The organism is Lunatimonas lonarensis (assembly GCF_000390185.1).
In the GTDB taxonomy this organism is placed as follows: Bacteria; Bacteroidota; Bacteroidia; order Cytophagales; family Cyclobacteriaceae; genus Lunatimonas; species Lunatimonas lonarensis.
On sequence record NZ_AQHR01000114.1, the window covers coordinates 1 to 57,671 of the forward strand.

Here is a 57,671-nt window from a genome sequence, read left to right on the forward strand (position 1 = left end):
GCAATATAGGCAGATTTTGATCATTTACAAAATGCCTAATTCAAAAATCAATTTCTATCCAATACAAAATCTAGCCCGTCCCAAAGGTGGAAACCCGCACTCTTACCTATTGGAATGAAATGCCGCTGACAAAATTATGGAACTAACACAAGTAGCGATTACCGCCGCATTTCCTAAACTTGCTTACCCTATATCTAATGGATTCAGGCAGCAGTTATGCTGTTAATCTCCTACTACACACTTGAAAAAACCCTTTACAGTATGTGATTACCTCAACTACAAAAATATTCCACGGAATATCTTTGAAATACTGGTGTACTGATAGGTAACATAGATTCAATACCCCATGGAAATCTCTATATTTTTTGCTAAATTCGATGCTATAAAAAACTCATTATAAATTCTACCATTATCCTTTTTAAAACTGATTTTGATCACCTTTTACCAAACAACACGATTACTTTATAATTTAATTGAGCCAACATCATGGGTAAATCACATAAATTCAAGAAAAAATTATTCAAATATAATTTTATTCCTCCCAAAAAATGGAGGCCAGCTGCCACTGCTTTGGTTGCTGCTATTTTCGGACTTGGACTATACTTGTTCAAGCTTAGTAATGCTGTCTCTTACTTATCAGACGACCCTCAAGCTTGTGTCAACTGTCATATTATGACACCTCAATACATTACATGGACGCATAGCTCCCATAGAGAAGTTGCACATTGTAATGATTGCCATGTTCCGCATGATAACATTGCTAGCAAGTATTATTTCAAGGCTAAAGATGGACTTTATCATGCATCCATTTTCACTTTGAGAGCAGAGCCACAGGTTATTCGTGCTTTAGAACCATCCATCAATGTCATTCAAAACAACTGTATCCGCTGCCATGAAGCTCAGGTCACAGATGCAAAATTGACCGGATTTGTAGAAGACCATTTTGTGCACCGCACCGACCGTATTTGTTGGGAGTGTCATCGAGAAGTCCCCCATGGAAAGGTCAAAAGTCTGTCTTCGGTAGGCCATCAAATTGAACCTATTCGGGCACATGCGCCGGCAGATATGCAAATCATACCCAAGTGGCTCCAAGAGTCAATCAATGAAGCTAAAAAATAAAGTCCCATAAAAATACCCACACTATGAAGAATTGGATTCTTTTCACTTTAACAGCAGTCATAGTCTTTTTACTGGCTATGTTGGCTTATTCCATAATGGACCGAAAAACAGAGGCCAAATTTGCTTACCAACCAAAGGTTCAACTGGAAGGCATCGAACCTAGAGACTCCATTTGGGGTCTCAATTATCCAAGGCAATATCAATCCTACATGAAAACGAGGGATACTACCTTCCGAAGCATGTATAATACCAGTGGATTTATTGATGCATTAGATGACCAGCCAGAACTGGTAATTTTATGGGCAGGTTATGGATTTAGCAAAGACTACAATCAACCCCGAGGGCATGCATGGGCTATCACTGACGTACACAATACCTTAAGAATTGGCTCTCCTATGGAGCCTGGTGATGGACCGCAGCCATCCACCTGTTGGACTTGCAAAAGTACGGACGTTCCACGACTCATGAGCGAAATGGGAGTTATGGAATACTACAGTCAAAAACTTTCCGACATGGGCTCGGAAGTCATCAATCCAATCGGTTGTGCTGACTGTCACAATCCACAGACCATGAATCTGACGATTACCAGACCTGCTTTGATAGAAGCATTTGAAGCAATGGGGAAAGACATTAATCAGGCTTCTCATCAAGAAATGCGTTCTTTAGTATGTGCACAATGCCATGTAGAGTACTACTTTGACAAAACAAAACCTGGAAACGAAAAAGCCTCCTACTTGACTTTCCCTTGGAAAGATGGTCTGACTGTTGAAAATATGGAGTCTTATTTTGATAAGATTGATTTTACCGATTGGGTTCATCCTATCAGTAAGGCTCGCATGCTGAAAGCACAGCACCCTGATTACGAATTGTATGAAATGAGCGTACACGCAAAAAGGGGCGTTTCCTGTGCCGACTGTCACATGCCTTATAAAAACGAAGGAGGTCAAAAATTTACAGATCACCACATCGGTTCGCCTTTAGCAAATATTGAAAACTCCTGTTTTGTTTGCCACCGAGAGAAACAAGCAGATTTGATGACGGATGTGTACGATCGTCAACGAAAAATCAAGGAAGGTGCTTCCAAAGTTCAGAAAATGATTGCGATGGCTCATATTGAAGCAGGCAAAGCTTGGGAATTGGGGGCAACTGGTGAGCAAATGAAGGAAATCCTTCGAGGTATCCGACATGCGCAGTGGAGATGGGACTTTGTGGTGGCTTCTCACGGCGGAGCGTTTCATGCACCGATTGAATCCAGCCGTATTATTACTTCAGCCACTGGAATCATCCAAGAGACGCGCATTCAACTGACGCGATTACTTGCATCTTTGGGACATAACAAACCTGTTGACATGCCTGACTTCACCAGTAAATCTGCTTTACAGGCCTACATAGGTTTAGACATTCCAGCAGAAAAAGCTGCAAAATCTAAGTTTTTGGAGGAGGTTGTACCTAATTGGATTCGTGAAGGAAAAGCAAGGGAAGCAAAAAAAGATGTAAAAACCGTTTCTTCACGCTAATCAGCTACAATCATGAACAAGTACATTTCGTTACTTACAGGTTTGCTGATACTAGCAGGTCTATCAGATAGCTACGCCCAATTTAAAGTTGATGGACAAATCCTTCAACGTTCCGAATACAGAAATGGCTTTGGAGGACTTATCCGAGAAAATCAAGACCCAGCCCTATTTACTGCACATAGAGCCCGGTTACAGGCACTTTATGAAATGGATAATTTCACTTTTTACATGAGCGTGCAGGACATCCGAACATGGGGTTCTACACCACAAGTAAAAGCAAGCGATAATTTTCTTTCTGTACATGAAGCTTGGGCACAGGTAAAAGTAGGCGAATACTGGCATATCAAGCTCGGTCGACAAGAATTGAATTACGATAATTTCCGTTTCTTAGGTAACCTTGATTGGGCACTCCAAGCTCGTGCACACGATTTTGCACTAGCAAAGTATGAAAAGGGAAGCATGAAATTCCACTTCGGAGGGGCTTACAATCAGGCAGCTCAATCACTTACAGATCAACCATTTTTGATTCCCAATCAATACAAAGCTGCACAAATGGCCCGCTATGAAAATAAATGGGGAAAAGTTTCCTTTTCAGCCTTGTTTTGGAATGATGGAAGAGAATGGCAGACTTTTGATAATACAGGAACTTTAACTGATAAAGGTATCCGATATCGCTCTACCTTGGGAGTTCCTACATTCAAATACAACTCAGGAAACTCACAAATTTCTGCTTTCTATTACCATCAATTTGGACAGGACATTGTTGGCACTTCTCTGAATGCCTACAATTTCAGTATCGCTTACAACCATGTAATCCCGGTAGATAGAGAAGCAGGTAAGTTATGGACCCTTTCTGTGGGCACAGAGCATATCAGTGGCACAAGCAATGCCGGCGACACCAAAAACCGCTCATACAACCCACTCTACGGGACCAATCACTTATTCAACGGTTACATGGATTTATTCTTCGTTGGGGGAACTCATGAAAACTCTGTGGGGGTGGAAGATTACTTTGTCCGATCCCGCTATGCATTTGGACCAAAGTTTTTCCTTCAGGGTGACTACCACTTGTTCTATGCCCAAAGTGATGTATTCGACTTAAGAACTTCAAGTCAAAACTTGATGAACAGCTACTTCGGATCTGAAGTGGATCTTACCCTTGGCTGGATTGTCAACGATGCCTTTTCCATTCAGGCAGGCTATAGCCAATTCTTCCACACGGATACATTTGCTTACCTCAAGAGTGTCGACAATGCAAAAAACACACAAAACTGGGCTTATTTAATGCTCATCTTCAGACCTACGATGAAGAATAAATTTATAGGAGTACTGCTTTAATTATGAAGATTACCAAGATTCTACTTTCCACCAAAGTTTCCCTCGTCCTGCTCCTTTCTTATGCAGTGGCAATGGGGGCGGCTACCTTTATAGAAAACGATCATGGCACTGCCGTAGCACGGGGCTTGGTGTACGATGCTTGGTGGTTTGAAATTATTCAATTATGGCTGGCAGTGAATTTTATTGCCCATATTCAACAGTACAAGTTATTTCATGCCAATCGATGGCCAATCGGACTCTTCCATATAGCCTTTGTGATTATTATATTGGGAGCTGGTGTCACTCGCTATTTCAGTCAGGAAGGCATGATGCATATTCGGGAAGGTGATGATCAGGATACCTTTTATACCACTGAAAAATACCTGCAAATCCAAGAAGTACAATCCGGAAAGTCTCTGGAAAAACAATTGCTTTTGCTTCCCAAAAACTTTAAACCTCGGTCAGTAAATGCTAGCTTAGGCCACCAAGACATAGAAGTGGTCTTTGAACAATACATTCAAGGAGCAACTGAAACATTTGTGGACGGCTCCAACACCTATGTTGATGTAGCTGTAGCCATGGGTGCAGGGAGAGAAGATTACCTGATTGATAATGGACGGTTTATCCAAATAGGCTCATTGACACTCAGCACAAGCAATGACAAGCATCACCCGATCAGAATTTACAAAGATGGGGACTCTTGGGTCATCAGTTCGGATGTTCATCTGCAATTAATGGAAATGAGTACTCAACAGATGGGTACTATGCATGCTGGAGAAACACAAAAACTCCAATTGCGAACACTGTATCAATGGGATGAAGGGGCTTTCTTGGTCAAAACTGTTCAAGAAAAAGCACAAGTAGTCTATGTGCCGGAAGAAGATGAGCAAATTGCCAAAAACCTAATCGATGTTATTCATTACCGGGTTTTAGATAAAAATAAAAATGAGGTGGCCAATGCCTATGCAAAAATGGTCAGCCTAAATCCAAATTGGTCTCAATTTTCTATTGGTGATCAAAGTTATCGCATCACTTATGGTCCTAAAGCGATTACGTTGCCATTTTCCTTGTACTTAAGTAAATTTGATTTGGAACGCTATCCCGGTAGCCAAAGCCCATCAAGTTATGCCAGCGAGGTCATGGTGATGAATGGAGATGTGGAAGAATTTCCTTATCGGATTTTTATGAACAATGTCCTGGACTATAAAGGCTATCGTTTTTATCAAGCCTCTTATGATACGGATGAGAAAGGCACGGTTTTATCCATCAACCAAGACCGTCCAGGCACTTACCTCACCTATTTAGGTTATACCCTATTGACTATAGGGATGTTCCTGACCTTGTTTGCCAGAGGAAGCAGATTTACAATTCTCAATAAAAAAGTCAATAAAAGTAACAGCACGCAACAACTTCAACAGAAACCAAGCTCCATTATACAACCAATTGCCTTTGCATCTTTGGCTGCTATCGTGCTTGTATTCTCTTGGGGGATGATTCGTCCTGATAAGAAAGGGCAAGATTTCTGGATTCCTCAATCACATGCAGCTGCCTATGGTCAGTTGATTGTACAGGATCTGGATGGGCGAATGAAGCCATTGAATACCTTAGCCCATGAAATTGTCAGGAAAATAACCGGTAAATCGTATGCCGAGTTAGCACTTGGAGACGAAACTATCCGCATGAGTCCAGAGCAATTTATTTTGGCACTCCAAATGGACCCAAGAGGATTCAGCGAATTGCCTTTTATCAAAATCGACAAAGAAAAGTCTTTGGAAGTTTTCAAAGCTTTGGATAAAACTCCAGCCAACAAATTAAGCTTCATGGATTTTGTCGATGAACAGGGTGAGTATAAAATCCAGCATTTGGTAGAAGAAGCCAATCAGCTTAAACCATCGCAAAGAAATGAAGCGCATAATGAGCTATTGAAAACGGATGAACGCTTTAACATTTTCTATGGATTACTGACAGGCGATTTCCTCCGCTTATTTCCTAATCGCTGGGATGCCAACAACACCTGGTTTACTGGACAGCAATTCATGCAGGGCTTCGATGATGAGGATGCTGTATTTGTGAAAAATATTACTCCGCTATACTTACAAGCTTTGCAAAAAGGAATCGATACAGGAGATTGGGAAGATGCTGATGAAACATTGTCTTACATTTCCCTATATCAGCAAAAAGCAGGCGATGAGGTCTACCCTAGTGGTACTACTGTCCAAGCTGAATTATTATATACACAACTGAATCTAGGAACCCGTCTATTCGGGCCCTTTTGGCTGCTTGGAATTTTCATGCTAGTTCTGGCTATCTGGATGCTATTCAAAAATAGCTCTTGGTTAGTGAAAAGTTGGCAAATCGGAAGTATATTGAGTTGGATAGGCTTTGCAGTTTTCACCTTTCACCTTGGCTTAAGATGGTATATTGCTAAGCACCCACCTTGGAGCGACGGCTTTGAAATGTTGGTTTTTGTAGCGTGGGGAGTACTCTTGTTCGGCTTACTTTTTGCCAAAAAATCCAAATTTACGGTTCCTTTGGGGCTGTTATTCTCAGGAACACTATTGTTCGTAGGTTTCCTCGATTGGCTCAATCCAGAAATCACCAATTTGATGCCTGTCTTGCATTCTTACTGGCTAAAAATCCATGTGGCCATCATCGTGAGTGGATATGCGCCTTTGGCGCTGTCTGCTATCATTGGATTGCTTTGTTTGATTTTCTTGATCTTCAAACCGCAAACCGCTGAAAAAAGCTGGTTTTCCAATATCAGGGAACTTCAAATTGTCAATGAAATGTCTATTACGATCGGATTGTTCTTACTGACCATAGGAACTTTCCTGGGAGGTGTTTGGGCCAATGAGAGCTGGGGTAGGTATTGGGCATGGGACCCAAAAGAAACTTGGGCTTTAATTTCGATTATTGTCTATGCTATTGTCTTACACATTCGATTGGTTCCAACCCTTAAAAGCAGCCTTTTGTATAACATTGCCAGTCTTTGGGCATTCGGAGCTATCATCATGACTTCATTTGGTGTCAATTACTACCTATCAGGATTACACTCTTATGCCAAAGGTGACCCTGTGCCTGTGCCAATGTGGGTGTATTGGGTAGTAGTGGTATTGCTTGTAATTACAGTAGCAGCAATTTTCCGCTTCCGTCAGATGAATACAGAAGATAAAAAAGCCTTGCTCGTCTAAACCAGGTGAGCAAGGACCGTTTCTCCATTTTCTACTTCCAAGGCTATTTCCTTCATTGTTTTCTTTGTCAACATTTGAATGACATGGCCTCGGATTTTTTTAATATCATTGTGAAGGGGACAGGGATTAGTTTCTGAGCACTCAGTTAGACCAAGACTACAACCACTAAACAAGCCATCTCCATCAATTGCCGACACCAAGTCCTTCAACGTAAATTTCTCGTGCTCTTGCGATACATAAAAGCCACCTGTAGGCCCTTTTTGAGAACCGATAATTTTCTTTCTCACCAAATCTTGTAAGATTTTAGCGGTGAAAGGCTCTGGGGCTTGCACAAATTCAGCAGCTTCTTTAGCTCCTACTTTAGCTCCATTTAGACTTTGCTTCCATACGTATATGACTGCCTTGATCCCGTATTGACAAGCTTTAGAAAACATAATTCATTGTGTTTGAAACCAAAAATACGGATAAATTTGTCCGATTTTCAAAAAAACAGCAGCTATTTTCCAGAGAGAATAGCTGCTTTTGGAATTCAGGATTAGCTAATCATCAAGGAAACTTCAAGCTGAGCATCACAAAGAAATTTCTCCCTGGTGCAAACAAGGGTCTCCTATCAGGTCCTATAGGACGGTTTAAGTGTTCATAATACGCCTGGTTGAGTAAGTTCTGAGCACCAATTTTTAGTGCTAATTGAGACGTAATCGCGTACGATGCATCGACATCAACTAGCGTAAATCCCGGGGTGGCCATTTCACCAAAGAGTGCTGAAACTCTGTTTTGTGAAGTCACATGGCGTAATCGGAGCGCTGTATGCAGCTTATTCTCCAAATGATTTCCTATCAAAGCATAGCGAATGTCCAAAGGTGCAATTTCAGGAAGTGCTTCTGAGATATTAAGATTTTGACCATAAGTATAGGCAAACGCAAACTGCTGCTGCACTCCCCAACCCAAATACTGACTCAGGCTAAGTTCTATCCCTGTCTTCAACGCTCTATCGATGTTGATAAATTGCCTAACTCCAGGAGCAGAGGCTATTCTCGGGGTCAATTCTGTTCGCTCTGCTGTAATATAATCGGTCAAGTAGGCAGCAAAGGCATTAAACTCTACTTGGATTTTTTCTTTCCCATAGCCTACTACAAAATCTAACTGATTATTGGTTTCAGGTTTCAGTGCCGCATTCCCCACTAGCTCATAAGGGTCCATGCCAACTGGAAAGTAATTGATAAATCGCTCTGTCAAACTACCACTTCGCTGTACCCTAGCCAACCACACACTTAGATTAAGTTCATCTGTCAAGTCCTTTTTAAGTCCCAAAGAAATACCAGGATTCAATTGAGTGACTTGACTTGCTCCATTGGCTTGTTCGAATTCTGGTTCAACATCCCTCGCCACAGCGTGATTGACATCCATGCGACCACTTACTGAGAGCATGTATGCACCTAATGGCAAATTATAATTCACAAAAGTTCCTAATTTTTGAATCTGTGAATTCTGCCAGGCATTATCCAATACAACTCTTCCAGCCATAGGGCCCATCAAAAATTCCCTTTCCCGGATTCCTTGTGCAGACTCAGAGCGGTAATCTGCCCCCGCATACATTCGTCCATTTCCTAACTTCCACAAACCTTCCGTACGTCCACCATAATTCTGAGTAAAAGCTGGTACTCGTGCATTGCTCATTCTAGGATTTAAATCTCTTAACAAATTATCCATCAGGTGGTCTACTTTAGTAAGATAAATAGAAGATGTCCATGACAATAAGTTACGTTGCTGATAGGTACGTGTATGCCTCAAGGAAGCCATCCACGTGTCATCCGAACGTAAATCCATCGCCAAACTTGGAAAATCTACGTCTCTGGCAAAATTCCTATTGACCGTCACCTGAACCAAATCTCTTCTACCCACTTTAAAATCCCCATACATTCCGACCGTTCCTCTTCTAAAATTTGCTGGCACTACATTGCCCTCACCATCTACATAATCAGTGCCTGTAGACCATGACCCCATGACTCCGATATCATGATTCTCCCCTGACACCCCTACTCTGCCTTCATGTCTCCATATATTCCCATTACTCTCATACATAGTCGAATATCGTCCATAGACTCCATTGGGAGAGGAAAAGTTAGGATCTTCTTGTACAAAGTTGATCGTTCCGCCCAACCCAATGCCGTAGCGAAGGGCATGCGGTCCCTTGAGGATTTCCACTTGCTTGATACGGTTTAAGGCAATTTGAGAAGTTGGAGGATCCATTCGATTGGGGCAGGCGGCAATGGCTGACTGAAGGCCATCAATGACAATATTTAATTGCTCATACTTAAACCCTCTCATTACAGGATCAAAAGCAAAAGCCCCACTTTTTCGTATCCCGTTGACAACAGGATTTTGATTTAATATAGCTCCTGCATCGTGGTGGAGACGCTCTTGATCGGATATCATGATCCGCTGATCTTTTTCATCCGTTTGTTTTAAAGAAATTATGGTGATCGGTTGCAAATGATAGGATTGTTCCATCCGTAAAATCTTGCCCACCCCTATAGCCGATTCGAGTTCTGATGCTTTTAAAGTCCATTTACCATATAAAACATGACTAAAATGAATGGATTCTCCTGCTTGAAAGCGAAGGGTGATTTTTCCAGAATCATCTGAAATACCGGATTGATCAGCATACTGATAAGTCAATCCAATGATGGGTTCTAATGTTTGGCGATCGAGTAACTGGATCGTCTGGGCATTAGAAAATGTGATTGTTCCCCATAACAATAGGAGATGCAGGGATATATGCGCTTGAATTAAAGGCGAGTTCATAAGAGTAATTTTGAAATTAAAGTAAGGCTTGGACAAAACCGATCCATGCTAACTCGCAGAGGAGTAGCTGGCAGGTAATTTGTCAATACACATGTGGATCTTTAAAAAAATCAGGCAGTTGGAGGATGAAAGAATTCAAGATAAGCTCCTTGAGGTTGATTGGCTGGCACGAATAAACATTCAGACCTATCAACTACTTTTCTCTGGGTTAAAAAAACCTGATTGGCAGATGTCGACAAGTACAGCATTTGTACCTCTTCAGGAATCAGCCCCTTCTTGTTGTCTTTATGATCTTTTGCTTGGTCCAAGCGCTTATCCAATTCACACAATCCATCACATGCCAATTCAGGCTGCGCTTTGTTTTCACAAAAGGCCTCTGCAATAGCTACCCTATTCAAGTAAAAATGCGTCTGAATCAGGGAATAGTTCATTCCTGAAAGCAGCAATAGCAGTGATAGGGCTATATGTGTAAGAAACTTCAGCATTTGCTATAGAGTTGCAAATTAGTTTTCATTCATTGTTATCATGTGACCAAGGTCACGGTTAATGCTTTCTTTATTTTTTGTTTGTTGAGATTTTCTCTTCCTCCTATTGACCATAATCTTGATAAGTACAATCGCAGCCATCATGACAAACATGGTAATGATCGTCCAACCATTGATGATACCAAAAAGAATTCTCCATTCAGGCAGTTTTACAAGAGCAGCACCCAATCTTCCCAACAAGCTCAACTGAAAAACCACCCATCCTATCCAAAGAACCGGATGATAGGGTTTTTCCTGAATGGAGAGAATCATGGGAAAGATAATCGGGGCATGGGCCCAGATCATGGAGAAAGCAAAACCTAAAAAGAAGGTGTGCAGGTAAAGGTCATAAAATAAGGGATGGGAATTTAAAAAGCACAATATCAACCCATGCAATACCAACCAAACATAACCCACCTTCAGGCCAACTCCGATGTATTTGAACTGCTTTTCTTTCTTGGCAGCAATTTTCGCCATATCAAAGTGTAGCAACCAAAAGGCAATGAATATGGCAGCAAATCCCATGACCCAGTTACCGGACTGATGGAAAGGCATCCACATGCCGATAAAAAATAATGCTAGTAGAATGTAAAGAATAATTTTAGCATAGCTTGGTGTTGGTAAAAACTTACTTAACTCCAATCGCTCTCCTACGATTGTAAATAAAAGAAAGCCAATCCACCATGGAACAGCCGCAGGGACAAAATCACTTGTAATCAATGCAACATTGCCAATCATCCAAGAAATCGCTCCTATAGACATGACATATTGATAGGGCTTGGGATGCCTTAGGCTTTGAAAGTACATCATCAATACCAAGCCCACACTTCCTGTCAATTGCAAGTAGAAAGCAAAAAAACTCCACCCCGGAATCACTAATACCGGGATGGAGAAACCGTTTAAAAGTACTACCAACAACCACCATTTATTCTTCATTACCATGGCCCTCTCAAGGGAAATGAGAGTTCCGAGAAACCCTCCCACCATCAATAAACCATGTTGCATACCTGCCCCGGCCAACATCCATGTCATATCTCCTAAGCGGTTAGCACCACCACTGATACCTAAGAGCAAAGCTCCAATCACAAAGGGGAAAATCAAGGCTGGTTTTAAAATCGTTTTCATAGTAAAGGACTTTTTTATCCTTTTTTAGTTTTTGAAAAAAGGGAAATTTAAAATATCCCTCTATCAATGGCTCAAAGATAGTGAAAAAATATTATCGGACAAATATATCTTTTATTTTTTAAAGTAATTTTTCACTGTCTAAAAAAATGAATAACATTAACAAACCATTAAAAAATTTTAGAGGACAAATTTATCCTTTTTTAAACAAAACAGCGAATTATTACCAGAATATTTTTCATGATTTAAGTCAAGTCCATGCATGACAAATACCCTATTCCAACCATTACCTTACAATTATCTTGTTCAAGTTTATAACATATAAAATTAACAGGTAATCAATGGATCAATTTGTCATCAAAAGAAACGGAGAATACGCCCCATTCGAAGCATACAAAATAAAGGATGCACTTATTAAAGGGTTTCAGAGCGTACATCAGGTATATGACCCTGTAGTCTTTCAAAAAATATTAAAGAAACTAGATGTTCAAACCACCTGGGCGGTAGAGGATATTCAGGATATCATTGAGAAGCAGCTTTTTGAAACTGGTAATTTTGATATCATGCGCTCTTTTATGCTTTACCGGCACACTAGGAAAATGCAACGGGAACACGTAGCCGGGCTAAATGAAGACACCACCTATGTGGACAGCACACAGACTATAGAAGAATATATTATGGAAACCGATTGGCGGATCAACGCCAATGCTAATACCTCCTATTCCAATGCAGGGTTGGTGAATAATGTTGCCGGGAAAATCATCGCCAATTATTGGTTGGACAAAATCTACAACAAGGAAGAAGGCTATGCCCACCGCAATGGGGACATACACATTCACGACCTGGATTGTCTTACCGGCTATTGTGCCGGATGGTCTCTCAGGGTGTTACTCAATGAGGGCTTCAACGGTGTACGGGGAAGGGTGGAAAGTAGGCCCCCCTCCCACTTTCGTGAGGCGCTTGGACAGATGGCCAATTTTCTCGGGATACTTCAAAGCGAATGGGCCGGTGCACAGGCCTTCAGTTCTTTTGATACTTATCTGGCGCCTTATGTTTTCAAAGACAATTTAAGTCAAAAAGACGTAGAAAAAGCCATTCGTTCTTTTGTATACAACTTAAATGTTCCCGCAAGATGGGGACAATCCCCTTTTACCAATATTACTTTGGACTGGGTGGTTCCGGAGGACCTCAAAGATCAAATTCCCACTAAAAATGACCTTCACCTTTTCAAAGGATTGGAGGACCCCGGGTTTTTGATCAGGGTGATAGGTAGAGGGGTCAATAATGTAGAAGAAATGACTTATAAGCATTTCCAAAAGGAAATGAACATGATCAATAAGGCCTACTACACAATAATGACAGAAGGAGACGCCTCCGGACAGCCCTTCACATTTCCTATTCCTACCGTCAATATCACAGAAGATTTTGACTGGTATGGAGAAAATACAGACTTGCTTTTTGAGAATACCGCCAAAATTGGTTCTTCCTACTTCCAAAACTTTATTGGAAGTCAATACATGTATGATGAAAATGGAAATAAAATAGAAAACCCCGAAGCCTATAAGCCCAATGCGGTCCGCAGTATGTGTTGTAGGCTACAGTTGGACCTAAGGGAACTATTGAAGCGGGGCAATGGTCTTTTTGGCTCAGCAGAGATGACCGGAAGTATTGGAGTAGTCACCATCAATATGGCCCGATTGGGATATATCTATAGGGGAAACAAACAAGGGCTTTACGACAGACTGGACACCTTAATGGCCATTGCTAAATCTACCTTGGAGAAAAAGAGAAATTTTATTCAGGAAATGTACGATCGAGGACTTTACCCTTACACCAAAAGGTACCTACCACATTTCAGAAACCACTTCTCCACCATTGGAGTCAATGGAATGAATGAAATGATATTGAATTTCACTTGTGAAAATGAAGATATAACAGGAGATTTTGGGCAGCAGTTTGCCACTGAAATTCTGGAATACATCAGAAATAGGATGAAAGAATTCCAAGAAGAAACTGGAAACCTTTACAACCTGGAGGCCACCCCGGCCGAAGGCACTACTTATCGCTTTGCCAAAGAAGACCGCAAACGCTTCGGGGATATCATTCAGGCTGGGACCGGCGAAAACATCTATTATACCAACAGTTCCCAAATACCGGTGGATTTTACTGATGATCCATTTGAAGCCTTGATGCTTCAGGATGAATTACAGTGTAAATATACAGGGGGAACCGTCCTGCACTTGTACATGCGGGAAAAACTTTCCACGCCGGAAGCTTGCCGCAACCTGGTCAAAAAGGTCCTCTCCAATTTTAAACTCCCTTACATTACGGTAACTCCTGTATTCAGCATCTGTCCTGTACATGGATACCTGAATGGTGAACATGAATATTGCCCAAAATGTGATGAAATTCTATTAGATCAAATTAACCATAAAACCTCTTAAGTTATGCAAACAAATGAAGCAACAATTGAAAAAATTGAAACCCAAACCTGGCTGGAAGCCAACAGGGATAAAAGAACCAAATGTTTGGTCTATACCCGGGTAATGGGATACCACAGGCCAGTAGAAAGTTTTAACATTGGAAAAAAAGGTGAACACAAGCAACGGGAACATTTCAAAGAAGAAAAGGACAGATACTGCTAGACCCATTTATAGCATTACCCCTTTTACATTACTGGATTATCCTGACCATACAGCCTGCATCCTTTGGTTTGCAGGCTGTAACATGCGTTGTGGATACTGTTACAATCCTGAGATTGTAGACGGAAAAGGTAAGATCAGCTATGGGGATGTTCTTCATTTTCTGGAGAAAAGAAAAAATCTTCTGGATGCGGTAGTATTCAGTGGTGGGGAGTGTACCCTCCATCAAAATGTCCTGTGGTTAGCCCATCAAATCAAAGAATTGGGCATGAAGGTGAAGATCGACACCAACGGCAGCAGACCGCACGTTTTGGAAAACCTCATCGCAGAGAAACTGGTAGATTACGTCGCTTTGGACTTTAAAGCCCTGCCTGGAGCTTATCAGAAAATAACAGCCTCCCAGCTTTACGGTGAATTTGTAGAAAGTCTGGACATCTTGGTCAGTAACAATATTCCTTTTGAGGTCCGCACTACCCTACACAGTAGGTTAATTAGTCAAAGTGATCTGGTAGAAATGGCTAAATTCCTTCAAGAAAAAGGCTATCAAGGAAAATACTATTTACAACATTATGTTGGGGACACAGGCAGTATTTCTTTTTTGCCTGAAAGCTGCAAGAGTGTTTTTATCAACAGTGAATTTGAACTCCCAAAAAACATTATTTGGCGGAACTAAAAAGGCGATGTATCTGCCTCACCTTTTTTTGGATTCAAATACCTTAAACACAAACTTCAGAAAACTTAATGATAGGACTGATACTTACTTTACTTAGAATAGAGTTGGTTATCAAACATGCCTTCTCTGATTTTTCCAAAATCTTCAAAGCCTTTGCTTCCTGTTCATCCACACAAATAGTAAGTTCGGGTTTTAAAATAACTTCACTCATCATCCATTTTCCAGATTCCTTCGATAATTTACCATACGCCTTACACGAAAAAAACTCATATTTTAAATGGTAATTCTCCGCAACAGCCAAGAAGGTGGTCATAAAACAACTATTTACTGCTGCTGTAAAAAGATGCTCTGGGGACCAAATACCGGGTACACCATGTGGAAACTCAGGCGGAGTAGCACATAAAATTACTTGGTCCAATTCAGGAGAACTCATTTGGCCGATTCTTCCATCTTGCCATTGGACATTTATTTGATACATATAGGAGTCTAACATATATAAAGTTGAATTAGATAGTGAAGTAATGGGACAAAATTTCCCTTGCAAATAAAAGACTTTATTGTCTTTATTTAAACAAAGGTAAAAATGGTTTTGAAATATCAACCTAATATTTGCAAGTATTTTTTAATGACTGATATTAATCATGCTTGTAGCTAGTTTGTCGATGATATGACGGCTCCTAAAAAAAAGCGTACATTTAAACCTGATGTGAAAAAAACGGAAACTACATCTCCAGACAGTCAAAAAAAGATTAGGTTAACCCCTGTATGCTCATTTGTTAACATCACCTCCAAAATTCATCTTCCCATACCGCACAGGAAGATTCCCCAGCATGGTTTTTGGCAATAGTATCAAGTTCTTGCTCGGTAGCTATATCCTGTATTTTATTGAATAGTACCCTCTCTTCAAACCTGATATGCGCTTCTAAGTCATGCTCTATTTTTCTCAGGTAATCATAGTCTGATTGCTGTCTATGAAAGAGCTCTTCCAGATGTTTATGTTCTTCCAGTACTTGTTTGACCAAAGCATCATCCCTTCCCAAAACTGGAAAAACAAATTCCTCTTCAATAGAAAAATGTAGCTTTAAATATGTCTGCCAAAACCACTTACAATACTTATTGATCCGCTCTCCATCTACACCAAGTTTGATTCCATGACGGATTTTAAAACATAGCAATAATCCTTGATGATGATCCTTGCTCAATCCATGCAACGCTTTATCTCTTTTAATTGGCGGATGTTTAGTCATGCTAAATAACAGTTACTTACTGAAATGATTTAAGAGTCGGTAAAGTCCGAATTGACCTCTTGGATTTTATTCAATTATAATCTCAAAAATTTAGAATTCGTTCAATTTGACCTTCTCAAAATGGATCATAAAATTTGAGTATAGTTTTTAAAAATCAATACCACAATTAAGAAACTTTAAAAAAACACTCTTCCAATTAAAGGACAAATTAATCCCTTATTTGTTATTCTGACCGAAACTTGAATCATGTCAGTTTATGATTTTCGTCATGTTTTTGATAGATGAATCAAGTTAGTTTTGTAAAATACATTAAAACTTCATGCACGTATGGCTACTTGGCTAAAAGAATGGAATCCGGAAGACACTAATTTTTGGGAATCTACAGGAAAAAAAATCGCTTGGCGCACCTTAACAATCACGACAATTGCATTGACTTTATCGTTTGCTACTTGGTTTATGATGAGTGCTATTGTCACTAGACTCCCAGGAATCGGTTTCAACTTCACTGATAACCAACTTTTTTGGCTAGCAGCATTACCTGGTTTGGCTGCGGGAACGTTAAGAATTGTGCATACGTTTCTTATTCCGATATACGGCACCAGACATACCATTACTGTTGCTACTTTTCTCAAACTCATCCCGGTCATTGGTATAGGATTGGCAGTAATGAATCCTGGAACACCTTTCTGGGTATTCGTTGTCCTTGCCCTTACAGCGGGTTTTGGAGGAGGTGATTTTTCTTCTTTCATGCCTTCGACAAATATGTTTTTCCCTGCTCGATTAAAGGGTACTGCTTTAGGAATTCAAGCAGGTATTGGAAATTTCGGTGTCAGTATAGCCCAGTTTATGACCCCGGTAATGATTGGAGTGGCCTTGTACGGAGCACCTCAATTGTTCAAAAGTGTTGATAAAGCTACAGGAGATATTATTTCAAAAGAAATTTACCTGCAAAGTGGTGCTTTTTGGTACGCACCACTCCTAATAATTATTGGAATTATCAGCTGGAAATACCTTAAAAGCATTCCTATGAAAGCTTCCTTTAAAGAACAGCTAGATATATTTGGAGACAAACACACCTGGTACTGTACCATCACCTATTTTATGACCTTTGGTACCTTTGCAGGTTTATCAGCTGCTTTCCCCCTATTGATGAAGGTGCTTTATGGAGGTTTTGATCCTAGTTTAGACCCTTTGAAATATGCCTTTTATGGTCCTTTGATTGGTTCTGCTTCTAGAATTTTGTTTGGCTTTATAGCCGACAAAACTGGTGGTGCAGTGTTGACGACTATTACAGGTATTGGACTTTTAGGTGGAGTGATTGTCATGATTGCATTTGGATTGGTCAATCCAACGGGAATGGAGCAATTTCCAATGTTTGTAGGAACCATGATGGCATTATTTTTTTTCACAGGAATCGGAAATGCCTCGACTTTTCGACAATTTCCTATTATATTTAAGCATAACCCGAGACAAGCTGCGGGTGTTATCGGTTGGACTGCGGCAATAGCGGCTTACGGACCTTTTATTTTCTCCTTAGCACTTGGAGCATTTATCGGAAGCACGGGACATGCAGAAGGCTTTTTCTGGATCTTAGGTATTTTCCTTGTTATTGGCACCTTGATCAATTGGTATTTCTACGATAGAAAAGGCGCAGAGAGACCTTCTTAAAAATTTAATTTACCCACACTATGCTAAAATTATTTCAAACTTTAAACCGAATCGCCTTAATCAAAGCAAGCATTGCTGCTTTGGCAGTGGTCATTTTGGTTTTTATCGGATCGCGAAATCTGCAGAATTTCGACGCAGCCCTTATTGCTTACCTTTTCGGAACCATCTTTGCTGTATTTGGCATTGCCTACCGCTACTCTGTATGGCTCCAAAGACCCCCTACAAGGCTGTATTGGAAAAGGAGTATGCAATTTTTATTTAGCAAAGACTTTATTAGCTACACAAGCCGATCCGTGTACCTGTTATTTAGAAACATCTTGTTTCAGCGTTTTATTGCCTTCAGAAGTAGAACCCGATGGTGGGGCCACTTTTTATTGGCAACTGGTTGTCTATTGTCCTTTGGTATAACGATTCCTTTGACTTTTGGGTGGATCCACTTCACCTTAGAGCCTGGCACTTATGATATTTACAATGCTAACTTCTTTGGATTCAAGGTAGGTTCATTCGAACTGGGAGGCCCAATTTCTATTTTGGCATTCAAAGCCTTATTCCTTACATCTTTCCCCGTCATCATCGGTGCTATCATCATGATGAAAAGAAGGGTTAAAGATGGTGGAGTTATTGCTACACAATCCTTAGAGGGTGATTGGCTTCCATTGATCTTATTGATCGCAATCTCCGTTACAGGCTTAGGAATCGGATATGATTACACCTTTTTGGAAGGGAGAACCCATCAGTTTATGGCCGTTACTCACGCCATTACCGTGATCCTATTTTTAATTTGGATGCCTTTCGGAAAATTCTTCCACATTTTTCAAAGACTGGCCCAACTAGGCGCCAACCTCTATAAAATAGAGGGAAAAAAACGAGGTATGGCTGTATGTCCACATACCAAGGAAGAGTTTGCTACGCAAACTCACATCAACGACTTAAAACAAGTTACCAAAGAACTGGGATTCGATTTCACATTGGCAGATGGCAGTAGTCATCTTGACCTATCGCCAGAAGGAAAAAGGTCTGCTTTAGCGAGAGCTCACTTCGAAGCAAGAAAAGCATCCGGGAAATTCTTCGGTTAATCAAAAAAATAGAACTCAAACACCATGGCAAAATTACCTGTTTCCGCTGAACAACTCATAGAACAATTCGGTCCTAAAAAGGGCTACACCCCACAAGGTGGCTTTGACGGTTCTCATGAGCCTGACCGTTTGGTCAAGACACATTGCTGCTTTTGTGGGATGCAATGCGGCATCCAGCTCAAAGTAAAAGACAATCAGATTGCAGGCTTCGAGCCATGGATGGAATTCCCTTTCAATGAAGGCAGACTCTGTCCTAAAGGAGTGCAACGCTACCTTCAGAATAATCACCCGGACAGAATCATGGGACCATTGCAGCGTGTAGAAGGCAAGGGATTTGAACCCATTGATTGGGAAACTGCCATGAGCCGTACGGTCAATGAAATCAAGCGTATCCAGTCTACCCATGGAAATGATGCCTTTGCCATGCTTTCAGGCGTATCTTTGACTAATGAAAAAAGTTACATGATCGGTAAGTTTGCCCGGGTAGCTTTGAAAACAGCCAACTTGGACTACAATGGAAGGCTTTGTATGGTAAGCGCTGGTGCTGGAAACAAAAAGGCATTTGGTCTGGATCGGATTTCCAATTCCTGGGCAGACTTGAAACATGCCAAAGTTATTATCATTGCCGGCACAAATGTATCAGAAACTTTTCCTACGCTGACCCATTACATATGGGAAGCTAGAGATAATGGTGCAAAATTAATTGTAGTAGACCCAAGGGTAACTCCCATTGCGAGAACAGCGGACCTTCACCTACCGGTAAAGCCTGGGACAGACTCAGCTCTTTTTGGTGCGATTTTGAAGCAGTTGGTAGACAATGACTGGTTAGATCATGATTTTATTCAAAACCATACTAGTGGATTTGAAGATGCAATCAATGCTGTTAAAGACTATGATTTGGATTGGGCAGAGGCCACCACAGGTATTGATAAAGAAAAAATAAGATTAGCTGCTGAATGGTGGGGAAAAACAGACACTTCATTCCTATTACACGCCAGAGGTATAGAACACCATTCTAAAGGGGTGGACAATGTGGTTAGCTGTATCAATATTGTCTTGGCGACCGGCCGAATTGGAAAACCTTATTGCGGCTATGGAACTATCACTGGTCAAGGGAATGGTCAGGGAGGAAGAGAGCATGGACATAAATGTGATCAGCTTCCTGGCAATAGAGATATTACCAATCCAGAACACAGAAAATATATTGCTGATGTTTGGGGAATCGATGAGAAAGAAATGCCTGGCAAGGGTCTGTCTGCATATGAAATAATTGAGGCAATTCACAGAGGAGAAATTAAAGGATTGATTACGATATGCTTTAATCCGTTAGTGTCCCTTCCCAATAATAATTTTGTCAGAGAAGCATTAGAAAAACTTGAATATTATGTTGCCATCGACTTTTTCCTGAATGAAACAGCCAGACACGCCGATGTTATCATGGCGGGCTCCTTGCATGAAGAAGAAGAAGGAACGGTGACAACTGCCGAAGGCAGGGTAGTAAAAATCAATGAAGCTATCACTCCACCGGCACAAGCCAGAAGAGATGGTGAAATCATTATGGAGTTAGCTAAAAGACTAGGCGCTGGGGATAAGTTCAATTTTGTTAACAGCGAAGCTATATTCAACGAATTAAGGGTTGCTTCTAAAGGAGGAACTGCTGATTATTTTGGAATCACCTATAAGCGAATTGAAGAAAATATGGGGATTTTCTGGCCATGTCCTTCCGAGGACCATCCTGGAACACCCCGATTATGGGAAGATCATAAATTCAGAACTCCGGATCAAAAGGCACATTTCAACCCAGTTCGTTACAGGGATCCTTCCGAAATGACGGATAAAGAATATCCTGTGGTTTTGACTACGGGAAGGGTGGTTTCCCAGTATCTTTCTGGTACCCAGACCAGAAGAATTGGTAAACTTGTAGACCAATATCCTGAACCACTTTTAGAAATACATCCAAGTCTTGCCCTGCAATTTGGCATTAAAGAGCGAGAACTAGTCAAAGTATCTACTAGAAGAGGAGTAGCTATTTTCCCTGCTCAGATTGTGGAAACGATTCGGCCCGACACCGTATTTATCCCTTATCATTGGGGAGGTAGTCAATCCGCCAATCAATTGACCATCGGCACACTAGATCCTGTATCCAAAATTCCTGAATTTAAAGTCTGTGCCTGCAAGTTGGAGCCACTCAGAAAATGGGCAGCTCCGTCCAAAGACTCTTTGGCCTATCAAAGTCACGAAACATTAAATCCATAAACCACTGTAACCATGCCTAATAGTACAAAATACGATCAGCAAATGGGTTTTTTCATTGACATGCAGCGATGTATTGGCTGCCATGCCTGTGAAATGGCCTGTGCTGAATGTGAAACAAACGGCCAAGAAAGTATGATACATATTCACTATGTGGAGCGGGCCGTCTCCACACAGACAACCGTACAAGTCTGCATGCATTGTGAAGAGCCCGCCTGTGCCAATGTCTGCCCAGCAGATGCTATTTCCAAAGATGAATTTGGTGTAGTTCATACCGCCGAGACCTCTAGATGTATCGGGTGTTCCAATTGTGTATTGGCATGTCCTTTTGGCGTACCACAAAAGCAGGAAAAAGCTGAATTGATGATGAAATGCAACATGTGTTATGATAGAACCTCAGCCGGTAAAAAACCGATGTGTGCCACCGTTTGCCCAAGTGGCGCATTATTCTATGGCACCCGAGAAGAAATAGAGAAAAAGAGACCTGACAGTGTTCCGGTGGATACTTTTATCTTCGGTGAACAAGAAGTCAAAACCAAAGTAAAAATTATGATGCCTAAGGGCAGCAATTACCTCAAAGTACATTAATTATCCCAGTGCTATGAAAGAAAATAAAATAGGTAAAACGCCTCAGTGGAAAAACGATTTCCCAATAGATAAAGAGGAAGCAACCCATGTTTCCAGAAGAGAATTTGCAAAATTTCTAACCTTGTTCTCAGGAGCTTTAGCACTGGGTAACGGAGCCATCGTGCTCAAAAGTCTTGCCTTTCCAGAAAAAGAACTAGAAGGACAACATTTTATCTGTGAAGAAGGACAAGTTCCCATGGGAGAAATGCTCCAATTTGACATTGAAGGAGATAAAGTCATTCCTTATATCCTGATCCACTTAGAAGATGGGGAATGGAGAGCTTTCGAACAAAAATGTACCCACTTAGCCTGCGCGGTTATTTACCGAAAGGACTTGGATTTAATAGAATGTCCTTGTCACAAAGGCTATTTTGATCCCCGTACAGGTGTAGTGACACAAGGCCCTCCTCCAAGACCTTTACCACAATTGGACGTCGTGATTGAAAATGGAAAAGTATTTGTCAAAGCAAAAAGCCTTAAAGCCTAATCATTATGAGTAATTTTAGATATTCACAAAAAGAAGCCCATCCAAACAAAACAAATACCTTAATGACCGGAATCACTATTTTACTAATTTTATTGGTCAGTATTCAAATTTGGTTCCTTTACTCTGCTTTAAACAATGCATTGACGGAAAACTTCAACATTGCCTTGGGAACATTCATTGGTTCTACCATATTATTCATTGCAGCAGCGTGGCTCCTGCGATATTTACCGGAACCAAGAAAAGCAGCTGATAAAAAATAATCCGAATGCTTCAAGATAAATTTAGCCGAGTACACGATTACCTGAGGATTGCATTGACTGATAGTTGCAATTTCCGATGTACTTATTGTATGCCAGAAGAATCTATTCAGTGTATGCCCAAAACGCATTTGATGCAACCTGATGAGATCGAAACAATTGCTAATAAATTCGTGTCGCTTGGCGTAAAAAAAATCAGACTAACGGGTGGAGAGCCAATGGTTCGCAAAGAGTTTGGCGAGATTGTAACACGTTTGTCCAAACTCCCTGTAGAACTGACGCTCACCACCAATGGAGTCTTGGCACATCAGCATTTGGAGTTATTCAAGAAAGCAGGAATCCGTTCATTGAATGTAAGCCTTGATTCCCTCAAAAGAGAAACCTTCCTTAAACTCACCAAAAGAGACCAATTTCAACAAGTCTGGGACAATATTATCTTACTTCTCAATCATGATTTTCGATTAAAAATCAATGTTGTTGCATTAAATGGCATCATTGAAGATGAGCTTTTGGATTTTATTCGCATCACAAAAGAGCTTCCTCTTCATGTACGTTTCATTGAGTTTATGCCTTTTGCTGGTAATCTTTGGGAAAGTTCCAAAGTACTGACTGCTCAAAAAATGATAGCGTTGGTAAAAGAAGAATTTGACATTGTCAAACTTCGCGATGAACCCCATGCAACTGCTAAAAAATATAAAGCAATTGGTCACAATGGCACTTTTGCCTTTATCACCACCATGAGTGAACATTTCTGCGGCAACTGCAACCGTATGCGAATCACCGCTGATGGAAAAATGAAAAACTGTCTTTTCGGAAAAGAAGAAATGGACTTGCTAGGAGCTTTAAGAGCTGGCAAAGATATCGAACCACTTATCCGATTATCTATTCGCAACAAGCATGCGGCCTTAGGTGGACAATTTTCACCAGATTATCAAAAAGCTGATGCTGACAAAATCACAAATCGAAGTATGATTAATATTGGAGGATAACACCTAATTAATTGTCATTGGGTTAAATTAGTGGTTATTAAAACAATTGTATTCACTGTAATTGAAACTTGGCTTCTGGTAAATATCGGATGATATCGCGAGCGAAAGATTGGGTTAGTTAATACACAGAAATCTCAAATATTATGTTGAAATATTTTTAACAAGAATTATGATCTCGGTCAGTCAGGCAAAGGAAATACTCCAAGCACATATTCCAATAAGAAAATCCACTCCAGTACCACTCGAACAAAGTATTGGACTTATTTGTACAGAGGATATTTGTTCTCCAATATCTCTCCCTTAGTTAACCAATTCAGCAATGGATGGATATGCTATTGCCTGGGAAGATGGAAGAACCAATTGGGAATTAGTAGGAGAAATTGCAGCTGGTGCTAGCAGCATTGCTCGTTTAGGCATTGGAAAGGCTGTTAGGATTTTTACTGGTGCCCCCATTCCACAGGCAGCAGATACAGTTATTCCACAGGAATGGATAGAAAAGGATGGAAATCATATTCGATTTGACCAAACAAGATTTTCAAAAGGCAGCAATGTCCGGCTGAAGGGAACACAAACAGAAATTGGCAACATCATTCTAAAAAAAGGTTCTTCCATAACCCCTGGAACCATAGGGCTGCTGGCATCAGTAGGGATCAGTCAAATTCCAATATATCGTGCACCAACAGTTGCGCTAATTGTCACAGGAAATGAACTTCAGGAGTTGGGAAAACTACTATCCTATGGCCAAATTTATAATTCAAACGGTCCTGTACTGAAAACTTACCTTAAAATGCTGGGTATTGAAAAGATTCAATCTTTACAGGTAATTGACGAACCAAAAGAATTACAAAGAGCCATTGATACATCATTAGCCGCTGCTGTTTTTCTGATTTTATCTGGAGGCATCTCCGTCGGAGATTATGATTATGTTAAAACAGGGTTGGCAAAAGCTGGAGTTAGAGAGTTATTTTATAAAGTAAAACAAAGACCTGGGAAACCTTTATTTGCAGGTTTGCTTAACGAGAAAGCTATTTTCGCTTTGCCTGGCAATCCTGCTTCTGTCATTACTTGCTTCAATCAGTATGTCAAACCTTCCATATTACAGTACATGGGGTATCACAACCCATGGAAAGCTGATGCAAGGCTACCCTTAGCCCAAGGGCTTCAAAGTAAAGCTGGATTTACTTTCTTCCTCAAAGCCAAAACTGAACATGGAGAAGTACATATGCTTACAGGACAAGAATCATTTAACTTGATTGCCTATGGAAGTGCAAACTGTTTAATAGAGGTCCCTGAAATATGTGAAACTATGGAGGCAGGTGAATTGATTGATGTATATCATTGGTAACTATTATGAGAATGGAGTTATTGGAAATTTTCATTTTGGCAGGAGGGAAAAGTAGTAGAATGGGGACTGACAAAGGTTTGGTCAAAATTGCAGGCAAGCCTATGATTCAGCACATCCTAGAGACCCTATCCTCTCTGAATAAAAAAATTACTATCATCGCCCATGATTCAGATTATGAACAGTTTGGACTGCCTGTCATCCATGATAGAATTCCCGACAAAGGCCCATTAGGTGGGTTGTATACAGCTTTGAAAACTTCTACTAGTGAGCGGATATTGTTAGTAAGCTGTGACATGCCTTTTATCACACTTAAAACAGTCCTGAAATTTATTTCACAACCAATAACATGCCCTATTGTAGTGGCGGAATTAGAAGGTAGAATCCTCCCTTTTCCTGGTATCTATTCTGTAGATCTGCTTTCTAAGATTCAATTAACTATTCAGGAAAATAAATTAAAGTTTCAGCAATTCATCCAAAGTTGTGCTTATGAAAAACTAAATATGGATGCTGAATTTCAGCAAAACCCTGAATTCTTTCAGAACATAAATACTCTTGAAGAAAAGGAAAAAGCCCAGTTTTGGCTCAAAAAGACAATTGACTAAATTAAATTATACAATTCATATAATCCACACATCATGAAAAAACCTGAGTTTTTAGACTTTAGCCAAGAGCGTATTAGAGTACTTCATTTCACCTGGATTGCTTTCTTTATTACCTTCTATGTGTGGTTTAATATGGCTCCTATGGCCACTACCATGCTAAATTCATTGGATTGGCTTACACCAGAGCATATCAAAATATTGGCTATTTGTAATGTTGCATTAACAATACCTGCTCGGATAATTGTAGGGGCTTTGATTGATAAATATGGACCAAGAGTTGTCTTTTCTGGCCTCTTGATTATTATGGCAGCACCTGCGATTTTCTTCGCATTTGGTAATTCTTTTATCCAAATGGTCATTGCCCGTTTATTGTTAGGTTCTATTGGAGCTGGATTTGTGATAGGTATTAAAATGGTATCAAATTGGTTCCCACCCAAGATGATAGGGCGTGCGGAAGGATTATATGCTGGTTGGGGTAATTTTGGTTCTGCTTGGGCGGCAATGACACTGCCATGGTTTGCATTGACTGTTTTCAAAGATTGGTTCAATCTTGGAGAGGATTCTTGGAGATATGCACTTGCCCTAAATGGTCTAGTTTCCTTAGTCTATGGTTTTATGTATTATTTCTTGGTCAAAGATTCACCAGATAACGAAAAGAATAATGCTCCAAAAGGAAAAGCTGAACCCATGACCGTAACTTCGTATGGAGATTTAATTCAATATCTTATTTGGTCATTCCCTCTTGTAGGGGCTATGGGTGCTTTAGCATGGCGTATTGGAAAAATAGAAATTGATGGAGAAGTATTAATACCTGAGCAAGGGCTCTATATCATCTATAGCATTCTTGGCTTATTGTATATCGGTCACGTCATTAAGACACTTCAAGTCAATCTACCTTACCTAAAAAAAGGCGTACCTGAACATGAAAAATACAGCTGGGGCAGTGTTGCGGCTTTAAATAGCACCTATTTTGCTAATTTTGGTGCAGAACTTGCGATAGTATCTATGTTGCCAATGTTTTTCGAAACCACTTTTTCTACCCTTGTAGGTGCGAATAACCAACCGATTATGACGGCTACTTTGGCCGGATTGATAGCTTCTTCCTTTGCCTTTGTTAATTTGTTTGCACGCCCGCTGGGAGGTTTTTTATCCGATACTATGAAAAACCGAAAGCTTACCATGATTATATATATGGTTGGGATTGCTGTAGGATTTTTCTTAATGGGCTTCATTGGTAAACAAGGTCCAATTGAATCCAATGGCATCAGTCAACTTATTCCAACTTTTAATGGCTTATGGTGGTTAGTGGTTGCAGTAATCATTACCGTTTTATGCTCTATGTTTGTTCAGGGAGCCGAAGGTGCTACTTTTGCCATCATACCAATGATCAATAAAAAGATGACAGGTCAAATTGCCGGTATGGCCGGAGCTTATGGAAATGTTGGAGCAGTAGTGTACCTCATCATTTATTCCTTAGTGGAAACCAACACTTTCTTTTTCATTGCTTCTGCCGGTGCGGCCTTTAGTACTTTGTATTGTCTGTTTTTCTTAAAAGAACCTGAAGGCTCCTTTGCAGATGAACATTAACTCAATCAAACCGTGGCTTAATAAACAATAAAAATGGTCAACATAACCCATAAATCCCCCACCCTTCGCAAAGCCATTGCTCAGGCAATTGTCAAGGTTAGTACACAAACTACTATAGACGCCATCGTAGAAAAAAAAGTACCCAAGGGAGATGTGTTTGAAATGGCAAAAGTAGCTGGCTTATTTGCAGCCAAGAAAACTGCCGATATGATTCCTGATTGCCATCCACTCCCGATAGAATTCACCGCTATCAGTTATGAAATCAAGGAATTAGAGGTGTATGTCTATGTAGAAATCCACACCATTTATAAAACAGGGGTAGAAGTGGAAGCCATGCATGCAGCTTCGGTGGTAGCCTTGACAATGTACGACATGCTCAAGCCTATTGATAAACAAATTAGCATTGAGCAGATCAAATTGGTTGAAAAAAAAGGCGGAAAAACAGATTTTTCAAAAGATAAGCATACTAACCTAAAAGCAGCAGTAGTTGTATGTTCAGATTCTATTGCAGCAGGAAAAAAAGAAGACCGAGCAGGTAAGGTCATTATTCAAAAATTAGAGCAATCAGCCGTTGATATCTATCAATACTTAGTCATTCCTGATGAAGTGGAACAGATACAGCGTCAATTGAAGCACTACCTTGCTGAAAAAGTGGATCTAATCATCTTCACAGGAGGTACAGGACTTTCCCCTCGGGATGTCACACCCGAAGCTATCAGACCATTATTGGAAAAAGAGGTTCCCGGTATAGAAGAGGCTATCCGCTCCTATGGTCAGCAAAGAACCCCCTACTCCATGCTTTCCCGTTCTGTGGCTGGATTGATCGGAAACACCCTAGTGCTTGCACTTCCCGGTTCCACCAAAGGCGCAGAAGAATCTATGGATGCCATTTTCCCAGCTATTCTCCATATTTTCAGAGTTATGGAAGGACCTAGATTTACGCATTGAAAGCGTTGGTGCGTAGAGGGCAGTGAGCAGCGATCAATATGGAGGCTGAGCGAAGTCGATGGCATTGGCTAGTGAACAATGTGCACACACATCAATTACAGTGGGTTTCAAAACTCATCATTTTAGACCAAATGAGCCGTGAGCTGATAATTTGGGTTCTAATAAGATTTCTTCATTCTAATCAAAAAATCTGGACGTATAGTTGGATAGTTAAAAAATTGATGTAAATTTGTTAGTAAATACTAACTAACCAAATGGAAATCTCAGAAAGACAGTTGGAAATCATCAGTGCCGCCGGAAAAATCCTCACAGAATCGGGTTTGAGTGGCCTTACTACCAAAAATCTGGCGAAGGAAATGGGATTTTCTGAAGCTGCTATCTACAGGCATTTTGGGAGTAAAGAAGATATAATCCTTGCACTGCTCCAATACCTTCGTAGCACTATGGACGAAAGACTGGCGCAGATCTGCCTTCCTGATACAGCTCCTGAACTGAAATTTCAAGCGATTTTCAATAGCCAATTTCAATTTTTCAAAGCCAATCCACATTTCGTAGTGGCGGTTTTTTCCGATGGTTTATTGGAAGAAAGCGAAAAAGTCAATCAGGCCATTATGCAACTGATGCAGGTCAAAATGAAGTATTTGATGCCCCTAATCATGCAGGGACAACAATCCGGTACATTTACGCAAGCAATTACCACAGAAGAACTTGTACATATCATCATGGGTTCATTTCGCCTGCAAATGTTCAAATGGCGCATTGCCAATTTCCAGTTCGACATCATCCGACAAGGAAAAAACATGCTCGAAGCATTGATCACTTTAATGAAACCTTAAAAAAATTTACTTCAAAATGTTAGTAAATACTCACACACTTAAATTAACCTTGGTTTTGATGATCCTCTTCAGTTTCCAAGCTCAGGCACAAGTGAAAACTTGGACCTTGCAGGAATGCCTTGATACAGCAATGGTGCAAAACAAAAATATCCAGATCACCAAAAATCAAAGCGAAATAGCACTTCTCAAAAATCAGGAAGCCATGGCTCAATTGCTTCCAAAGCTCTTTCTTCAGGGGGACTATCGCTATTTCACTGAACTCCCCTTTCAGCTGATGCCACAATCCGCATTCGGAGGTCCTGAAGGTGTGTTCAGGGAAATCCAATTTGGTGTACCGCATAACATCAGCGCCAATCTGACCTTCAAAATGCCGCTCTATGATGCTCAAGTAATGGGCGGGATTAAAGCTTCCCAAACTTATCAGGAACTCACCTATTTACAGGAAGGAAAAACCAAAGAACAAGTTTACCTAGAAGTCTCCAATCTGTATTACAATGCCCAGATTTTAAAAAATAAACTTGCATTCATCCAGCAAAACCTCGATAACAGCCGGAAACTTGAAAAAAACACCCGTCTATTGTACGAAGAGACCATTGCACAGCGAACAGATTGGGATAAGGTACTCCTCCAAATCCAACAACTCGAAAGTGCAGCGCTTCAGGTCGAAAGTCAGTATGAGACTGTCCTGAAAGCTCTCAAATTTGTGATGGGATTGCCTTTAGATACGGAAATGGATATCCCTTTCAACATCAGAATAAGTGAATCAGAGGATTGGTCCACACAGAAAACCTTGGATGAATTAATTCAGGAGAAAAAACAGCATCTAAGCCTACAGGAACTCAGGACCATAAAAAACAGCAGAATCCCAAGCCTTGCCCTCTACGGAAATTATGGCCGGACAGGTTTTGGATTTACAGGTCAGCCTGAATCCTTTCTGAATTTCTACCCGGTTAGTTTTATAGGTGTCCAATTGAACATGCCGATTTTCAACGGCTTGGTTACCCATAAGAAAATCAGCCAGAAAAAAATCGAACTCCAAAACAACCAAATTCAGCAGGAACTGATCATGCAACAAACGGACATGTTGCAACAAAATGCCTTACTACAAAGTCAGGTAGCCAAAAGCCAACTCAAAACCAGTCAGCAACAGATCCAAATGGCTGAATCCGTTTACCAAAGAATGCTCCTCCAACAACAGGAAGGATTGGCCAGTCTGACTGAAGTCTTGTTGGCCGATAATGCCTTGAGAGATGCCCAGCAACTCTATCTCAACGCAATGGTAGAATACCTGAAAGCAAATCTTGACATCAAAAAAACCAGTGGAAACCTCTTGAATTGATATTAAAATGAAAAAGATCCTATATATCCTGATCCCCTTGGCTCTTGTCGGCCTGATGGTTGCCAAACTGCTGACCAACAAGCAAATCGCAGAAGATCGTGTTTACCTTTATGACAGGGAGCAACCGGTACAAGTTACTGCCCTACAGGTTAGTCAAACCAACATCAATCCCGCATACAGTTTCACGGGTACCTTTGAACCCAATAGAGAAAGCAAACTCAGTGCAGAAGTACAGGGCAAAGTCAACCGTGTCTTGGTAGAATCAGGTTCTACTGTGAGAAAAGGCCAGGTGCTTATCCAGCTAGATGACGCACTGCTTCAGTTGCAACTCAAGGCCGCCGAAGTTCAGGTAAAAGGACTCGAAGCAGATCTTAAACGCTACCGCATCTTGGTGGAAAATGATGCCATTCAAGGTATTCAATTGGAAAAAACTGAGTTGGCATTGGAAACAGCTAACGTACAGGTCAGTACCCTGAAAGAACAAATCAGCAAAAGTCAAATCCGTGCACCCTTTGATGGGGTTTTAACAGTCAAACTAACGGAGGAAGGGGATTTTGCGGCACCAGGAAAGCCACTATTACAGCTTACTGACATTTCTCAGGTCAAATTGGGCATTCAGGTACCGGAACAGGACCTCAAATTATTTGAATTGGGTAAGAGCTATACAGTAAGCATTCCTTCACTTTCTGTAGAAACTATAGGAAAGGTCAACATGATAGGGAGCCGTGGCAATCCTGCCAATAGCTTCCCTGTAGAAATCATTGTCCCCAACCTTTCCAAACAGGAAATCAAAGCCGGTATGTTTGGTCACCTGTCCTTAATAACCGATGGGGGCATTACGGGAATAGTAATCCCTTCAGCGGCTATTGTTGGTTCGGACTTGGAGCCTCAGGTTTATGTAGTCAAAGATGGCAAGGCCCGCATCCAAAAGATTCAAATTGAAAAAAGAATGCAGGATCAGGTACTCGTTCGCTCAGGTCTTCAAGAAAAAGATGTCATCATCTTTGGAGGTCTGATCAATGTGTTTGAAGGAGCTTCTGTCATCACCTACCTTTAATCCGAAAGCCATGAACATTACCTCCATATCCATCAATAGGCCTTCGCTGATCATCGTACTGTTCAGTATATTTATTCTGCTTGGCTATATCGGATTCACCAATTTGTCTTACGAGTTGATGCCGGACTTTAACCAGCCCGTAGTCGTGATCAAGACGGTTTATCCGGGTGCTGAACCCGAAGAAGTGGAAAGTTCCGTTTCCCAAAAAATAGAAGATGCATTATCCAACCTGGAAGGTGTAGATTATTTGGTTACCAAATCCCTGCCCAATGCCTCAGTGGTCATTGCCAATATGAAATATGGCGTAGATTTGGATCAGGCCATGTTGGATGCACAGCGGTACATAGACAATATCCGGAAGGACTTACCCGATCAGGTTTTGTCTCCCGTAATGACCAAGGTCTCCCCCAATGACCTGCCCATCATGTCCATCACGGCTACGAGTAATCTGAGCAGCACAGCATTCTACCAAAACCTGATAGACGAATACCTTCCCCAAATCCAACAGATCAAAGGCGTAGCTGAAATCACTGTTTTGGGTGGAGAACAGCGGGAAGTACAAGTCAAAGTAGATCAGGAAAAACTGCGTCAATACAAAATATCGCTCAACCAAGTAGTAGAAGCCATCAACCGCTCAGGTTTGGACATCCCTGCCGGCTTGGTTCAAACTGATAAGGAACAAAGTGCCGTGAGACTGACAGGGAAATTCAGAACCCTCGAAGACATCCAACAAGTGCAGGTAGCAATGCCTGTTCCTGGAAGTCCTGTTTATGTTCGGGATCTGGCGATTGTCAAAGACGGTATCAAAGAGATTACTTCGGTCAGTAGATACAATGGTCAAGAAGGTATAGGCCTCATGCTCAAAAAGCAGGGGGATGCCAATGCGGTAGATGTTTCCCGGGCTGTACGGGAAAAATTGGCCCAAATCGAAAAACTACATGCCGCTGATGGGGTGAGTTTTATCCTTGCAGATGACAGCACCGACAATACCATTGCGGCAGTCAACTCGGTGGTATTTGACCTGATTTTGGCAGTTATTCTGGTTTCGCTGGTCATGTTGCTGTTTTTGAGAAGTTTCAGAAACTCCCTGATTGTGTTAGTGGCTATTCCTACCTCACTGGTCACTGCCTTTGCTGTGATGTGGATATTGGGATATACCCTTAATTTGATGACCTTACTGGCCATGTCATTGATCATAGGTATTCTGGTAGATGATGCGACGGTGGTTTTGGAAAACATCCAAAGACACTTGGACATGGGCAAAGAAAAGCGTGCTGCGGCCATGGATGGCAGGATGGAAATTGGTTTTTCTGCCCTTTCCATCACCTTGGTCGATGTGGTGGTCTTTTTGCCTATTTTATTCCTACAGGTCTTTGTTGCGGATATGTTGAAGCAATTCTCCGTAGTCGTCATTACCTCCACCATGACGAGTTTACTCGTAGGATTTACGCTGACTCCTTGGATGGCTTCCCGCATTGGCAAGTCTGAAGACCTACAGCCAACAAATGCCTTTAACAGGTTTTTGATCTGGTTTGAAGAACAATTGGACCGCTTCATTGCTTGGTATGGTCGACAGTTGGCCTGGGTGCTTGACCATAAACTGGCTTTTGTTGGTATAGTGCTCGGACTTTTTGCGATGACAGGTCTGATCTTAAAACAGGGAATTATCGGAAAAGAACTGATAGCCACAGGTGATCAGGGGAAATTCAGGATGTATCTGGAATATGATAAATCCACCAGCATCAAGGAAAACAATATCCGGACACTTGAAGTCGAGCAGTTCCTGCTTCAGCAGCCCGAAGTGGCCACTGTCTTCAGCAATGTGGGCGGACCAAGTACCGGAATAGGAAGCTTGGGAGTAGGGTCACCTTATAAGTCAGAATTGACAGTTCAGTTAAAGGATGCCAAAGAAAGAAACAACATTCCGACAGAAAGCTATATGAAAAATGTCCGGGAAGAGCTTAAAAAAGAATTCCCAGGAGCCAGCTATTCCATGTCTGCCTTGGGTTTGATGCCACGTTCTGCACCCATAGAACTGACATTAAGCGGTCCCGACCAAGAAAAGGTGATGGCTGAAGCCAAAAATCTAAAAACGGTTATTGAAAATATTCCAGGAGCAGACTTTGTTAAATTATCTGTAGAGGAAGGCAGTCAGGAGTTTCAGGTCATTCCCGATCAGGACAAGTTACAACGCCTAGGGCTGACCAATGCTTATGTGGGATTAAACTTTCGCCATGCCTTAAGCGGGAATGATGATGCCACTCTTAGCCAAGGAGGGACCGAATATCCTATCCGTGTGCAATTAGATGATTTTAACCGCCAAAATTATGATGATATTCAAAGGCTACTTTTGGTCAATCCAATGGGAATGGCTATTTCTTTAACACAAGTGGCTACTATAGTACAGGATAAATCCCCTTCCCTATTGGAAAGGAAGGACAGACAACCTGCGGTAAGCATTACGGCTGATGCCTTGGGAAGGCCTTCTGGAACAGTAGCTGATGAAGTAGTGGCATACTTTAAAGAAAACCCACTTCCTGAAGATATCAGCTATGTGTGGGGTTCCGATATCAAAAGGCAGAATGACAGTTTCGGCGCTTTGGGTTCTGTTCTGCTGATTTCTTTCCTGCTGATTTACCTGATCATGGTGGCCTTGTATGACAGCTTTGTTTATCCCTTTGTAGTTCTCTTTTCTATCCCTGTTGCCGTTATCGGAGCTTTCCTAGCCCTCAACCTTTCCATGAACAACCTCAGTTTGTTTGCACTATTAGGACTGATCATGCTGATGGGGCTAGTGACCAAAAATGCCATCCTGATTGTGGATTTCACCAATCAGTTGCGGGAAAAAGGGTTAAATGTCCGTGATGCCCTGATGGAAGCCGGAAAAGGCAGGATGCGACCCATCCTGATGACTACCCTTTCCATGGTCTTTGGGATGCTTCCCATCGCTTTAGCAGCAGGTACCGCTTCGGAATGGAAAAACGGGTTGGCTTGGGTGATCATTGGCGGGCTTGTTTCCTCCTTGATACTCACCGTTTATTTGGTGCCGGTAGTATATGAAGCCATGGAAAAACTACGGGGAAAATTGGGTAGAAAAACGAAAAAAGCCAAAGAAGTGACTGCTTAAAGAAATTTGATCTTTGGGGTTTTCAAGAACCCCAAAGGCCTTTTTCCATAAATCATTCAAAAACAGCTCATATCCTTGCAAAAAAACCTTTGAGCTTAAAAAAAGACCTCAAAGCTTGGTGACAACCTGACGGGGTTTTCAAAGCCGAGAAAATAGTTATATTCCAATCTCAAATAAATCCCTTTAATGATACTTATCACGCAATCATGAATCAGAATCCTTCCACATCCTATTGGGAAAATATTTATGCGACCAAAGACACACAAAAAGTAGGCTGGTATCAGCCACGACCTGCCTTGACTTTATCCTTGATAGAAGAACTTGCTATTCCCAGAGATTCTCAAATTATTGATATCGGCGGCGGGGATAGCTATTTGGTAGATAACTTGTTGGCAGATGATTTTAGGAATGTCACGGTATTGGATATTTCTTCCAAAGCAATCAATAAAGCAAAACTAAGGCTAGGTGAAAAAAGTAAGCTTGCTGAATGGATAGTATCAGATGTTAGGGAATTCAAGCCTAATCGCCAATACAATTTATGGCATGATAGAGCCGCATTCCATTTCCTCACAGCAGAGGCGGACATCAGTTACTATGTAGAAACAGCAAAAAATGGAATCGTTGAAAATGGCTTGATGATTATAGGCACTTTCTCCGATAAAGGGCCGAGTACCTGTAGTGGACTTCCTGTGAGACAATACTCATTAGTGGATTTGCAGAATACTTTTTCGCCCCATTTTGAAACTGTCAGAAGTTTCAACATTGACCATATCACCCCTTCCGGGCAAAGTCAGAACTACAGCTTTTGTGTTTTCAGAAGAAAAACAAACTAAGGGCACTTACTAATCTAATGAATCCTGATTAAACCATTTTTTGCTCTCCTTGAAACCAAGAAATTTTTCGCTAAATTATTACAGGATATTTTTGTCTTTATTCAAAAAGGGATATATTTGTCCTGTATTCAAGACAAGATGTTTTCCAAAGCCTGCAAATATGCCATCAACGCCATGATCTACATGGCAACCCTTCCAGAAGGGGCAGAGAAAGCAGGTCTGAAAGAAATCTCCAAAGCGATCAACTCTCCAGAGGCTTTTACCGCAAAAATCCTTCAGCAATTGGTAAAAGACAACTTACTGGAGTCTTCCAAAGGTCCTCATGGAGGATTTTCCATTCTTGGCAAACCTGAATCGGTAATGATAGCCGATATAGTTGCCAGTATTGATGGAGACATGCTCTTTACCGGATGTGCGTTAGGATTAAAAAAGTGTTCGGAAGACCATCCCTGCCCCGTCCATCATAAGTTTAAAGCCATAAAAGAACACCTCACAGGAATGTTGATGACGACCAATCTCAAAGACATAGCTCTAAAAGTCAACGCCGGTGACAGCTTTCTGAAATACTAAAAAAATTTAGACAAATAAAGGACAAAATACTCTTTAAATAAAAACACATGTTACAAGAACTCGCTAATAAAAAAGTAGGAAGCATTGTCGCAGACAACTTCAAAACTGCCCAAGTATTCACCAATTACGGCATTGATTTTTGCTGTAAAGGCGGTATCAAACTAACGGATGCCTGTGAAAAGAATAATATCTCCTTGGAGGCAATTATCGAAGATCTGGAAAAAGCTGTGATCGTTTCGGATGATGTGCACTACTTAGATTTTAACCTTACCAAGTTGATAGATCATATCATTGAAACGCATCACTATTATGTGGAGCGGACCATCCCTACGCTGAAAGCTTATTTGACCAAACTATCGGCTGTTCATGGAGACAGACATCCCGAACTACATGAAATTACTTATGAGTTTATGCAGTCAGCCGATGCGCTGACCACACACATGAAGAAGGAAGAATTGATTTTGTTTCCTTTTATCAAAGCCATGGAAGAGGCCAATAGAAGTCAATTCCCGCTTTCTCAGCCACATTTTGGCGACATAGCCAATCCTATTGCAATGATGGAACATGAGCATGATACAGAAGGAGAACGTTTTCGGAAGATTTCTGCATTGTCCAATACCTATACATGTCCACCTGATGGCTGTCAAACCTACCGGGTAGCATTTGCCATGCTTCAAGAGTTTGAGCAAGATTTGCACACCCACATTCATTTGGAAAATAATATCCTTTTCCCTAAAGCACAAACACTTTATTCCAAGCTGATTGCTTAATTCTCCATGAATACTGCACCAAGACATATAGAAAAAAGGCTTTTACTCAGCAATTCTTTACCTAAGAGTTGGATGACTTGGGCAGTATTCTTTTTCCTTATAGCATCTCTGTTTGGTTTACTCATGCGACTATTTTTTATCAGCGATGTACCCGAGTTTCTAACATATAAAAATATTCTTCATGCACATTCCCATACAGCTTTGCTGGGTTGGGGATTCTTACTGGTCTCGGGAATATTGACCTTTACGTTCATTACAGATCCTTCAAAATTAACACGGTATAAAGTATTACTCATACTTCTTGTCCTTTCTACCTTTGGGATGGCCATTGCCTTTCCTGTAGAAGGATATGGATTATTCAGTATTGTGTTCTCAACGATACATTTACTCCTCAGCTATGTTTTCACTTACTTTTTCTTTCAGGACCTCAAGGATAGAAAACCAACACTGGCCATTCGTCTGATCAAATTCAGTCTGATTTGGCTGCTAGTTTCCAGCCTAGGTCTTTGGGCAATTGCTCCCGTTGGTGCTATCCTGGGTAAGTTGCATCCCTTATACTTTATGTCTGTGCAATGGTTTCTACACTTTCAGTTGAATGGCTGGTTTGTATATGCATTGCTAGGCTTATGGGTTCAGTACTTAGATGAAAAGGGAGCAACCCTAAGTATTCCTTCTTGGACAATTCCTGTACTACATATATCTCTTCTATTGACCTATGCGCTTTCAGTGGCTTGGAGCAGCCCCATTCATGGTTTATTTGCTTTAAATGCCATAGGGGTATTATTACAAGCACTGGCCTATTGGTTTTTTATCAAAGGAATGCTTACACTCCTTTCCAGCAGTTATCGGTTCCCGAGCAGTTGGGCGGACAAATTATTGTGGATTGGAATCATCAGCCTGATGGCAAAAGCACTTATACAGTCTGCTCTGATCATCCCAGACGTTGCAACTATTGTTTACACCATCCGCAATTATGTGATAGGCTTTGTCCACTTAGTTATGCTTGGTGCCATAACTTTTGGTCTTGGCGCTATCGCCATCAAAAAGCAATGGCTTGAAAAATCCTCTCTCAGTAAAATAGGTTGGTTGATTGTATCAATTGCTTTTATCAGTTCGGAGGCACTGATTCTACTACAAGGAACCTTCTTCTGGGCCAAACTCGGCTTTATTCCTGCCTATCATCAATTGATTTTTTGGTCATCTGCTTTATTCCCAATTGGCTTAATTATCCTATTGATCGCTCAGCTTTCAGCATCAAATACCTACGAATACCATAAACCTACCCCTATAAATCAACATCAAACAAAAAACAAACACTGCCACGTTTTATTCTTGGGCATAAGCTACTTATAAGATCATGGGAAACAAGCAGAAACCATATCTCGCATGCTGCGTGGCTATTACAGTCTTTTGGGAGCTTTAATATGTGAAATAGCCTCTTGCGGGTTTATAGGGCCGAGCACCTCTGGTTAATTAAGGCACACAGATTCTTTGAAGTTTTTCACAAAAATAAGTAGCTTCAAGGGTTCAAAAAATAGTCTCAATCCACGCTACGTTGTTTAAGCAAAGACATTCGTTCAAACCGACCCAATTTAAATTTTTACTTCAATTCAATTCATTCTCTTTACCAACCCAAAATATATGAACGATTCCTGCAAGGTAGGCCTGATGGGCATAGGATTAGATACCTATTGGCCTCAATTTCCCGAACTCAAACCCAAGCTGGCACAGAACCAGTCCCGTATCCGGAAAGAACTGGAAGGGTCCGGAGTAACGGTTGTGGATGTGGGCATATTAGACAAGCAGGAACAGGCGTTGCCTATTGCCGCCAACTTCAGGAAGGAGGACATTGATGTGCTGTTTGTAAATATTTCCACCTACGCACTTTCGCAAATTGTACTGCCGGTCCTTCAGCAACTCAAAACACACGTGGTATTATTGAATATTTCTCCGTATGGCGAAATAGATTTTGACCAATTTAATGGACTTCCTACCCGGGAACAAAGAACTGGCGCCTGGCTGGAACTTTGCCAAAGCTGCGTGGCTCCCGAATTGGCCAGTGTGCTACGCCGTGCCAACATTCCCTTCCAGTTGATCTCCGGCCATTTGGATGACCCGGAGGCCTGGGAGGAAGCCAAATCCATCATCCAAGCTGTCCGAATTACCAAATTCCTTCGGCAGACTAAGCTGGGTTTAATTGGCAATTACTACTCCGGTATGATGGACGTCTACAGTGACATCACCCAGCTCAGTAGTTTTCTGGGGCACCAAAACCACTTGTTGGAATTCGGTATGATCAAGAAATATCGAAAAGAATGTACCGATTCTGAAGTAAAAAATAAGTTGGATGAGTTTCACGAAACCTTCGATGTATCTACTGAGTGCAGCGGGTATGAATTGGAACGTGCTGCCAGAACCTCGCTGGCGTTGGACTTTCTGGTAAAGGAACACGGTCTGGGATGCATTGCCTATTACTTTGAAGGGCAGGGAGACGACGAATACCTGGATCTGGTTACCTCCCTGATACCGGGACTGACCCTGTTGACAGGCAGGAACGTACCTTGCGCCGGTGAATTTGAGGTCAAGAACGCACTGGCCATGAAGATCATGGATCTACTGGGCAGTGGGGGTTCCTTTTCGGAGTTTTACGCCATCGATTACCAAAAAAACATAATTCTTTTGGGACACGATGGGCCTGCTCATTTTGCCATTGCCGACGGTAAAGTGGGCTTGGTTCCCTTGGGCGTGTACCACGGGAAACCCGGCAAAGGGCTTTCCATACAAATGCAGGTAAAACCCGGCCCTATCACCATGTTGTCGGTTTGCCAGGGCTTTGACGGTAAGGTGTTTTTTCTCTACGCCGAAGGGGAAGCCATTGAGGGGCCGACGTTTCAGATCGGCAACACCAATTCACAGTACAGGTTTCCCCTTTCCGCAAAGAACTTCATCACCCAGTGGTCACTGGCGGGGCCGTCCCACCATTGTGCGATCGGGACAGGCCGACAGGGTCATGTGATCGAACAGATGGCCAAGCTGCTAGGCCTATCCTGTATAAAGATTTGCTGAACTTGATTGAAAGATCGCTTAATTCATGGTATAAAACCCGTCGTATCAATACGTGTTGGTCAAGCGAACCGAAGACCCGACGGACTAACTGTTTGACTCACTATATTGTATGATTGTTGGAATTGTATTGCATGCCCTCGGGGGATTTGCTGCCGGTAGCTTTTATATCCCCATAGCCCGGATAAAGAACTGGAAATGGGAATCCGGATGGATAATCAGTGGGGTATTCGCTTGGCTGATAACTCCTTGGCTGGTGGCCTTTCTTACAGTCCCCGACCTGGGAGGACTTTGGGGAAATGTCAGTTGGGGCGGTTTGTTTTGGCCCTTTTTCTTTGGGATTCTCTGGGGCATTGGTGGACTTACCTTCGGACTCACCATGCGTTACCTGGGGATTTCATTGGGGATGGCCATTGCCCTGGGTTTTTCCGCGTTGTTTGGCACACTTATCCCCCCACTTTACGAAGGTCGTTTATTGGCAAGTCTGGCGGAGAAACCGCTGGTGATTCCAGGTGTGCTGCTTTGTTTCATAGGCATAGTGATCGCCGGTCTGGCGGGAGCCAGAAAGGAAAAAGAACTTAGCAAAGAACAAAAGCAGGCCAGCGTCAAAGAGGCGAACTTTCCCCTTGGCATACTGGTGGCCACAGTTTCGGGTATTATGAGTGCCTGTTTTGCCTTTGGATTGGCGGCGGGCACGGAGGTAGCAGATGTGGCGTTGGCACAGGGCACTCCCACCCTTTGGCAAAGCAACCCGGTGCTGATTTTGGTGATGCTGGGCGGTTTTGTGACCAATTTTCTCTGGTGCCTGGGGCTGAACATCAAAAACCGCTCCTTTCAGGACTACACCAAGGTGCAGCCCTTGACCAAAAATTACCTGCTCGCCGGCACAGCCGGAATCGTCTGGTACCATCAGTTTATGTTTTATGGAATGGGATCAAGTTTTCTGGGTAGGGATTTGGACTTTGTAGGCTGGACACTGCACATGGCATTTATCATTATGTTCAGCAATTTTTGGGGCCTTTACTTCAAAGAATGGAAAGGGGTTAGCAAACAGACCAAAAGAACGCTGTATCTTGGTCTTGCTACTATCTTGACGGCCATGTTGTTCTTCGGCTTAGCCACCAGGGGCTAACGAAACAGGCAACGGCCTAAAAATATCTATTGGTCCTAAAAACAGGTGCTACCCAGTCATTGTTATACATTCGTGTTGGCGTAAGTCAACCGGTAATAGCATGAGAAGAGACCAATTTCCACGTAGCTTACTTTCTGGCGTTACAGGCACCAAATTTGGGCTGTTCGGGGGAATTGTCGCATTTATTTACGAATTTTGCAGCGCAAAAAATTCCTAATGGCATGAACTACAGAGGGGCAGTATATACGTGGCTGATCACCGGCTGTGTGATGGTATTGATGATGGTTGTCGTAGGAGGGATTACCCGACTTACGCAATCCGGTTTATCTATGGTTCGTTGGGAGCCTATTATCGGTACCCTCCCACCCTTGACCGAAGAAAAGTGGCAGCAGGAGTTTGAGGCCTATCAGGCCACTCCTGAGTATAAAGTGTACAACAACCATTTTTCGCTGGACGACTTCAAGGGGATTTACTTTTGGGAATATGTACATCGATTGCTGGGGCGCATAGTGGGACTGGTCTTTTTGATCCCAGCTATTTTCTTCTGGCGGAAAGGTGCCTTTGACGGACGCATGAAAAAGCAGGTGGTCATCATATTCTTTGGCGGTCTTTTCCAGGGTGTGCTGGGTTGGTACATGGTAAAGAGTGGCTTGGTGGACCGGCCGCATGTAAGCCATTTCCGCCTCGCCGCACACCTATCCACCGCGCTTGCACTTGCTGCCTATATATTCTGGGTTTCCCTCGAGTGGAAACCCTTCAAACAAATCCATGCCCCGGAAATCAGAAAGTGGAGCATAGGACTGCTTGTTGTGCTGGGCATACAGATTGTCTATGGTGCCTTTGTAGCTGGCCTGAAGGCCGGAAAAATGTACAATACCTTTCCGAAAATGGGCCGCACATGGTTTCCGAATGAAATCACAACTGCCTTTGATATCCATGGGTGGATGGCGGTGATCGAAAATGGCATCCCGATCCAGTTGATTCACCGGTACCTAGCCTACTTGGTGGTAGGTATGGTAGTATGGGTTGCATGGTCGATCTACAAAAAGCATAAGGGTTTACAGCCAGCAGCCCTGTTATTGGTTGCCCTTGTGACAGTCCAGTTTTTACTGGGTGTATTTACCTTGCTCTATGCAGTACCTGTAAGCTTGGGTGTATTGCATCAGCTGGGAGCGGTGTTTCTCTTGCTGGGTGTTATCTACCTCATCAAAAAGACCTCCAGGGTGACCGGAAACAAGGCAACGAAACCCGCTGAAGCCACGCAGGCACTTGCCTACTAGCCAAGAAATCCTAGGTTTTTCATATCGTAGCGAACGCCCGTTGAACCCAGCCAAACGAGTGTTTCCTGAGCGAACAGGAGGTTCTCGGATTCCACAAATCCCAACGCCAAGTGGGAATGCGTGTGTAGCAGAAAGGTAAAATCCAGCGCATTTGGCAGATTACCTATGAAAAAAACCGCAGGCACAACCCATAAAGGATAGCCACCAAAAAAAGAGAAAACTGCCCAGCGCACCCAACACCGAATCAAACTCCTCGAACCAACCTTACTTGGCAGGCCAGGGTACCGGGCTGGGTGTATGGGGTTAAACAGATTCATTTAACCGGGCAAACAATTTTTTTGCTTTTGGAAAGAGGATATTATTTTCAAGGTGAATGTGGGTGTGCAGGTCTTCTTCAAATTCCTTTAACATCGCATAAGCTACCCGGTAAGTCTGGCAGCCATCGGAAGGGGTTTCATACCCATTACTCAACGCTGAAATCCTGCGAAATCGCTCTCCCTCAGTATCATGTTCATGTTCCATCAGGTCGATGGGAATATCGATGTGGACAAAATGTGGTGGTGAAAGGCTGAATCCTTTTTCATCTGCCGATCGCATAGCCTTTATGTAAGGAAAGAGAATAAGCTCTTCTTTCTTCATATGAACAGTTAGGCCATCAATCGCTTCCATAAAGAGATCCTTTATGACATGCAGCTCCGGATGCCTATCTCCGTGAACAGATGCCAGTTTTTGGAGGTAGGTACGCAAAGGCGGAACGGTGTTTTCAATATAACTGTGATGGGTGGACACAATGTGATCGATCAGGGAATTTAGGGACAGATTGATATAGTGCACATCGTCGGGAAGTGACGACACAACCAGAAGGTCTTTCAGCAGCGGCTCCAGTGCCACACCGTTTATTTCACAGGCCTCCTGTACGCTGATACTTCCCTTACAACAAAAATCAATTCCATAAGCCGTAAATACCCGCGCTGTGCGAAAATTTTCAGCTACAATGCCTCCTACTTTTCGTTTTGACAATAGTTCCATAGTTTATTATATTAAAATGTTGCCACCAATTAGTAACTCATGATCTTTCAATGTTTTAGGAAGCCCAAGCCTGTGTTGACCCGCTCGGCCACATCCGAGAGACCGGTAGTCAACAACATGCAGGAGAGGCGCTCCCGGATAACCTTGAATTTATAGTGAACAGCACAAGGGTGATTTTCAGAGCATTTACGAAGCCCAAGGGCACAACCGGAAAAGAGGGCGCCCCCATAGATACTCGATACAATCTGACCTAGCATAATCTGCGAGGCACTGCCCTTTATAGCAAACCCACCATTTGGACCCTTCGTGGAAACAAGCAATGAATCCTTTACCAATGCCTGAAGAATCTTTCCCGTAAAGGCTTCCGGAGAGTTGATTGCCTTCGCGATATCCCTCAGTCTGGCCCGCTGCCGCTTGGCTGGCAGGGAGGCAACGTATATCATGGCGTTTATGGCATACCCGCAGGCCTTGGACAACATCCCCGGTTCGTTTTATAGGACAAATATATCCTTTTTTTTATGTTTTAAGGACAGTTTTGTCTTTAATTATTTTTTTACAAAGGTCCAAAAACCTCCTCCTAGTCTCCCATCCTACAAATCCAACAGGCTGCAAAAAGGAAATTGGGTACATCTCCTTATCATAATGATCGGTTTTTCAGCGGCTGGGGCATTTGATGACCTAGACGATCAAGATTCCGGAAAACTACTTATGGTAATCGAAAGCACTAAGAGGGATTTTGACGAGTTTGATCGGTTGGAATATCGAGTAGTGAGCAAAGATGGGGAATTGGTAAGGTGATTTCAGATGGTTGTATTTTAAAAAAATAAGGCTGATATTAAGCGGAAAATCAATTTGTCGGAGATTAATCCGATGGTTCACTTCTTTTGAACAGATGCTTTTATAGTCCAAAACCTTGATTTGATGGTTACCCTATTCATTCAACTGGAATTTTTCAAGCGTATCCGCTCCACGTCGTTTGCGAGAAGCCTAGCCGTGGGCATTTTCTTGGGTTTTCTGGCCTTGGTACTATTGGGCTACCTTTTGTTGCTGGGCTTGGCTTTGAAATTTCTGATAGATGAATTCTTTGCACCACCCTCCACTGCTGAATTCCTAAACTCCTATTTGGTTTACTATTTCACCTTCGAAATCCTGTACCGATATTTCATACAGCAGCTTCCGGTGTTTACGTTGGATAATTTCCTGCATTTACCCATCGCCAAATCGAAAATTATCCACTACCTCCTGCTATCCTCCTTTGTCTCCCCACTGACGCTGATTCCCTTGCTCCTATTTGGTCCTTTCACGTTTGTGGAGATTTTGCCGACATATGGTTCCCTACCCGCTTTTTCTTGGCTGGGGTCTGTACTTTTAACGAGCTGGTCCATCCATTGGGTGATGCTGTGGTTTAAGCAACGCTTTGAAGACAGCTTTGTTGTAATACTTGCGTTGAGCGGCATCATGCTGGCGGGATATGGTGTGGCCTATTGGGGATGGTTCGATATAGGCGCGTTTTTTGAACCTGTTTTCACCTTTGCATTAGAGCATACGGCACCGGTCATTCTTCTTGCCATCGTGATGGTGTGCAGTTATTTTCTGTGCTTTGCCTTTTACCGGCAAAATGCCTACCTGGAGGATCTTTCTGCCAGGGAGGAGGGCGGAAAGAGCCACGCTTCCTTCGGTTGGTTGTCGCGGTTTGGCTTGGCAGGAGAAATGGCAGATTTGGAGTGGAAGCTGATCGTACGCCATAAGAAAAGTCGGACCTACCTGACCCTCTGTGGCTTCTTCCTGCTGTATGGTCTAATCTTTTATATCAACCCCATGTATGCGAAGGAGGAAGGTTTTTCCCATCTGTTTATATTTGTAGGCATGTTCATTACGGGCATCTTTATGCTGCAGTACGGGCAGTTGTTCCTGAGCTGGAACTCAGCCTTTTTCGATTTTTTCCTTTCTCAGCCCGACGGCCTCTCCTCGCTAATCAAAGGCAAATACCTACTTTTTACGGGGATTTCATTCATCTGCTTTCTATTCTCCGTACCCTATGCCTATTTTGGGCTGGACATATTGTGGATCCACATGGCCACCTTCCTGTTTAACGTGGGGATAACGGTTCATTTGGTGGTAATCTTGGCGCTTTGGAAGCCAAAACCCATGGACCTGAACAAGGGGGCTATGTTTAACTACGAAGGCGTGGGCATAGCCCAGTTTCTGATGATCATCCCGATGGTCGTCGCACCCTACCTCGTATTCCTTCCTGCGGCCTATTTTGGAGGAGACCACCTTGGCCTCGTTGTATTGGGTCTCTTCGGTGTATTGGGAATGATAGCTTTTCCAACGCTGCTGAATTATGCCATAGGAATAGCCACGCAAAACCGATACGAAATCTCGTCTTCATTCAGACAGGAAACATGATACAGATACACTCGCTGAAAAAAACCTATGCCCATGGAACCGTGCTGGATATACCGGCACTGTCCATCCCCTTGTCCGAATGCTTCGGCCTGGTAGGAAATAATGGTGCCGGAAAGACTACCCTCTTTCGGATCATCCTCGACTTGGTACGGGCTACCGAAGGGGAAGTGACCATAGACGGAGCCGTAGTAGCCCAATCGGAACACTGGAAACACAAGGTTGGAGCCTTCCTAGATGAACACATGTTGCTCTCGTACCTTACACCCGATGAATACTTCGAAGCGCTCCGGAAAATTTATCGCATATCAAAAGACGATCTCGGCAATCACCTCGACAAGTTCGGGGAGTTCTTTAACGGGGAGATCCTGCAACGGAAAAAGTACATCCGGGATCTTTCAAAAGGAAACCTTAAGAAAGTGGGGATTGCGGCTGCTTTGCTAGGCGATCCCGAAGTCGTGCTCCTGGATGAACCTTTCGAAAACCTGGATCCCAGTTCACAAATCCGCTTGAAGAAGCTGATTCTGGCCGAAAAGGAAACCCGGAAAACCACCTTCCTTATCTCAAGCCACGACCTAAACCATATCACCGAGATCTGCGATAGAATCGTTCTGTTGGAAAAAGGATTGATCATCAAGGACTTAAAGGACAAATCGACCATGATTCAGGAGCTGGATGCCTACTTTCAGGTAGGATAATTCCTCTTCCCTTCTTGTTTAGTCCTCCACTCCCATTTGAACAAAGGCCAAAAAAGGTTAATTTGGCAAGCGTATTTACCCCAATAACAACCATGAAGCACACCAATCCAACGGGACGCAGAAAGTTTATCACAAAGACCGGATTAAGTTCGCTAGCGGCATTGCTGGGCGCCGAGATCGTTTTTGCCCTACCGGAAGGTTACCTCCCCCTCGTACTGGAAAACGATCCCCAGACCCTTTTTGGCAAGCATCCCGAGCTGATTGTTCGAAACAACCTGCCCTGGAACGTAGAAACCCCTGCCCACCTTTTGGACGACCGCGTGACGCCAAATGAGAAAATGTTTATTCGAAATAATGGGCTTGCTCCTGAAAAGATCGACGTGGCAGGTTGGACGCTGACGATTCGTGGAGAGGCGGTAAACCAAGAGAAAACCTACACTCTTCAAGACCTAAAGAGCAAGTTTACCAAATACCAGTATCAACTTGTCTTGGAATGCGGTGGGAACGGAAGGGCTGACTTCTTCCCGCCCACAGAAGGCAACCAATGGGAAGTAGGGGCTGTATCCTGCGCTGAATGGGCCGGGGTTCGCCTAAAAGATATCCTGTCCGATGTAGGCATAAAAAGCACCGCCGTATACGTGGGCTATCATGCGGCCGATCTTCATCTCAGTCGGGACACGAACAAAGAGGTCATATCCCGCGGAGTACCCATCGCCAAGGCCTTGGAGAATGAAACGCTGATTGCCTATGAAATGAACGGCAAGGACATTCCTCCCGCCCATGGACATCCCCTTCGGCTGATAGCTTCGGGTTTTCCCGCCTCTGTTTCAGGCAAGTGGCTTACGGGACTTTCCATACGAGACCGAATTCATGACGGAGAAAAAATGGCACCTCCCTCCTATGCCCTGCCATGCGATCCGGTACAGCCCGGTAGCGATGTACCAAACGAAAACATGTGCATCATCGAAAACATGCCGGTAAAATCGCTGATCACCTACCCCAAGTCCGGAGCAATCATCAAGGAAAACAGCCCTTTGCGTATCCGAGGGCATGCCTGGACCGCTGAACAGCGAATCACCAAGGTAGAGTATTCCATTGACTTTGGTGCCACTTGGAGTACCTGCCAACTTGAAAATGCCAAAAACCGGTATTGCTGGCAGCATTTTCAGGCAAGCGTCTCCTTTCCCCGAAAGGGGTACTATGAAGTATGGGTGAAGGCCACCGATGACTCCGGCAAAACCCAGCCCATGCTAACCCCCGGTTGGAATCCAAAAGGATACGCCAACAACGCTTGTCACCGCATCGCCGTTAAAGTATCCTGATTATGAGGCAAAAACGGCTGCAAACCCGATTCCACCCCATTATCGTAGGACTGGGAGTTCTCTTGCTCATTTTCGTTGGGTACTATGTATTTGATGCGGTCGTAAATGAACCGAATGACTTTGTAGCGGCTGACGCGCCCATTCCACTGGATCAAATAGAAAATCGAGTGGAAAACGGCGTACACGTAGCCACCGGCCTGTTGGAGGGGGATGGTCTGAACTTGGTGATAGCAAATTGTACTGCTTGCCATTCTGCACAGCTGATCACGCAGAATAGGGCCGATCGGGAGGGATGGAAAAAAATGATCGTATGGATGCAACGTACCCAAAACCTTTGGGACATGGGAAATCAGGAAGAGGTCATCCTTACCTACCTGGCTACCCACTATGGACCGGAGGATCCCCAATCGTCCGCCGGATTCAGGAGGGCTCCGTTGAAGGACATTGATTGGTATGAACTGAGGGAATAATAGCCATACCCGAACGTTGGTAACCGAACTTGCAAATTTTTCACCTTTCCTTTTTTGGGGATTTGATAGCCCATCCCAATTAAACATCCCCTCCGGTTAACCTGTACAAAAGAACAGATCGCTGACTGGTTCCCCAGCTTGCGCATGCCCTTCCCCAGCTCTCTGCATCGCCAGAAAGACATTAGGGGCAAACCGCTCATCTCCGGGTCGTTGATATTATTAAGCCACTATCCGTAAGATCGCCTTTTTTCTGGTCTGATTCCGCTATATTATTATATAATCGGTATTCAAACTCAAAAATATATTTCCTATTTTTAAAAAGAATAGTAGAACAGCAAAACAACCCAAACCCAACTAACCCCAACTTTTGCACCATGTATTCCGAGAAAATTGGAGGTTCCTTGCAATTTAACCTCAGGCACATTGGCACGAATGATTTTAAAGAACACGAGGATTTCCAAGGTATTTCCAGCCCTTTTTCACGAATGTACTTAGTTGTGAAGGGCAAGGGAGAGTTAATGACGGCATCAGGGCCCATAGATTTGCGTAAAGGAAGGATGTATTTGGTTCCCAGCTTCACGACCTGCTCCTACTTCTTTCACCCGGGCCTTCAGATGATCTATGTACACTTTGGCCTTAGCATGAAAGATGGAATAGATGCTTTTAATTTGATGGGCTTTTATCAGACGGTGAAAGCCAACGACTTGATGAAATACCTTTTTACGCGATTACGGGACATCAACCCTAACCGAGAAATCCCACACCACGACCCAATGGTCTACCAAAGGAAGCCCTGGACAAACCAACGATTCTGTTTTGACTCCCTAAAACAACATTTGGAAACCACGTCACTTCTAGGACAGATCCTCTCCAATTTCATCCAACCCGAAATACCGTTGTCTGCCGGTAAAATCCTTCGATACGGCTTGCAGCCTATCCTTTACTTTATCCAGACAAACCTCGACAAAGAAATCACGGTTGAGCAACTTGCCTCCATGGCCTGCTTTTCACCAGACCATTTTACCCGCACCTTCAAATCAGCATTGGGCGTGTGTCCAAACGAATACATCATCTCCAAACGGATAGAAAAAGCCAAAGCTTTGTTGCTGACCACTAAATTGTCTCAATCGCAAATAATGGAAGAATCAGGCATCCGAAACACCTCGTATTTTACCCGGGTTTTCAAAAAACACACCAACCTCACCCCATCGGCCTACAGAAGATTGCACATGGAATAGTGTATCTCAAATTCCAAAAAAAACAGAGACCTCTTGGATCGCCAAGCGGCCTCTGTCACAATAGGTTTAATAGCCCGGATTCTGAATCAGATTTGGGTTAATGTCTATCTCAGATTGAGGGAACGGAAACAAATAGTGCTTGGAAGGATCAAAAACACGTCTGATGTTTGAACCTGGCTCTACCAATGAATTGATATACGTTTCGGCTGTTCTCCACCTTCTGATATCCCTATACCGCATTCCTTCAAACGCAAACTCAACTCTTCTTTCATTTCTGATTCGATCCCGCATTTGGCTTTGGGTTAAGCCAGTGGGTAATGGTGGCATTTCAACCCCAGGCCTCGCTCTTACTTGATTGATGGCATCATAGACTTGCTGTACCGGCCCTTGCGACTCATTAAGCGCCTCGGCATAATTCAATAATACTTCCGCATACCTCAACAAAACCCAGTCCTGTTCGCTCCTTGTGGCATAATCAATCGGCAAAGTTTCCACATTTCCACCTTTCACAGGAGAGAGTCCCGTTTGGGAAATACCATTCCAAGCAAAAGGAACCACCTCTCCAGAGGCCTTTATCGCAGGATCGGTGAAAGCCCGAATAGTCTCCAACAATCTTGGGTCTCGATTTTTCTTCCAATCGGTCGGATCATAGAGGGGAGATTGGTTTATCGGCAGACCATCTACGCACTCAAACGCATCGCGAAGCTCTGCCCGGGGATTCCATATGCCGTGCCAAAGCAACCGGATATCCTGTTGGCTGGAATTGTCCGGATTGAGATACCTTGTCGAAAACATGATTTCCGGGTTGTTGTTTTGCCCTTCTGCCAAGAACAGCGTTTTGAAATTGTTAAACAAACTGAATTTACCCTCGTCCATTACCTGTTTGGCAGCTGCCGCAGCCCCGGGCCAATCTGACATGAACAGCAGTACCCTGCTCTTTAGGGCCAACGCAGATCCTCTTACCGCATGTCCGCGAGCACTGTAGTCGGTATTGGGTAGATTGGCAATGGCAAAATCCAAATCTGCTATTACCTGCTGAACTACCTGTTCCCGCGTACTTTGTTGGACAGTAGCTTCCTCAATGGTTACCGGTCGGGTGTATAAGGGCACGCCGCCATAGAAGTCAACCAAGTTAAAATAAAACAACGCCCGTAGGAATTGAACCTCCGCTTTATAGATCGTTCTGGTGGCTTCTGGCATTTCTACCCTGTCTATATTGGCGAGGAAAAAATTACAGGAAGCGACTCCTCTGTAACACTCGTTGTATATATTGGCCAATAGACCACCTGAGACTGCTTCCATATTACCCTGCGCGAAGGATCCTGTCGAGCTTGCGCCCAAGCTTTGGGCTCCCTCGTTTGCATCACCCGCCATTATATCCAGGGAATACACCCCTTCAAAATTAAAGGTGTTTACATTTAGACGCGAATACACACCCGCCAACGCCAAATCCGCATCCTTCTGGTTTTTCCAAAAGGTAGGACTGGAAATTTGCGTGGTAGGATTTCTTTCCAGAAAATCCTGGCAAGATTGGCAAACGATAAGGACGATCGCAATTAAAGCCGCCTTGGATGCCCAAATGATATTTTTTATAATTTCCATTATTCTGTTCTGTTTTTTGTTAAGACCACATGCCTACAGGCGTACTTTTAAACCAAGGGTATAAGAGGTTATTTGCGGGTATGCCTGAAACCAATTGGTTGCCGCTCTCTCCGGATCGGAACCCGGCCATTTGGTAAATGTGAGCAAATTGTCGCCCGAAATATAGAACCTCGCATTCTGTAACCCTATCCGCTTTATAAGTGCCGTAGGCATATTGTATCCCAGCATTAGGTTTTTCAAGCGAAGGTAGGAAGCATCCAATAACCAATAGGAGTTTCTGGTACCGGTGACCGGGCCGTATCCAGATATGTACATAGCCGGATGGCTATTGGTGGAACCCTCTCCTGTCCACATGTTATTTACAAAATCAACTGGAGGGGGAGACCCTTGAATATAGGGCACGAGTCCCCACGAGAGTCCCTGCGTACTCTGGGCTACCCCTTCCACTCCCTGAAAAAAGGCATTTAAGTCAAAATTCCGCCAAGCAAGATTGATTGTACTTCCATAAATGAAATCAGGATAAGCGCCTGGCATCACAATCCGATCCGCCGCATTGATCACACCGTCTCCATTTTGGTCTTTGAATTTCAAATCTCCGGGCTTAGGATTAAACGGGTGTAGTGGCCCTTCCGCAATTTCCTGCTCGTTTTGGAAGATTCCGATCCACTCAACCATAAAGTGTGAGTTAAAGGGCAATCCTTCCTGAACTGTAAAATTACCGTAGATGGGTGCCAGTATGCGCAGTACCTCATTTCTGTAGGTTGAGAAGTTCAGGCTGAAATTGTAGGACAATTCGCCAACACGACCTATGGATCCTACTTCCAGGTCAATCCCTCTGTTTCTCATTTTTCCAAAGTTGACGGTTGGGGAAGTAAGTCCTACGCTGGCTGGTATCGGAATGTTATAGAGGATGTCATCTGTTACCTTATCAAACCAGTCAAATGTCATATTGAACCTCCCTTCCGCCACGCTTAGGTCAAAGCCTATGTCCGTCATGGTAGTAGTTTCCCATCTCAGGGTGGGATCCACCATACGGTTCATCACTGCACCGGGAAAGGCTGTGGAGAACGGATAGGAAGTAGTTGCGAGTACCTCCTGGAAGGGATAGAGTCCTACGTTCTGATTGCCTAATTGCCCCCATGAAGCCCTGATCTTTAGATCATCCATCCAGGAACTTTGCTGAAGAAAGGATTCCTGGGAGAGGCGCCAGCCGCCAGAAAGGGAGGGAAACAGTCCCCATCGGGTGTCAGCGGAAATCCGAGAGGTTCCATCATAGCGGAGATTTGCCTCAAAAAGATACTTACCTCGAAAGTTGTACATTGCCCTGGAAAACAGCGATTGAATAGCCCACTCGCCTGAACTGCCGCTGGTGCTTTGATTTAATGGTGCACCCGCATCAAGTTCCTTCAACTCATCGGTGGGAAAGAACACCTTCGCTCCACCTAAAGACCGGCTCAAGAAATATTCCTGGTTGTAGCCCGCCAATATGTTTACATCGTGGTCGCTGTTGAATAATTTATGGTAATTTACCGTAGAATAAAACGTTGTAAGCATTTGGGTACTCCAGTTTTCCCTCACACCCAGCTGCCAAGTCGAATTGTTATGGGCATACGAGCCATCTTTGAAAAAATAATTATCGACAGGAATCTCGTGATTTTTAAACGCCCTCGTATCATATGAAATCGCACCCTTTGAAAACCAGGTCAGGTTTTTATGTGGTTTGATCTCTGTGTAGAACTGCGGCAATATATTGTACTGGATATCTGTTTGGATACCACTCACGTCCTGGGCATCCGGATTCCGAACCGTCCACTCACCTATAGCCGAGCTATACCTGGCTACATATCCCGTACTCCCGTTTGGAAGCGTCATTGTGGGGGTGTAATTCGGGCCGGCACCATAGATGGCCAATATTTGAAAATCAACATCTCCATTGTCCCAATTACTTCGTTGAATATCCTTTTGAACAAACTGGATGTCGCCTCCAACCTTGATCCAGTCCTTTAAGGTTGACTCGACCACCACTCGGGAGTTAAGCTTTTTGAACTCGTATAAACTGGTGATGCCCGGCTGGTCGAAGTAGCCCAACGAAACGTTAAACGTGGTTTTATCATTTCCGCCACCGATGTTTATGGACTGGTTATGGGTAACCGCCGTGTGAAATGAATGATCTATCCAGTTAAAATTTGGATAATTGATGGGGTCATTGGGATTGTTCCTAAAAGCGTCTATCTCCTGCTGGGTAAAATAAGGCACCTGACCAGACCGTTCGCGGCCTTGGTTCCAATACATCATGTAGTCAGCCGAATTGCTTAGAAGGTTAGGAAGCCGTGTAGCCTGCTGCACCTGAACGTTGCTGTGAATGTCCACATACAAATCTCCCGCCCGACCTTTTTTGGTGGTAATCAATATTACCCCGTTTGCGGCCCTTGCCCCATAAATGGCACTCGACGCGGCGTCCTTTAACACAGATATGGATTCGATATCATTGGGATCCAGGTTGGTCATATCTCCGGCAATCCCATTTATCAAGACAAGGGGATCGCTTCCAGCGGCACTGAACGTGCCGACTCCCCGAATCCGCAGGGTGTTGTTTTCGCTTCCGGGCTTACCTGAATGGGAAGAAACCTGTAGCCCGGCCACCTTTCCCTGTAGGAGATTAGCCACATTCGTTCCCGGACGCTTAATAATCTCGTCAGATGCAAGCGTTGCCACTGAACCGGTCAAATTAGCCTTTTTCTGCGTGCCATAGCCTACGACAATGACTTCATCCAAACTGGCCAGGTCCTCCTCCAATACTACGTCTATCACGCTACGGTTTCCTATTGTGACCGATTGCGACTTGAAGCCTATAAACGAAAAGGAAAGCGTCGCATTATCGGGAACATTGACGGAATAAGAACCATCTCCATCGGTAACCGTACCGATATTGGTTCCCAATACGACCACAATCACTCCCGGTAAGGGTACCCCATTGACATCTTTCACGACGCCACGAATCAAAATGTCCTCGCTAGGATCATCCGGTGCACTCATGGCATCCAAAGGAGCCATCAAAATCATTGCAAACATCATAAGGTGCCGCAACTTCTCAATAAATAATTTTCCTGAGTAATTTTTCATAATAAGGTTTGGTGGATTTATTTGTTTGTTAAAGCTATTCAATAACCTACCACCAATAGCCGTACTTTTCCGACCTTTTCTTGCACAAAAACGACTTGTTTAAAAAATTTAAGTGTTATAACGAAAAAACAATACACAATAAGGCAGCCGAAACAGCCTCCTTAACCTATCTACTACGATCCACCCCATCGAATAATTGCACCCCCTCGTATTCGACTGCCGACCAAAAAATAGGGCGAGGTCACTCTACATTTTCTGCCACAAAAATCTGAATAAATGACTCCTTTCCCTGATTTACGTATCGATTGAAGGCAATTTGATCGCCAGACCGAGACCAGCAGTGGGCAAAGGGTGTCTCTTCGGTTCTTTCTGTAATCCGAACGGGTTCTGATACCACACCGAATTCATCTACCCTCGCCAAAAAAAGGCTGTTGTCGCAAACATAAGAAAACAACCTCTCGTGGGGATGCCACCTCACCATGGTCTGAACGGGGTCTGGTTGGTTGGTGGCTTGAATAGGTTCCCCTCCCAGGGGAGAAACCAAATATACCTGAACGACACCCCGCTCATCCTTGGCAAGGTAGCTGATAAAAGCACCGTCAAAAGAAGAACTCAACCAATGCCTGGGAACCGTAGAAACACCCGGATATTTTCGATCCTCTGTCCGTGTGATCCGACGGACCAAAGCACCCGCGGGGGGTGCCGGCAACTCCACATCCGTTCCTTCCAAAGGCCCCCACTCGCCCGGTACGTCGATGGCATCCGGCACGTCGACTACAAACACCTCGGTGATCGGACTGCCGTCAGCCGCAATCAAATCCCCCATAAACGCACGGGCACGCTGCCAAGTGCCGTCCGGTCTGCGGTACCCCTCCTTTCCTATCCACCAATCTTCGTATGCCCGGCTGATCTGATCAGAACCCGGACTGGGATTGGGCACTACCCGAACCAATACCGCTGAAAACCACTCTCCCTGAATCTGCTCTGCCGACCCATCCTGTGGCACAAGAACCTTAGGCCCCAAACGCTTCGATACTCCCACCGTTCGGAGATCATGCTTATTCCCTGTTTTCGCTTCAAGATCCACCATCACGGCGTCGTTATAGGTGAAGCCTATCCAATTGCCATCCGCACTCCATTGATGCCGGTGGGTACCTCCCCTCAAGGCTCCGGGCGAATAGGGCTTCCGAACGTCACGCGAATCCATGTAGACATGTTTTTCCGGATTTGCTTCGTCAATGATGATTCCGGTACGACGATGGGCAGCATAGGGATTCGCTGCGTTATGATCCTCCAAGCCATGGAGAAAGACAATCTGATTCAAAAATGGATGGTAGCTTGCTGCCCCAACACCTGGACCATACGGAGAAGGAGAAGAAAAATTGTAAAGTACCTGTGTTTCCCCAGTAGTCACGTTGACCTTTTCAATTTTTGCATTCAGCTGTATACCCGCCGGGTTGGGGCGGGTATCATATACCAGCCATACATCATCCGGCGAGAAGTTTTCGTTATGATCCAACTCATGGTTTTGGGCGGCAAACGTCACTTGGCGTACATGCCAAAGGGAATCATGGAGGTTACATGCAATCATAGGATACATTACGGTCAATAAAATAGCTCTTAGGATGCGTGGCATAAGGTATCTGGTATCATAACAAAAATCAAACAGCCTAAAGTACAAACCAATACCATCCCGCCAAAACCAATTTCACGTAAATACAGTTAAAATAACCGGAGTGGAACACTTTCGTTAAAGATAGACACACCTCTCACCATGTTCAAAGAAAGATGAGATACATGAACACACCAAAATCCTTTTTCCCACTGTACCGCGTAATCCCGCTATTGATATTTTTGGGAATGGCCGTTAGCTGCGGCCCAAAGATATATTTTCCGGTTTCTCCCGTGGTGCCCGCCGCTGAACCAAAAGCCGAAGTCAAAAAAACCAAGGAAGGGGAGTATAGCGTCAGGCTCAACGTAAACAACCTGGCCCTACCCGAAAGATTGACCCCTCCCAAAAGCAATTACGTGGTCTGGGTCAATACCGAAGGCAGTGGTGTCCGGAATATCGGCGAATTAAAAAACCGCCGGGGGATGTTGGCAAATACGGGTAAGGCGAGCTTTGAAGGAACATTGCCCGAACGCCCTACGCAGATCATCGTAACAGCAGAAAACAACCCGAACGTTCGGTTCACTGGAGACCATACGGTTCTGCGCAGCGACGTGTTCCGGATCAAAAAATAACGCAGCCCATTTCCTTATAATCAACACCAACAAATGAGATGAAAATAGAAATATGGTCGGACATTATGTGTCCGTTTTGTTACATAGGAAAGCGGCGTTTGGAATCCGCACTGCAAACGCTTGGGATTCAGAATGAAGTAGAAATTTCGTGGAAAAGCTTCCTGTTAAATCCGGATATAAAAACAGACCCCTCAAAAAACAGCCTGGATTACCTCGCTGAGGCCAAAGGATGGCCCATGGAACAGGTAACCCAGGTGACAGAACACGTGACCGGAATCGCTGCTGCAGAGGGACTGGAATACCATCTGGAAAACACCAAGGTAGCCAACGCCATCGATGCACACCGCATTATTCAACTGGCCAAAAGGCACCGCCTCGGCAACGAGATGGAAGAGCGGCTATTCCAAGGTTATTTCACCGAGGGACTTAATATTGCCGACCACGATGTGTTGGTCAATTTGGCCGGTGAGGTCGGCATTGAACGAGAGACAGCCCGTACCTGTCTAGTTGAACAAGCCTTTACCGAGGCCATCAACCAAGACATCCGAGAATCGCGACAACTGGGGGTACGAGGTGTACCGTTTTTTGTGTTCAATCGGCAATATGCTATTTCTGGCGCCCAACCCAAGGAGCTTTTTATGGAGACATTGGAAAAATGCCGCAAAGAAATCGTCAAGGGCTAGGTCTTTTGCCAAATCATCCAGAATCGCTATCTTTTTGCCCGTAGCGAAAAGATTTCAGGAATACCGAGAAGCAAGGGAACCAAATTTACACTTTATTTGTAACACTAATCCAAATGGGGCTGACCGGTTTTGACAGTAGGTGTAAGGATCGGGCTCGCATGCAGGCTGGAGTATGTACGGCCTTGAATCATTCATACGAACCATAATTGGCGAATCTAATTACGCCATGGCTGCCTAATCTTACCCTTCGGGGATATAGATACGCTTAAAGGGTTGAGTTTCGAGAGATGCTCCCCGGCCACATCCCACCGTCCGTTGCGCTGTCCGGGTGGAGTTGGGGTGTCGACCTGACAGGGCTGCTTCCCGCGAGGCTACTAAGCGGGACTAAGATCAGTGGCTAAGCTGTTGTCCGGTGTGTCACCCAGCAAACAACGGTCGAAAATCCAACAGGTGACTAAGCATGTAGACGGTACGGTGTTTCCCTATCTGGACGCGAGTTCGAATCTCGCCAGCTCCACCTCAAAAATCTCCCCTCCAGAAGGCCAAGTGCTCAGGGAGTGGGAGATTTTTTTTCCTCATTTGAGAGAAATCCTTATTAGAACTCCATCTATTTTTGGATCGAAAAAAGGGGCACAACGCCAACCATTTACCTTTTAGGCGGCCCATTACTGCCCAATTCGGAAAACAACCACCACTTTTCCCGTAAGCGATCGGTTAATCGGCAACCAACGCCGCCATATACCAACCCTGACTTTTTACCCCTATATAGTTTCAGAAACCCGGAGAGATTCGGAATCCGATTGAATCAATTCAAACTTCACATGCTATGGATCCATTGTTAACATTGTTTAAT

At 43.3% G+C, this 57,671-nt stretch carries 47 protein-coding genes, 1 other RNA gene and 1 pseudogene; 37 read left to right on the forward strand and 12 right to left on the reverse strand.

What is annotated here, in order from left to right; genetic code table 11:
- Positions 1–486: 486 nt before the first annotated feature.
- The 4 genes from nrfH to ccsA are packed head-to-tail and all read left to right on the forward strand — an operon-like array spanning position 487 to position 7,144.
- The gene (gene nrfH, locus ADIS_RS20710) at positions 487–1,119 is read left to right on the forward strand and encodes a cytochrome c nitrite reductase small subunit (RefSeq protein WP_035807182.1); all 633 of its coding nucleotides are present in this window, start codon (positions 487–489) and stop codon (positions 1,117–1,119) included.
- A gap of 23 nt (positions 1,120–1,142) precedes the next feature.
- Positions 1,143–2,636, forward strand: a complete 1,494-nt coding sequence (nrfA, locus tag ADIS_RS20715) for an ammonia-forming cytochrome c nitrite reductase (protein WP_010856686.1) — start codon at positions 1,143–1,145, stop codon at positions 2,634–2,636.
- A gap of 12 nt (positions 2,637–2,648) precedes the next feature.
- On the forward strand, positions 2,649–3,974 hold the full coding sequence (locus tag ADIS_RS20720; protein ID WP_010856687.1) for an alginate export family protein: 1,326 nt from the start codon (positions 2,649–2,651) through the stop codon (positions 3,972–3,974).
- Positions 3,975–3,976: 2 nt separating this feature from the next.
- Complete coding sequence (gene ccsA, locus ADIS_RS20725) at positions 3,977–7,144, forward strand: cytochrome c biogenesis protein (protein WP_010856688.1); 3,168 nt, start codon at positions 3,977–3,979, stop codon at positions 7,142–7,144.
- Here the strand turns inward: ccsA and ADIS_RS20730 are convergent.
- The 4 genes from ADIS_RS20730 to ADIS_RS20745 all read right to left on the reverse strand — a co-directional run bounded on the left by ADIS_RS20730 (position 7,141) and on the right by ADIS_RS20745 (position 11,598).
- Positions 7,141–7,578 (reverse strand): RrF2 family transcriptional regulator, encoded by a 438-nt coding sequence (locus ADIS_RS20730; RefSeq protein ID WP_010856689.1) that lies wholly within the window; start codon positions 7,576–7,578, stop codon positions 7,141–7,143. The two genes, ccsA and ADIS_RS20730, sit on opposite strands and share 4 nt — an antisense overlap.
- Before the next feature lie 112 nt (positions 7,579–7,690).
- Positions 7,691–9,949 carry a TonB-dependent receptor domain-containing protein gene (locus ADIS_RS20735; protein WP_010856690.1) on the reverse strand — a complete coding sequence of 753 codons (2,259 nt, stop codon included), beginning with the start codon at positions 9,947–9,949 and terminating at the stop codon, positions 7,691–7,693.
- A 110-nt stretch (positions 9,950–10,059) separates the two neighbouring features.
- Positions 10,060–10,434 (reverse strand): hypothetical protein, encoded by a 375-nt coding sequence (locus ADIS_RS22495; protein ID WP_010856691.1) that lies wholly within the window; start codon positions 10,432–10,434, stop codon positions 10,060–10,062.
- A gap of 18 nt (positions 10,435–10,452) precedes the next feature.
- Positions 10,453–11,598, reverse strand: coding sequence for a hypothetical protein (locus ADIS_RS20745; RefSeq protein ID WP_010856692.1), 1,146 nt, complete (start codon positions 11,596–11,598; stop codon positions 10,453–10,455).
- Positions 11,599–11,936: 338 nt separating this feature from the next.
- Here ADIS_RS20745 and ADIS_RS20750 point away from each other — a divergent pair.
- Together ADIS_RS20750 and ADIS_RS20760 are read left to right on the forward strand one after the other, a co-directional pair.
- A pseudogene (locus ADIS_RS20750) lies at positions 11,937–14,240 on the forward strand (ribonucleoside triphosphate reductase).
- Positions 14,188–14,910, forward strand: coding sequence for an anaerobic ribonucleoside-triphosphate reductase activating protein (locus tag ADIS_RS20760; RefSeq protein ID WP_051113369.1), 723 nt, complete (start codon positions 14,188–14,190; stop codon positions 14,908–14,910). The pseudogene ADIS_RS20750 and the gene ADIS_RS20760 overlap by 53 nt, the downstream one beginning before the upstream one ends.
- Before the next feature lie 43 nt (positions 14,911–14,953).
- On the opposite strand, the gene ADIS_RS20765 is transcribed toward ADIS_RS20760, so the two are convergent.
- A complete protein-coding gene (locus tag ADIS_RS20765; protein WP_035807185.1) occupies positions 14,954–15,403 on the reverse strand; it encodes an OsmC family protein in 450 nt (149 codons plus the stop codon).
- 289 nt (positions 15,404–15,692) lie between these two features.
- On the reverse strand, positions 15,693–16,157 hold the full coding sequence (locus ADIS_RS20770) for a hemerythrin domain-containing protein (RefSeq protein ID WP_035807186.1): 465 nt from the start codon (positions 16,155–16,157) through the stop codon (positions 15,693–15,695).
- Positions 16,158–16,484: 327 nt separating this feature from the next.
- Between ADIS_RS20770 and ADIS_RS20775 the strand changes: the two genes are divergently transcribed.
- From ADIS_RS20775 to ADIS_RS20880, 22 genes are all read left to right on the forward strand, one after another.
- Entirely contained in the window at positions 16,485–17,825 is a 1,341-nt protein-coding gene (locus ADIS_RS20775) for an MFS transporter (RefSeq protein WP_010856698.1), read from the forward strand.
- Between the two features lie 245 nt (positions 17,826–18,070).
- Entirely contained in the window at positions 18,071–18,901 is an 831-nt protein-coding gene (locus ADIS_RS20780) for an MFS transporter (protein WP_238325472.1), read from the forward strand.
- A gap of 24 nt (positions 18,902–18,925) precedes the next feature.
- Positions 18,926–21,157 (forward strand): molybdopterin oxidoreductase family protein, encoded by a 2,232-nt coding sequence (locus tag ADIS_RS20785; protein WP_010856700.1) that lies wholly within the window; start codon positions 18,926–18,928, stop codon positions 21,155–21,157.
- Between the two features lie 12 nt (positions 21,158–21,169).
- Entirely contained in the window at positions 21,170–21,742 is a 573-nt protein-coding gene (locus ADIS_RS20790) for a 4Fe-4S dicluster domain-containing protein (protein ID WP_010856701.1), read from the forward strand.
- A 13-nt stretch (positions 21,743–21,755) separates the two neighbouring features.
- Positions 21,756–22,268, forward strand: a complete 513-nt coding sequence (locus tag ADIS_RS20795; RefSeq protein WP_010856702.1) for a QcrA and Rieske domain-containing protein — start codon at positions 21,756–21,758, stop codon at positions 22,266–22,268.
- A 5-nt stretch (positions 22,269–22,273) separates the two neighbouring features.
- Positions 22,274–22,528, forward strand: coding sequence for a DUF6755 family protein (locus ADIS_RS20800; RefSeq protein WP_035807188.1), 255 nt, complete (start codon positions 22,274–22,276; stop codon positions 22,526–22,528).
- Between the two features lie 5 nt (positions 22,529–22,533).
- Positions 22,534–23,514 (forward strand): GTP 3',8-cyclase MoaA, encoded by a 981-nt coding sequence (gene moaA / locus ADIS_RS20805; RefSeq protein ID WP_035807189.1) that lies wholly within the window; start codon positions 22,534–22,536, stop codon positions 23,512–23,514.
- A 319-nt stretch (positions 23,515–23,833) separates the two neighbouring features.
- The gene (locus tag ADIS_RS20810; protein ID WP_238325473.1) at positions 23,834–24,859 is read left to right on the forward strand and encodes a molybdopterin molybdotransferase MoeA; all 1,026 of its coding nucleotides are present in this window, start codon (positions 23,834–23,836) and stop codon (positions 24,857–24,859) included.
- A gap of 11 nt (positions 24,860–24,870) precedes the next feature.
- Positions 24,871–25,461 (forward strand): molybdenum cofactor guanylyltransferase, encoded by a 591-nt coding sequence (gene mobA / locus ADIS_RS20815; RefSeq protein WP_035807211.1) that lies wholly within the window; start codon positions 24,871–24,873, stop codon positions 25,459–25,461.
- Positions 25,462–25,494: 33 nt separating this feature from the next.
- Positions 25,495–27,048 carry an MFS transporter gene (locus ADIS_RS20820; protein WP_010856706.1) on the forward strand — a complete coding sequence of 518 codons (1,554 nt, stop codon included), beginning with the start codon at positions 25,495–25,497 and terminating at the stop codon, positions 27,046–27,048.
- A gap of 33 nt (positions 27,049–27,081) precedes the next feature.
- Positions 27,082–27,996 carry a bifunctional molybdenum cofactor biosynthesis protein MoaC/MoaB gene (gene moaCB, locus ADIS_RS20825; RefSeq protein WP_010856707.1) on the forward strand — a complete coding sequence of 305 codons (915 nt, stop codon included), beginning with the start codon at positions 27,082–27,084 and terminating at the stop codon, positions 27,994–27,996.
- Between the two features lie 254 nt (positions 27,997–28,250).
- The gene (locus ADIS_RS20830; protein WP_010856708.1) at positions 28,251–28,832 is read left to right on the forward strand and encodes a TetR/AcrR family transcriptional regulator; all 582 of its coding nucleotides are present in this window, start codon (positions 28,251–28,253) and stop codon (positions 28,830–28,832) included.
- 16 nt (positions 28,833–28,848) lie between these two features.
- Positions 28,849–30,171, forward strand: a complete 1,323-nt coding sequence (locus ADIS_RS20835) for a TolC family protein (RefSeq protein ID WP_035807190.1) — start codon at positions 28,849–28,851, stop codon at positions 30,169–30,171.
- Between the two features lie 7 nt (positions 30,172–30,178).
- Positions 30,179–31,228, forward strand: a complete 1,050-nt coding sequence (locus tag ADIS_RS20840) for an efflux RND transporter periplasmic adaptor subunit (RefSeq protein ID WP_010856710.1) — start codon at positions 30,179–30,181, stop codon at positions 31,226–31,228.
- Positions 31,229–31,238: 10 nt separating this feature from the next.
- Positions 31,239–34,355 carry an efflux RND transporter permease subunit gene (locus tag ADIS_RS20845; RefSeq protein ID WP_010856711.1) on the forward strand — a complete coding sequence of 1,039 codons (3,117 nt, stop codon included), beginning with the start codon at positions 31,239–31,241 and terminating at the stop codon, positions 34,353–34,355.
- Between the two features lie 206 nt (positions 34,356–34,561).
- Positions 34,562–35,188 carry a class I SAM-dependent methyltransferase gene (locus tag ADIS_RS20850; protein ID WP_010856713.1) on the forward strand — a complete coding sequence of 209 codons (627 nt, stop codon included), beginning with the start codon at positions 34,562–34,564 and terminating at the stop codon, positions 35,186–35,188.
- Positions 35,189–35,326: 138 nt separating this feature from the next.
- Positions 35,327–35,758: an RrF2 family transcriptional regulator gene (locus ADIS_RS20855; RefSeq protein WP_010856714.1), complete on the forward strand. Its 432-nt coding sequence runs from the start codon at positions 35,327–35,329 to the stop codon at positions 35,756–35,758.
- 47 nt (positions 35,759–35,805) lie between these two features.
- Entirely contained in the window at positions 35,806–36,528 is a 723-nt protein-coding gene (gene ric, locus ADIS_RS20860; protein ID WP_010856715.1) for an iron-sulfur cluster repair di-iron protein, read from the forward strand.
- 6 nt (positions 36,529–36,534) lie between these two features.
- Positions 36,535–37,881, forward strand: a complete 1,347-nt coding sequence (locus ADIS_RS20865) for a hypothetical protein (protein WP_010856716.1) — start codon at positions 36,535–36,537, stop codon at positions 37,879–37,881.
- Positions 37,882–38,169: 288 nt separating this feature from the next.
- Positions 38,170–39,594, forward strand: coding sequence for an L-fucose/L-arabinose isomerase family protein (locus ADIS_RS20870; protein ID WP_010856717.1), 1,425 nt, complete (start codon positions 38,170–38,172; stop codon positions 39,592–39,594).
- A gap of 109 nt (positions 39,595–39,703) precedes the next feature.
- Entirely contained in the window at positions 39,704–40,723 is a 1,020-nt protein-coding gene (locus ADIS_RS20875) for an L-rhamnose/proton symporter RhaT (RefSeq protein ID WP_010856718.1), read from the forward strand.
- 221 nt (positions 40,724–40,944) lie between these two features.
- Positions 40,945–42,003, forward strand: coding sequence for a COX15/CtaA family protein (locus tag ADIS_RS20880; protein WP_010856719.1), 1,059 nt, complete (start codon positions 40,945–40,947; stop codon positions 42,001–42,003).
- Here ADIS_RS20880 and ADIS_RS20885 read toward each other — a convergent pair.
- From ADIS_RS20885 to ADIS_RS20895, 3 genes are read right to left on the reverse strand one after another with little or no spacing between them, the layout of a single operon-like run.
- Positions 42,000–42,320, reverse strand: a complete 321-nt coding sequence (locus tag ADIS_RS20885) for a hypothetical protein (protein ID WP_035807191.1) — start codon at positions 42,318–42,320, stop codon at positions 42,000–42,002. The genes ADIS_RS20880 and ADIS_RS20885 overlap by 4 nt on opposite strands.
- Positions 42,307–43,032, reverse strand: a complete 726-nt coding sequence (gene ric, locus ADIS_RS20890; RefSeq protein ID WP_010856721.1) for an iron-sulfur cluster repair di-iron protein — start codon at positions 43,030–43,032, stop codon at positions 42,307–42,309. The genes ADIS_RS20885 and ric (ADIS_RS20890) overlap by 14 nt, the downstream gene beginning before the upstream one ends.
- Positions 43,033–43,079: 47 nt before the next feature.
- Entirely contained in the window at positions 43,080–43,511 is a 432-nt protein-coding gene (locus ADIS_RS20895) for an RrF2 family transcriptional regulator (RefSeq protein ID WP_010856722.1), read from the reverse strand.
- Between the two features lie 163 nt (positions 43,512–43,674).
- Here ADIS_RS20895 and ADIS_RS23055 point away from each other — a divergent pair, with 163 nt between their 5' ends.
- From ADIS_RS23055 to ADIS_RS20925, 6 genes are all read left to right on the forward strand, one after another.
- A complete protein-coding gene (locus tag ADIS_RS23055; protein ID WP_010856724.1) occupies positions 43,675–43,830 on the forward strand; it encodes a hypothetical protein in 156 nt (51 codons plus the stop codon).
- A 123-nt stretch (positions 43,831–43,953) separates the two neighbouring features.
- Positions 43,954–45,441: a DUF5687 family protein gene (locus tag ADIS_RS20905; RefSeq protein ID WP_010856725.1), complete on the forward strand. Its 1,488-nt coding sequence runs from the start codon at positions 43,954–43,956 to the stop codon at positions 45,439–45,441.
- Positions 45,438–46,136: an ABC transporter ATP-binding protein gene (locus ADIS_RS20910; RefSeq protein ID WP_010856726.1), complete on the forward strand. Its 699-nt coding sequence runs from the start codon at positions 45,438–45,440 to the stop codon at positions 46,134–46,136. Before ADIS_RS20905 ends, ADIS_RS20910 begins: the two co-directional genes overlap by 4 nt.
- Positions 46,137–46,228: 92 nt before the next feature.
- Positions 46,229–47,458, forward strand: coding sequence for a sulfite oxidase (locus tag ADIS_RS20915; RefSeq protein ID WP_035807193.1), 1,230 nt, complete (start codon positions 46,229–46,231; stop codon positions 47,456–47,458).
- 2 nt (positions 47,459–47,460) lie between these two features.
- The gene (locus tag ADIS_RS20920; protein ID WP_010856728.1) at positions 47,461–47,928 is read left to right on the forward strand and encodes a hypothetical protein; all 468 of its coding nucleotides are present in this window, start codon (positions 47,461–47,463) and stop codon (positions 47,926–47,928) included.
- A gap of 374 nt (positions 47,929–48,302) precedes the next feature.
- On the forward strand, positions 48,303–49,166 hold the full coding sequence (locus tag ADIS_RS20925; protein ID WP_035807195.1) for an AraC family transcriptional regulator: 864 nt from the start codon (positions 48,303–48,305) through the stop codon (positions 49,164–49,166).
- 66 nt (positions 49,167–49,232) lie between these two features.
- On the opposite strand, the gene ADIS_RS20930 is transcribed toward ADIS_RS20925, so the two are convergent.
- The 3 genes from ADIS_RS20930 to ADIS_RS20940 all read right to left on the reverse strand — a co-directional run bounded on the left by ADIS_RS20930 (position 49,233) and on the right by ADIS_RS20940 (position 55,527).
- On the reverse strand, positions 49,233–50,768 hold the full coding sequence (locus ADIS_RS20930; protein WP_010856731.1) for a RagB/SusD family nutrient uptake outer membrane protein: 1,536 nt from the start codon (positions 50,766–50,768) through the stop codon (positions 49,233–49,235).
- Positions 50,769–50,801: 33 nt separating this feature from the next.
- Entirely contained in the window at positions 50,802–53,891 is a 3,090-nt protein-coding gene (locus tag ADIS_RS20935) for a SusC/RagA family TonB-linked outer membrane protein (RefSeq protein ID WP_010856732.1), read from the reverse strand.
- 241 nt (positions 53,892–54,132) lie between these two features.
- Positions 54,133–55,527, reverse strand: a complete 1,395-nt coding sequence (locus ADIS_RS20940; RefSeq protein ID WP_155907664.1) for a DUF3748 domain-containing protein — start codon at positions 55,525–55,527, stop codon at positions 54,133–54,135.
- 161 nt (positions 55,528–55,688) lie between these two features.
- Between ADIS_RS20940 and ADIS_RS20945 the strand changes: the two genes are divergently transcribed.
- From ADIS_RS20945 to ssrA, 3 genes are all read left to right on the forward strand, one after another.
- Entirely contained in the window at positions 55,689–56,135 is a 447-nt protein-coding gene (locus tag ADIS_RS20945; RefSeq protein ID WP_010856734.1) for a hypothetical protein, read from the forward strand.
- Positions 56,136–56,173: 38 nt separating this feature from the next.
- A complete protein-coding gene (locus ADIS_RS20950) occupies positions 56,174–56,818 on the forward strand; it encodes a DsbA family oxidoreductase (RefSeq protein WP_010856735.1) in 645 nt (214 codons plus the stop codon).
- 115 nt (positions 56,819–56,933) lie between these two features.
- Positions 56,934–57,338, forward strand: a transfer-messenger RNA (tmRNA) gene (ssrA, locus tag ADIS_RS22825).
- Positions 57,339–57,671 lie beyond the last annotated feature (333 nt).

What these genes read in the sequence shown, in the direction of transcription:
- nrfH (WP_035807182.1), top strand. Translation starts at nt 487, where the DNA reads ATGGGTAAATCACATAAATTCAAGAAAAAATTATTCAAATATAATTTT.
- nrfA (WP_010856686.1), top strand. Translation starts at nt 1,143, where the DNA reads ATGAAGAATTGGATTCTTTTCACTTTAACAGCAGTCATAGTCTTTTTA.
- ADIS_RS20720 (WP_010856687.1), top strand. Translation starts at nt 2,649, where the DNA reads ATGAACAAGTACATTTCGTTACTTACAGGTTTGCTGATACTAGCAGGT.
- ccsA (WP_010856688.1), top strand. Translation starts at nt 3,977, where the DNA reads ATGAAGATTACCAAGATTCTACTTTCCACCAAAGTTTCCCTCGTCCTG.
- ADIS_RS20730 (WP_010856689.1), bottom strand. Translation starts at nt 7,578, where the DNA reads ATGTTTTCTAAAGCTTGTCAATACGGGATCAAGGCAGTCATATACGTA.
- ADIS_RS20735 (WP_010856690.1), bottom strand. Translation starts at nt 9,949, where the DNA reads ATGAACTCGCCTTTAATTCAAGCGCATATATCCCTGCATCTCCTATTG.
- ADIS_RS22495 (WP_010856691.1), bottom strand. Translation starts at nt 10,434, where the DNA reads ATGCTGAAGTTTCTTACACATATAGCCCTATCACTGCTATTGCTGCTT.
- ADIS_RS20745 (WP_010856692.1), bottom strand. Translation starts at nt 11,598, where the DNA reads ATGAAAACGATTTTAAAACCAGCCTTGATTTTCCCCTTTGTGATTGGA.
- ADIS_RS20765 (WP_035807185.1), bottom strand. Translation starts at nt 15,403, where the DNA reads ATGTTAGACTCCTATATGTATCAAATAAATGTCCAATGGCAAGATGGA.
- ADIS_RS20770 (WP_035807186.1), bottom strand. Translation starts at nt 16,157, where the DNA reads ATGACTAAACATCCGCCAATTAAAAGAGATAAAGCGTTGCATGGATTG.
- ADIS_RS20775 (WP_010856698.1), top strand. Translation starts at nt 16,485, where the DNA reads ATGGCTACTTGGCTAAAAGAATGGAATCCGGAAGACACTAATTTTTGG.
- ADIS_RS20780 (WP_238325472.1), top strand. Translation starts at nt 18,071, where the DNA reads ATGCAATTTTTATTTAGCAAAGACTTTATTAGCTACACAAGCCGATCC.
- ADIS_RS20785 (WP_010856700.1), top strand. Translation starts at nt 18,926, where the DNA reads ATGGCAAAATTACCTGTTTCCGCTGAACAACTCATAGAACAATTCGGT.
- ADIS_RS20790 (WP_010856701.1), top strand. Translation starts at nt 21,170, where the DNA reads ATGCCTAATAGTACAAAATACGATCAGCAAATGGGTTTTTTCATTGAC.
- ADIS_RS20795 (WP_010856702.1), top strand. Translation starts at nt 21,756, where the DNA reads ATGAAAGAAAATAAAATAGGTAAAACGCCTCAGTGGAAAAACGATTTC.
- ADIS_RS20800 (WP_035807188.1), top strand. Translation starts at nt 22,274, where the DNA reads ATGAGTAATTTTAGATATTCACAAAAAGAAGCCCATCCAAACAAAACA.
- moaA (WP_035807189.1), top strand. Translation starts at nt 22,534, where the DNA reads ATGCTTCAAGATAAATTTAGCCGAGTACACGATTACCTGAGGATTGCA.
- ADIS_RS20810 (WP_238325473.1), top strand. Translation starts at nt 23,834, where the DNA reads ATGGATGGATATGCTATTGCCTGGGAAGATGGAAGAACCAATTGGGAA.
- mobA (WP_035807211.1), top strand. Translation starts at nt 24,871, where the DNA reads ATGGAGTTATTGGAAATTTTCATTTTGGCAGGAGGGAAAAGTAGTAGA.
- ADIS_RS20820 (WP_010856706.1), top strand. Translation starts at nt 25,495, where the DNA reads ATGAAAAAACCTGAGTTTTTAGACTTTAGCCAAGAGCGTATTAGAGTA.
- moaCB (WP_010856707.1), top strand. Translation starts at nt 27,082, where the DNA reads ATGGTCAACATAACCCATAAATCCCCCACCCTTCGCAAAGCCATTGCT.
- ADIS_RS20830 (WP_010856708.1), top strand. Translation starts at nt 28,251, where the DNA reads ATGGAAATCTCAGAAAGACAGTTGGAAATCATCAGTGCCGCCGGAAAA.
- ADIS_RS20835 (WP_035807190.1), top strand. Translation starts at nt 28,849, where the DNA reads ATGTTAGTAAATACTCACACACTTAAATTAACCTTGGTTTTGATGATC.
- ADIS_RS20840 (WP_010856710.1), top strand. Translation starts at nt 30,179, where the DNA reads ATGAAAAAGATCCTATATATCCTGATCCCCTTGGCTCTTGTCGGCCTG.
- ADIS_RS20845 (WP_010856711.1), top strand. Translation starts at nt 31,239, where the DNA reads ATGAACATTACCTCCATATCCATCAATAGGCCTTCGCTGATCATCGTA.
- ADIS_RS20850 (WP_010856713.1), top strand. Translation starts at nt 34,562, where the DNA reads ATGAATCAGAATCCTTCCACATCCTATTGGGAAAATATTTATGCGACC.
- ADIS_RS20855 (WP_010856714.1), top strand. Translation starts at nt 35,327, where the DNA reads ATGTTTTCCAAAGCCTGCAAATATGCCATCAACGCCATGATCTACATG.
- ric (WP_010856715.1), top strand. Translation starts at nt 35,806, where the DNA reads ATGTTACAAGAACTCGCTAATAAAAAAGTAGGAAGCATTGTCGCAGAC.
- ADIS_RS20865 (WP_010856716.1), top strand. Translation starts at nt 36,535, where the DNA reads ATGAATACTGCACCAAGACATATAGAAAAAAGGCTTTTACTCAGCAAT.
- ADIS_RS20870 (WP_010856717.1), top strand. Translation starts at nt 38,170, where the DNA reads ATGAACGATTCCTGCAAGGTAGGCCTGATGGGCATAGGATTAGATACC.
- ADIS_RS20875 (WP_010856718.1), top strand. Translation starts at nt 39,704, where the DNA reads ATGATTGTTGGAATTGTATTGCATGCCCTCGGGGGATTTGCTGCCGGT.
- ADIS_RS20880 (WP_010856719.1), top strand. Translation starts at nt 40,945, where the DNA reads ATGAACTACAGAGGGGCAGTATATACGTGGCTGATCACCGGCTGTGTG.
- ADIS_RS20885 (WP_035807191.1), bottom strand. Translation starts at nt 42,320, where the DNA reads ATGAATCTGTTTAACCCCATACACCCAGCCCGGTACCCTGGCCTGCCA.
- ric (WP_010856721.1), bottom strand. Translation starts at nt 43,032, where the DNA reads ATGGAACTATTGTCAAAACGAAAAGTAGGAGGCATTGTAGCTGAAAAT.
- ADIS_RS20895 (WP_010856722.1), bottom strand. Translation starts at nt 43,511, where the DNA reads ATGTTGTCCAAGGCCTGCGGGTATGCCATAAACGCCATGATATACGTT.
- ADIS_RS23055 (WP_010856724.1), top strand. Translation starts at nt 43,675, where the DNA reads ATGATCGGTTTTTCAGCGGCTGGGGCATTTGATGACCTAGACGATCAA.
- ADIS_RS20905 (WP_010856725.1), top strand. Translation starts at nt 43,954, where the DNA reads ATGGTTACCCTATTCATTCAACTGGAATTTTTCAAGCGTATCCGCTCC.
- ADIS_RS20910 (WP_010856726.1), top strand. Translation starts at nt 45,438, where the DNA reads ATGATACAGATACACTCGCTGAAAAAAACCTATGCCCATGGAACCGTG.
- ADIS_RS20915 (WP_035807193.1), top strand. Translation starts at nt 46,229, where the DNA reads ATGAAGCACACCAATCCAACGGGACGCAGAAAGTTTATCACAAAGACC.
- ADIS_RS20920 (WP_010856728.1), top strand. Translation starts at nt 47,461, where the DNA reads ATGAGGCAAAAACGGCTGCAAACCCGATTCCACCCCATTATCGTAGGA.
- ADIS_RS20925 (WP_035807195.1), top strand. Translation starts at nt 48,303, where the DNA reads ATGTATTCCGAGAAAATTGGAGGTTCCTTGCAATTTAACCTCAGGCAC.
- ADIS_RS20930 (WP_010856731.1), bottom strand. Translation starts at nt 50,768, where the DNA reads ATGGAAATTATAAAAAATATCATTTGGGCATCCAAGGCGGCTTTAATT.
- ADIS_RS20935 (WP_010856732.1), bottom strand. Translation starts at nt 53,891, where the DNA reads ATGAAAAATTACTCAGGAAAATTATTTATTGAGAAGTTGCGGCACCTT.
- ADIS_RS20940 (WP_155907664.1), bottom strand. Translation starts at nt 55,527, where the DNA reads ATGCCACGCATCCTAAGAGCTATTTTATTGACCGTAATGTATCCTATG.
- ADIS_RS20945 (WP_010856734.1), top strand. Translation starts at nt 55,689, where the DNA reads ATGAACACACCAAAATCCTTTTTCCCACTGTACCGCGTAATCCCGCTA.
- ADIS_RS20950 (WP_010856735.1), top strand. Translation starts at nt 56,174, where the DNA reads ATGAAAATAGAAATATGGTCGGACATTATGTGTCCGTTTTGTTACATA.